Origin of the sequence: Mesorhizobium sp. 131-3-5 (genome assembly GCF_016756575.1) — a bacterium.
GTDB classification, from domain to species: domain Bacteria; phylum Pseudomonadota; class Alphaproteobacteria; order Rhizobiales; family Rhizobiaceae; genus Mesorhizobium; species Mesorhizobium jarvisii.
On sequence record NZ_AP023254.1, the window covers coordinates 3573507 to 3629511 of the forward strand.

The following is a 56005-nucleotide window of genomic DNA, read 5'->3' on the forward strand; positions in this document are numbered from 1 at the left end:
CCGGACAATGCGGTGCTGAAGGGGCTGGCGAGCCGCGCTGCCGCCTATCCCGACCTGTTCCAGGATGCACGCGTCGACCTTGTGGCGAGTGCCGCCGACAATGGCGATGGCACGACCGGCCTGGCGGTGAGTGGGCAGGGCAAGGCCGGCGGCACGGCCTTTTCCGCTTCGCTGTCGGGCAAGGGCGCGCCGGACAAGCTTCTCGAGGCGCCGGTGACACTGACCTTCAACGCCAAAAACCCCGACGCCACCGCGCTGCTCGCGCTTTACGGCCTGCCGGCGCTGCCGCTCGGCATGCTGGGCGAGGCAACGACCGACATTCAGGCCAAAGGCACATTGGGCGGCGGGCTGGCGACGACTTTCAGCCTTGCCGGCAATGACTTCAAGGCCAGCTTCGAGGGGACCGTTGCCGACACGCCGCAAGGGCCTGCCGCCAAGGGCAAGATCAATCTCGATGCGGCCGACATCGAACCGTGGCTGATGACGTCGGGCATCGGCCTGCCGGGCATGGGGGCGGGCATGTCGACGTCGCTTTCGGCGCAGGGCGATTACGGCAACGGCCTGCTGGTGCTGGACAATGTCAGCGGCGCGATCAACGAGGCGGCGGTGTCCGGCGACGTCAACATCGACGCCAAGGACGGCGTGCTGCATCTGGCGGGCGCGCTGGCACTCGACGAGCTCGATCTCGATCCGATGGCCGTGGCGCTGTTCGGCGATTCCGCCTTCCTTGTTGACAAAGACGGCGCCGACAAAAATGCGGCTGACAAGAGCGCGAGCGACAAGAGCGGCTCCTGGCCGGCAGCACCCTTCAGCCAGAAGTCCAGCCTGCCGTTTACCGCCGCACTCGACCTGACGACGGCGGCGCTTGCCGCCGGACCGTTCGCCACCGCCTATGACGCCGCTTTTTCGCTGAGGCTCGACCAGGAAGGCATCCGCGTTTCGGACCTGAAGGCGAAATTTCTTGGCGGAGCGCTGACCGGCCTGTTCGAATTGAAGAACAATGAGGGCACCGGGCTTTTCACTGGCCAGATGAAGCTGGCTGGCGCCGATCTGGCGAACGTGCTGCCGGATACCGGTATCGGCGGCGTCGGCGATTTCTCGACGACGCTGTCGACCAGCGGCAAGTCGGTCGAAGCGATGATCGCCGCCCTGTCGGGGTCCGGCACGGCGACGCTCAAGGGGTTGCAGGTGGCGGGCGTCAATCCCGACGCGTTCAACGCTTTGCTGGCCAAGGCGGACGCGATCGGGCGCGACATCGACGCGGCCAAGACAGCGGGCTTTGCGCCCGATATCGCTGCCGATGGCAATTTCCCCGCCGGGAATGCCGATATCGCCTTCACGATTGCCGGCGGCACGCTGAGGGTACCGCCGATCAGCCTCGAAAACCCGGCGGCAACCTTGTCCGCCGATGTCACTGCCGATCTCAACACCAGCACGGTTTCCGCCAAGGGCGCCATTACCTATCGGCCCGGCGACGAGGCGCTGGTCGGTTCCGAGCCGGTCGTCAATTTCACCGCGGAGGGGCCGTTCGGCGCCGTCAAGCGGCAGTTCGACAGCGAGCCTTTGGCGCAGTTCCTGACCCAGCGCGCGCTGGAGAAGGAGCAGCAGCGCGTCGAGGCGATGCAGGCGGCGTTGCTGGAGAAGCAGCGCCTGCGGCGCGAAGTCCGCTATTACGCGGTACTGCAGGACGCGCGCGACAAGGCCGCCGAGGAACTGCGCCAGCAGGAAGAGGCGGCGCGGCTGAAAGCGGAGGCCGACGCCAAGGCGAAAGCGGAGGCCGAGGCCCAGGCGCAGGCCGAAGCGGAGGCCAAGGCGAAGGCCGACGCAGAGGCGAAGGCCCAAGCGGACGCTGATGCCAAGGCCAAGGCCGAAGCGGATGCAAAGGCAAAGGCTGATGCCGATTCCAAGGCCGCGGCCGAGCAGAAGGCCGCCGACGAAGCGGCCAAGGCGGAGCAGGAGAGGCAGAAGGCGGAAGAGGCGATGCGCATCGCCACGCAGGAAAAGGCCAGGCTGGAAGCCGAGCGCAAGGCCGCCGAACAGGCGCCCAAGGCCGAGCCGGCGCCGTTGCCGGAAGCCAACGACAACCCGCCGCCGCCAGCCAAGCCGAAGTCCAATCCGTTCACGATCGACAATTTGTTGAAGTCGTTGCAGTAGCAGTAGGGCAGTAGGGCAGTAGGGCAGTAGGGCAGTAGGGCAGTAGGGCAGTAGGGCAGTAGGGCAGTAGGGCGAGGCCTTCCCGTCCCGAAATCGTTTCAAAGAACGAGCAGTTCGGCGCTGTCGGCGATATAGCGGGCGTGGCGGAAATCGCGGATGGCGGCGAGCCTGCCGTCGTGCCAGGCCAGCAGGATGAAATAGGCGGGTCGGGCCGTCGGGTCGTTGGGGTCGCGGACGAGGATTGCTGGCCTGTTTTCAACGAAGCCGGGCGCGAGATGCCAATCGCGCACCCGGGAATAGTTGCCGAAATAGGTGCCGACTTCCTTGCGGCCGTTGAGCCGTGTCTTGGCTACCAGTTCGAGCCGCACCTCTTCTGCCAGCATGTCGCGCACCGCGTCGAAATCACGGGCATTGAAGCGATCGATGTAGGCGTTGAGCAACTGACGTTCCGCGGCGCCCAGTCTCGGGAGAGGGCGGTCGTCGGGCTCGTGCGCAATCTGGCGCAGGCGGTCGCGGCCGCGATGCAGCGCGGCCTTGACCGCGGGGATGCTGGTATCGAGCGTGGCGCTGATCTCCTGCAGGGAATAGCCCAGAACGTCCATCATGGATGACGCTGCTTCGCTGCGTGACGGGAAGGCGCATGAAAGTATGCAGCCCCGCGGAAGCGGCCTGGCGATCGATGGTGGGATTCGCCGGGTCGGCGATCATGTCCAAATCCTCGTCGGAATAGGCCTGTTCGCGAGCGCCGCGGCGCAGGAAATCGAGCGCCGCATTGTGGGCGATGCGAAACAGCCAGCCTTCCGGGTTGGCAATCGGGCCGGCAACGGGCAGGGCCTCGATCGCCTTGGCCAGCGCCTCCTGCAACACATCCTCGCCATCGAAGACCGAGCCGGTCATGCGGGCACAGTAGCGGTGCAGCTTGGGGCGCAATTCCCCAAACAGGCGCTCAAAGAGCCCATGCTGCCCGCCAGGAATGGGAATGTTCATGAGCCTCCGTTCTGCGACCTCATCTTCCTCGATCACGCATTCAGCATCCGGTAGCTGCCCACCACGGTCACCTCGTCGCGTTGCGGAGGTTCGCTGCAGCGATCCCTGAAGCCGCTTTGAAAAGCCTCGAATGTGGCCAGGCCGGTGATGCTACCAGAATGCGCATCGGTTTGCGTTTCGACCAGATGGATGAATGTCCCATCGGCGGCGCGCAACGTCATGTAGCGGACGCCGTCCGGCGATTTGTCGCGCAATTCCTGGAAAACGGCCTGGATCAGCCGCTCGTTCTCATCGGCTCGTTCGGGCTTCATCTTGTAGAGTATCAGATGGCGTTTCATCGCAGGTCTTCCTCTCGATTGCCTTGCGCCCTTTGGCCTCTCATCGCCTAGACGATGCCGGGAAGCCAAAAGATGCGGGCGCCCGAAAAATAAAGGTGCCATCCAGCGCAGGATGCCGAAGCGTCACTCGCGGCCCTGATCGAGCAAGCGCCTCAGCATGGGCTCGATGCGCGAAAGCTCATCGAGATGCGCCGCTGACAGTTCGGCCAGGCAATCGTCGGCGCGTTCGGTCAGCCGCAGCAGCACGCGGCGATGGTCGTCCTTGTCCTGGTCCCGCACGACCAGTCCGGCGTCGCTCAGGCGATTGATCAGCTCGACGGCGCTGTGATGGCGGATGCGCAGGCGCTCCGCCAGATCGCCGACCGTCACCGGTCCGCCGCCCGGATAGCCCTTGATCGCCAGCAAGGCCTGATGCTGGCGCGGCGTCAGGCCGGCGTCTTCCGCCTGCAGCTGACTGAATTCGAGGAAGCTGCGGATCAGATAGCGAAACTCGGACAGCCGCTGGTAGTCGGCCAGTTCGATGGCGGGGCGAGATTTTCCGGGCTGCGTCATTCCAGACATTTGTTCCATTCCGGCCAAAGGCTCAAACGGTTTTGATGCAAAACCAGCTTGAATTTATATCGTGTTACGATACATAGCGAGCCGACAAGCCGGCCGGCGTCTTCGCCGTGCCGCATATTCGAGATCCGGCCGCCGCCAGAAAGCCCGCCATGAAGCCCTCCGAAAACAGCCATCTCAGGGATTTCACCACGGACGCGCGGGTATTGACCATCGCGACCATCGCCGTGGTGGTCGCCACGGCGGGGCTGTTCGCCGGTATCGTGCTTTTGAAACTGATCCGGCTTGCCACCAACGTTGCCTATTTCGGCCAGTTCACGTTCGCCGAGCTGAAATTGCAGGATACGCCGCTTGGGCTTGCCGCGGTGGTGGTGCCGGTCATCGGCGCCCTGATCATCGGCCTGATGGCTAGATATGGCAGTGAGAAGATCCGTGGCCATGGCATTCCCGAAGCGATCGAGGCGATCCTGCTCGGGCGCTCGAAGCTCGATGCCAAAGTGGCGATCCTGAAGCCGTTGTCGTCGGCGATCTCGATCGGCTCCGGCGGGCCATTCGGCGCCGAGGGCCCGATCATCATGACCGGCGGTGCGATCGGCTCGCTGATCGCGCAGATGCTGCCGGTCACCGACAACGAACGCAAGACGCTGCTGGTGGCAGGCGCGGCAGCGGGCATGACCACCGTGTTCGGGACGCCGATCGCGGCCATCATGCTGGCGGTGGAACTGCTGCTGTTCGAATGGACGCCGCGCTCCTTCATCCCCGTGGCGGTTGCGGCGATCATTGCCGAGGTCGAGCGTACCGCGCTGCATCTGCCTGGGCCGATCTTTCCGTTTCAAGGCAGCATGGCGATCTCGTTCGTGGGGCTTGGCGGCTGGGTTCTGGTCGGCATCTGCGCCGGCCTCTTGTCGGGGCTGCTCACCCAGATGGTCTATGCCTGCGAGGACGCCTTCCAGAAACTGCCCATCCACTGGATGTGGTGGCCGATGATCGGCGGCCTGGTGGTCGGCATCGGCGGGCTGATCGAGCCGCGGGCGCTCGGCGTTGGTTACGACAACATCGCCGACATGCTGGATGGTCGAACGGTCGCGGCCGCCGCACTGCTGCTGTTGGCGGTCAAGGCCATCATCTGGTCGGTGGCGCTCGGTTCGGGAACATCAGGCGGCGTGCTGGCGCCGCTGTTGATCATGGGTGGCGCAATGGGGGCGGTGCTCGCCGGCATCCTGCCCGCGGCGGATCCGGGCTTCTGGGCGCTGCTTGCAATGTCGGCGACCATGGGCGGCACGATGCGGGCGCCGCTGACGGCGACGTTCTTTGCCGTGGAACTGACCGGCAACACGCATGTGCTGGTGCCGCTGATCGCGGCTTGTGCCGCGGCGCATGCCGTCACCGTGCTCCTGATGAAGCGGTCGATCCTGACCGAAAAGATAGCCAGGCGAGGGCACCACCTCGTACGCGAATACCGCGTCGACCCGTTCGCGCTGACCAGGGTGCGCGAGGTGATGACGGCGCAGGTCGAGAGCGTGCCGGCGACGATGACGCTGCATGGCGCCGCCGCCTTCCTGACCGCGCCGGAAACCCGGCATCCGAGCTTCCCGGTGATCGACGAGAACAGGCGGGTGCTCGGCCTCATCGATCCGCCGGCTATCCTGCGCTGGCGCCGCGCCGGCAAGCACAGGACGACGACGCTCTGCGACCTGCTTGCTGGAAGCAAGGTGACGCTCGCTTTTCCCGACGAGTATCTCGAAGGCCTCTCCGACAAGCTGTTGATGGCCAATGTCTCGCATCTGCCGGTCGTGACCCGCGAAAGCCTGCAACTGGTCGGCTATGTCGGCTGGAAGGATCTGATGCGCGTGCGGTCGAGAAAACAGGCCGAGGAACGCGACCGTTCGACCTTGCTTGGCTTCGGTACCAGGCGCGGGAAAAAGGCGGACGCGGTCGAGGGTGTCTAGTCCAAGCTGGCTCCGCGCTTCGCCCATTCCAGCACATGCAGCCGCAGCGCCGAGGACAGGTTGGTCTCGCGGGGCCGTGTCTCATCGACTTCGGCGACAAGCGCGGCCAGCGTCAGCTTTCTCGCCGCAGCGATGGCGACGAGGTCGTCATAGAAGGGCTTTTCGAGGGAATAGCTGGTGCGATGGCCGCGAATGGTCACCGAGCGCTTTTCGACGACGCTCACGGCCGAATACTCACTGCTTATCTTTGCCGGACGGGTCGAGGCGATGGCCGGCGACAAATTTTTCGGCCTTGTCGGCATTCAACCGGTCGCGTTGCTTGTCCGCCTTGGAACGGCCATGCAGGGCCCGGTTCTGTTCGGCGACGCGCGTTTTCTCGTCCCGCGCCTTCTGCTTGCGAGCCTGGCGGAGATTGACGATGTCGGCCATGGCGCGGACCGCGAACCTATTTCTTGCGGAAGGCGTCGAGCGAAACCACTTCGGCGCCCTTGGCGCCGGCCTCGGTCGCGGCGGGCTTCTTCTCCGGCTCGGCGGCAGCCTTTTTCTCGGCCTTCGGCTTCTTCTCGGAAACGATGGTCAGCGTCTCGGGCGCCGGCTGGGCCGGTTCCTCTTCAGGCTGCGCATCGGTCTTGACGTCGAACTCGAGCTCGAAATTCACCGAGGGATCATAGAAGCCACGCACGGCCGAGAACGGGATTTCAAGTTTCTCCGGCACGTCCGAGAAGGACAGGCCAACCTCGAAGCCGGTGTCGGTCACCTTGAGGTCCCAGTACTGGAACTGGATGACGATGGTCATCTGCTCGGGATAGCGCTCGCGCAGGCGCGACGAGACGCGCACGCCGGGCGCGCCGGTCAGGAAGGTGATGAAGAAATGATGGTTGCCGGGGAGGCCGGTGCGTGCGACCTCGGCCAGGACCTTGCGCATGACGCCGCGCAACGCCTCCTGGGCCAGAATGTCGTAGCGGATGTGGTCGTCGGCCATGTGGTGGTCGGGTTCCGTTGAATCGTCCGCATAGCTGTAATCAAGCTTGAGCGCGGCGTAAACCTGATATAGCCCACCGTCGCGTCGAAGCGAGGACTATTGCCAACGATTTGATCGGCAAGTCGGCTTACCGGCAATCGCAAATGTTATGCGTTGGCCAGCGCAGTGTGCTTTTTGACGCTGCCCGGGGAAGGGCGCTTGCCGAAAGCGCGCAGGAAGGTGCGCACGCCATTCGTCGCCGATCGCACCACTTCGTCCTCGCGCGGCGTGCCGCCGAGCATGAAGGTGGTCTGCAGTTCGGCATTGACTAGGCCGAAGAACTGGCGCGCCGCGACGTCGGGGTCGTCGATCGTCAGGTAACCGCCATAGGCGAGGCGGGCGAAGCGGGCGGCGATTGCCGGCAATGTCGTGCCCGGACCCTGTTCGCGCCATTCGGCAAACAGTTCGGGGTAGCGTTCGCCTTCGGTCTGGATCAGCTTGCGCAGGAATTTTCCGTCGCGATTGCAGATGCAGTTCTGATTCAGGCGCACGGCAAAGCCGATCAAATCCGCTTCGAGATCGCCGGGCTGGTCAGGAAAGGTGGCAATGGTGGCGAATATGCCGACATTGCAGCGATCGGTGAGATCGCGCACCACGGCCATGAAGAGCTTTTCCTTGTCGCCATGGTGGTTGTAGACGGTCTGGCGCGAGACGCCGGCCTCGGCGGCGATCAGGTCGATATTGGCGCCGGCGAAGCCTTCGCGGCAGAACACGCCAGCGGCGGCGTCGATGATCGACAGGCGCTTGGCCTCATGGCCGCGTGGCGGGAAAGTGTCAGGAGAAACGCTCGCTCTCATGAAAATCTATATAGAGGTGATTGACGATTTAGACAAGACTGTCTAAATTTGTGGACATGCGATAAAGAGATTTCGCGCCGGGAGACGACAAGATTCGCTGCTGGAGTGTCGGAACCATCTCAGGATGGAACGTCCTAGGTCAGACGTCGCTTGGCGGCGGCAACCAGATTTCGAAAGAAGCCAATATCATGAGTCCCAAATTCCTCCGCATCGCGGTCGTGCTCGGCCTGTTGTCCGCCATCGGCCCCTTCGCGATCGACATGTATCTTCCCGCTTTGCCGTCGATCGGCGCGGATCTGCACGCCGGCACCGCCGCCGTGCAGATGAGCCTGCTGATCTTCTTCCTGTCGATGGGCTTCGGCCAGATCGTCGTCGGGCCGATCTCCGACATGGTCGGCCGCAAGCTGCCGCTCTATGGCGGTCTTGCGCTGTTCATGGTCGGCGGCATCGGTTCGGCCATGGCGCCGACCATCGAATGGCTGATCGCCTTCCGCTTCCTGCAGGGCCTCGGCGCCAGCGCCGGCATGGCCGTGCCGCGCGCCATCGTGCGCGACCTGCATACGGGCAATGAGGCGGCCAAGCTGATGTCCTTGCTGATGCTGGTCTTTTCGGTGTCGCCGATCCTGGCGCCGCTGACCGGCAGCCAGATCATCGAGAATTTCGGCTGGCGCGCCGTGTTCTGGACAGTGACCGGGGCGGCGGCCCTTGCCACCATCCTGCTCGCGACCTCGCTCAAGGAAACGCGGCCGGCGGCAGAGCGCGTCGGTTCCTCCTTCGGCACCGCGCTTGCCGGCTACCGCTTCCTGATGGGTGACCGCAACTTCCTTGGCCTGGTGGCGATCGCCGGCTTTGGCATTGCGAGCTTCTTCGTCTATCTGTCGAGTTCGTCCTTCATCCTGATCGACCATTACGGGCTGTCGCCTTCGATCTACAGCGTGTTCTTCTCGATCAATGCGGTGGCCTTTATCGGCATGTCGCAGCTGACGGGCCTGCTGGCCGAGCGTTTCGGACTGCGGCGCGTGGTGCGTGTCGCGGTGACCGGCTACGCCTCGACGATGGTGGTGCTGCTCGCGATCATGGCGACGGGCGTCGATCGGCTCGACGTGATGGCAGCCCTGCTGTTCGTCGGCTACGGCTTCCTTGGCCTGGTCATTCCGACCACCTCGGTGCTGGCCATGGAAGAGCACGGCGAGATCGCCGGCACGGCCTCGGCGCTGATGGGCACGCTGCACTTCGCCATCGGCGCGCTCGCCATGGGCGTCGCCGGCGTATTCTTCGACGGCACGCCGCTGCCAATGGTCGCCGGCATCACGTTGTGCGCGGTAATTTCCTTCACGCTGGCCAAGGTCACGCTCGGCCGTTCGCGCGAGGCGGTCGAAGCGCCGGCGGAATAGGCACTGCTCGCAAGCGCATGAAAAGGCCGGGTTTTCCCGGCCTTTTCATTTCAGCCCTGCCTCGGCCAATACGAAACGCAACCGTGTCTCGACCGGAACCAGGGGCAGCGCAACAAGGTCGTAACCCAGCTCCGTATAGACGCCGGCCATCGCATGGTAGGTGCGCTCGGCCTCGTCTGAAGTCTGCTTGCGTTCTTCGTCCTGCGCAAAAATGTCCGGCCAGGGCGGAGCGACGAACACGCGCGGATTGTAGCGCAAGCGCTTGGCGGCGGCACTGATGTGTTCTGCCACGGGCAGGCCGCTCAGCCTGAGATAGCCGAGCGTGTCCGGCACGCCGCGATCGAAGAAAACCGGTCCCTTCTGCTCGATCGCGTCCCGATATGAGCGCATCTCCCACGACAGCATGAGTTCGGCGAACAGCGCGCGGTCGCTCCAGGGCAGGGCGGTTCCGCCTATCGAGGACTGGTCGCGGATGATGCCGCGTCCGGCTTCAACGGAAGTCGCAAAGCCCGCCCGACGCAGGGCTGCGATCAAAGTGGTCTTGCCGGAGCCCGGACCACCGGTCAGCACGAAGAGTCGATCGGAATCGTTTTGCATTGGAGAAAAGACACGCGAGCGGCGGCTTCGCGGCCCGAGGCCGTGCGAAGTCCGGACGGCAAAAGCGGCCGTTGCGCATGACGTGGATCGAGGGAGGGGAGAAGTGGAGGTTTCTGTTGCCAGGTACCTCCGAACCCCGCCTAGAAGTGCGAACCCCTAGGGCTTGATTTGAAGCTATCGCACTGCATTAAGCAGCGAGACGTGCTTCCGCATAGTTGTCGTTGGCAACTATAAGTTTAGCCCGATGACGGTGGTACAATGCCGGGCAAAAGTACGATCTTTACACCTTCGTCGATCCTATTTCGCCCCCAGCAAAAACCGCTCTGTCGTCAACAGCGGCTTTTGGTGGAGGCGCCGGGTACCGCCCCCGGGTCCGAACGGCTTATTTCATCGCCCATTTATCGCCATAGTCGGTCAAGCCGACAAATCGAATATAGGGGGCGTTCGCCGGAAATGAAAGGCCGCAATGTGGCTTTGTCGCTGTGTCAAATTGCGACGGCAAGGGTTGACTTGGGCGCGGTCACAACGGAAGCTTTGCGAGCGGTGAGGAGTAACCGACCTAGCGCACGGATTGCGAAGCGCGCCACAGCCCTCATCGATCGGATCCGTGGCGCCGACGAGGGGAATTTTTGATGGCCGACTATCTTGCGGATGTGAAGAAGTACGACGCGGGCGCCAGTGCCGACGCGGTCGAAAAGATCGTCAAGCATCTGGGCATTGCGCTGAGGAACCGCGATTCCTCGCTGGTGTCCTGCACAGACCCTAAGGAGCTCGAGCGCGTCAAGGAGAGCTGGGTGGCCAAGAAGCTCGGCGTCAGCGATGGGGCGAAAGCCGACGCGTCGATCGAGAAGACCTGCAAGGCGATGCACGCAGACAACACCAAGAGCCGCGTGACCTTCTATTATCTGGTGGCCAAGGATCTGGGCAAACTCGGCTCGCTCTGAGAGGTCTGACAATTTCTGCTCTGGCGACCGATCGGCACGGTTTTATGCGCTTTCGGTCCGCCAGCGCGGGTTCTGATGAGCGCTCCGCTTCATGTCCGGGTGGGGAAAGAATCTCAGACAGGCGTGGCGCCGGCGCGCACATGCGCTATGATTGGTGAAATCTCGAATCGAGCTGGAACCGATGCGCCAATATCTCGACCTCTTGCGGCATGTGCTGGACAACGGCGCCGATCGCGGCGACCGCACCGGCACCGGCACGCGCTCCGTCTTCGGCTACCAGATGCGTTTCGACCTGGCGCGCGGCTTTCCGGTCACCACGACCAAGAAGCTGCACCTGAAGTCGATCATCCATGAGCTCCTGTGGTTCCTGGCCGGCGACACCAACATCAAATACCTGACCGACCACGGCGTCACGATCTGGGACGAATGGGCGGACGAGAATGGCGACCTTGGCCCCGTTTACGGCAGGCAGTGGCGTTCCTGGCCGGACGGCCATGGCGGCTCGATCGACCAGATCGCGGGCCTTCTCAAGGAGATACGCCGCAATCCTCAATCGCGCCGGCTGATCGTTTCGGCCTGGAACCCGGCCGAGGTGGAGGCGATGGCGCTGCCGCCCTGCCACTGCCTGTTCCAGTTCTACGTGTCCGAAGGCCGGCTGTCCTGCCAGCTCTACCAGCGTTCGGCCGATATCTTCCTCGGCGTGCCGTTCAACATCGCGTCCTACGCGCTGCTGACGCTGATGGTGGCGCAGGTGACCGGGCTGAAGCCGGGCGATTTCGTCCACACGCTGGGCGATGCGCATCTCTATTCGAACCACTTTGAACAGGCGCGCGAGCAATTGCAGCGCACGCCGAGGGCGCTGCCGACGATGTGGATCAATCCGGAGGTGAAGGACCTGTTCGCCTTCCGTTTCGAGGATTTCCGGCTGGAAAACTATGTCGCCGATGCCTCGATCAAGGCGCCCATCGCCGTTTGAGCCGCAGACGGCTCAGTCGATGCCGACCATTACGTCCGAGGCCTTGACCACGGCATAGGCCTGCTTGCCCTTTTCGAGCTTGAGGTCGGCGACGGCCTCGTTGGTGATCGAGGCGGTGACGATGGCGCCGCTGCCGATGTCGATCCTGACATGCGACGTGGTGGCTCCCTTGACGATCTCGGTGATCGTTCCCTTGAGCACGTTGCGGGCGCTGATCTTCATTGGGCTCTCCGTTGCTTTCATGCAGGCCGTTCTCGCAAAACCGAGGTCACTTTTGGGCGACATGCATTGGGTTTCCTGCTCGTCTTACCAGAACGATCGGTGGGGCATAGGCGTTTTCGCGAGCCGCCGGGCCTTCCCTTGTTATATTCATGCGGATATATCGATCGGCAGGCTTCGCGCCGCACGGATTTCCAACCAGGGAGAGTTTTCGATGACGCGCAAGGGCTTCGGGTTGAAGGCGATCGCCATTGGCGGTCTTGCGGCGACGGCGATGGCAGCGATGCCGGCCGCACATGCGCAAGACAAGGTCGTGGTTTTCGCGGCGGCCAGCCTCAAGGACGCGCTCGACGCGGTCAACAAGGCTTGCGAGGCCGATGTCGGCGAGGCCGCGACTGTTTCCTATGCGGCAAGCTCGGCACTGGCCAAGCAAATCGAAGGCGGAGCGCCGGCCGACGTCTTCATCTCGGCCGATCTCGACTGGATGAAGTATCTTTCCGACAAGAAGCTGACCAAGCCCGATACCGAGGTGAAGCTGCTCGGCAACGAGATCGTGCTGGTAGCGCCAAAGGATTCGACGGTCGAGACGAAGATCGAGAAGGGTTTCGACCTCGCCAAGCTGGTCGGCGACGGCAAGCTCGCCATGGGCGACTTCAAGGCGGTGCCGGCCGGCAAGTACGGCAAGGCGGCACTGGAATCGCTCGGCGTCTGGTCCTCGGTCGAAAGCAAGGTGGCGCAGGCCGAGAACGTGCGTGCGGCGCTCAAGCTGGTTTCGACAGGGGAGGCCGCTCTCGGCATCGTCTATGCCACCGACGCGCATGCCGACAAGGGCGTCAAGGTGGTCGGCACCTTCCCGGAGGATTCGCATCCGCCGATCATCTATCCGGTTGCCCAGACCGCCGATTCGAAGGACAAGGATACGACGGCTTTCCTGAAATGCCTGCAGTCCGCCAAGGCCGGCGCGCTCTTCAAGGAACAGGGTTTTACCGTGCTCACGCCGAGCAACTGAACAGGGCCTGATAGCGCAATATGACCTGGCTGCTGGACCTCACTCCCGACGAATGGAATGCGGTCCGGCTGTCCATCAAGGTGGCGACCGTGGCGATGCTCGCCAGCCTGCCGCCGGGCATAGCCATCGCGCTGCTGCTTGCCCGCGGACAATTCTGGGGCAAGACGCTGCTCAACGGCGTGGTTCACCTGCCGCTAATCCTGCCGCCTGTCGTGACCGGCTACCTCCTGCTTTTGACCTTCGGCAAGCGCGGCCCGGCCGGGGCCTTCCTGGCCGAGCATTTCGGCATCGTCTTCTCGTTTCGCTGGACGGGTGCGGCACTGGCCTGCGGCGTCATGGGCTTTCCCCTGATGGTGCGGGCAATCCGGCTGTCGATCGAAGCGGTGGACCGCAAGATGGAGGCGGCGGCGGGAACGCTTGGCGCCAATCCTGTGTGGGTGTTTGCCACCATCACTCTACCGCTGATCCTGCCCGGGCTGATCGCGGGCGCCATCCTGGCCTTCGCCAAGGCGATGGGCGAGTTCGGCGCCACCATCACCTTCGTCTCCAACATCCCCAACGAAACGCAGACGCTGCCCTCGGCGATCTACACTTTCACGCAGGTGCCGGGTGGCGATGAGGGAGCATTGCGGCTGACATTGATCTCGGTCGTCATCTCGATGGCGGCTTTGGTCGCCTCGGAAGTGCTGGCGCGACGGGTTGGGCGACGGATGGACATCGAATGAGCGTCCGCGTCGACATCGGCCACCGGCTCGGCGATTTCGCCATCGAGGCGCGCTTCGAGAGCGCCGGGCGGCTCACCGCGCTGTTCGGGCCATCCGGCTCGGGCAAGACCACGCTCATCAACATGATCGCCGGGCTGATCCGACCCGACAAGGGCCGCATCGAGGTGGAGGGCCGTGCGCTGGTCGACACCGATGCCGGCATTTTCGTGCCGAAGCACAGGCGCCGCATCGGCATGGTGTTCCAGGACGCACGCCTGTTTCCCCATATGAGCGTGGCCAGCAATCTGCGCTACGGCCGCTGGTTCACGCCGGCCAAGGAGCGCTACGCCGACATGGATGCCGTCGTCGACCTGCTCGGCATCGGCCCGCTGCTGAACAGGCGCCCGGTGAAGCTCTCGGGCGGCGAGAAGCAGCGCGTGGCGATCGGCCGGGCGCTGCTCGCCAGCCCCAGATTGTTGCTCATGGACGAGCCGCTGGCCTCGCTCGACGAGGCGCGCAAGGCCGAGATCCTGCCCTATATCGAACGGCTGCGCGATGAGACGAAGATTCCGATCGTCTATGTCAGCCATTCGGTCGCCGAGGTGGCGCGGCTGGCGAGCGACGTGGTGATGCTGGCGCAAGGCAAGGTCGTCGCCGGTGGCCCGACCGAAGTGGTGATGCAAAGGCTCGACCTGCTGCCGACGGAAGAGCGCGGCGAGGGCGGTGCGGTGCTGGACACCAAGGTTCTGCGCCACGACGAGACTTTCGGCATGACCGTGCTCGTCTCGGCCGCCGGAGAGATCCGCGTGCCGCGCCTGGCGATGAAAACCGGGGCTCCCGTGCGTGTCCGCATCCGTGCCCGTGATGTGATGATCGCTGCGGAGAAGCCGACAGGCCTCAGCGCGCTCAACATCCTGCCCGGCACGATCGTTGCGATCCGCCCGGGCGAAGGGCCGGCGGTCGAGGTCGACATCGATTGCAATGGCGCAACCGTGCTCGCCCGCATCACCGAACAGTCGCGGCAGGCGCTGGAACTGCGGCTCGGCGGCAAGGTTTTCGCCGTGGTCAAGACAGTGAGTTTCGACCGGGCCAACACCGGCGCCGGCCTGCCGCTCGAGGTCGATGGCTGACAGAAGCGGCGATCGCCGCTATATTGATTTGGAATAACGCTCTCGCTGAAGTGGCTTCGGCAGGAGTCCTGGTGACCGCGGGGGAGCAAAGATGCCATCGCTGAGCTTGCGGATAAATCTCGATCCCGACGGGCGGATCGGTCCGGGCAAGATCGAGCTTCTGGAGCAGATCGCCACCTTCGGCTCGATCTCGGCCGCCGCGCGCGGCATGGAGATGTCCTACAAGCACGCCTGGGATCTGGTGGAGGACATGAACCGGGTGTTCGGCAAGCCGCTGGTCGCCGCGCAGACCGGAGGCCGCAAGGGCGGCGGCGCGCAGCTGACGGCTATCGGCCTTGCGGTGGTCAGCCGTTTCCGCGCCATCGAGCGTGCGGCCACCGCGGCAGCGGCGACGCATATGGATGCACTGCAGGCGGAGATCGATGCGGGCTGAGAGGCGTGGGCGGAGCGAGGTTTCGCGCTGCCAACGCAATCGGGGCAGGTCACCGCGCGAACCAGATGCTGCGATCGTGCCGCCTGCATTATCACCGCAATCCCCAGTCGCGATTGATTCCCGCGCGCGACCATGATTGGTAGTTTCGCAACGCGACCAACGAGGAAATTGAGATGGACGCCGCTCCGCCAGAGTTCAACCGAAATGCCCTCGCTTCTCTTGTTGACGGCAAATCAACGCTTGAGGTGGGGCCTTTCACGAATCCGACTTTGCGCGGTCCAAACGTTAAATATTTCGACGTCATGGACAAACAAGGACTGATCAACAGGGCTAATGCGATCGGCTATGTCTACACCGTCCCGGTGGATATCGACTATGTTTCCAGCACCGGCGACTTGAGCATCGTGGACAAAAAGTTTGATTTTTGCCTGAGCAGTCACTGCGTCGAGCATCAACCGGACCTGATTTACCACTTGAATCAGGTCGCGAGGATTCTCACTGCGACAGGCAGATACCTCCTGATTATCCCGGACAAGCGCTACTGCTTCGACCATTTCATCGCAGAGAGTTCGATTGCCGATTTCATCGGCGCTCGAGGCAACAAAGTTCACACCGCAAAGAGCGTCATCGAACACATTGCTCTAGCCACGCATAATGATCCGGTTCGCCATTGGACCGGCGATCACGGGGTACCGAGATTTCGTCACAATCTGTCCAGTGTTTCCGTGGCCATGAGCCAGTACGACACCTCCGCTGGGGCCTACATCGATGTTCACGCTTGGCAATTTACACCTCAAAGTTTTCGCTCGGGAATAGAGGTGCTTTCCAATCTCGGCCTGATCGGGCTGGAAGTGGAGCAAGTCTATGCCACGCCGCACAACACTTTTGAGTTCTGCGCCATTTTGAAGCGACGGCTGGCGTAGAGAAGCAGCCCGTGGCGATGAGGCGGGCACTGCTCGCCAGACCCAGATTGCTGCTCATGGATGAGCCTCTGGCCTCGCTCGACGAGGCGCAAGGCAGAGATCCCGGCCTATATTGCAATGGCGCAACCGTGCCGGCCCGCATGATAGGACAGAGGGGCGACCGAAAGGCCACCCCTCGTCGGGTTTCTTACTCCGAGAGCGTGAACGGAGCCGTATACTTGTCGACATTGTCCTTGGTGATGAGGAGGCAATCGAACAGCTGCTTTTCGGTCGCGGCGCCGGTCTTGCCGGTCTTGATGAAGGAGTCCGCCTGCTGCACGGCTTTCGCCGAGTAGACGGCCACCGGCTGCAGCACGGTGTATTGCAGGTCACCGGCCTTGATGGCGGCGACAGCGTCCGGCGAGCCGTCGAAGCCGCCGACCTTGATGCTCGATAGTTTTCCGGCCTCCTTCAGCGCAGCGATCGCGCCGAGCGCCATCTCGTCATTGCCGCTGGTCACGCCGATGATGTCGGGATGGGCCTGGAGCAGGCTCTGCATCTTGTCGTGGCCCTGGGTGCGGTCCCAGTTGGCGACTTCCGAGCCGACCTTCTTGAGGTCGGGATACTGGCTGATAACGGTCTCGTAGCCGTTCGACCGTGTCGCGGCGTTGTTGTCGGAGGGGGCGCCGAGCAACTCGACATAGTTGCCCTTCTCGCCGATGGCCGTCACCCATTGCTGGCCGCCGAGCGCGGCGCCCTGGGCGTTGTTCGAGACAAGCTGCGCCTTGGCGAGGCCCTCCTGGTTGATCTCGGCATTGACGAGGAAGACCGGGATGTTGGCGGCGATCGCCCTCTTGACCGCGCCGATCGAGCCGCTGGCATCGGCCGGATCCAGGATGATGGCCACGGACTTGTTGGTGATCGCCGTGTCGATCAGCTTGCTCTCGGTGTTGGTGTCGGCCTTGGAGGCGCCGACGGTCGCGGTGTAGCCGAGCTTTTCGGCTTCGGCCTTGGCGACATTGCCTTCGGTGAGCCAGTAGGGGTTGGCGGGGTCGATGACGATGATCGAGATGAGGCCGCTGGCCGACGCCGCGCCTGCCGCGACGATCGGTGCGGCAAGGGCGAAGGCCGAGAGCATCAGAATTCTGGCACTGCGATACATAGAGTTCCTCCTTTGGTTAGCAATCGCGCCGGTCAGCCGGCGGTCTTCTCGAGGGCGGGATCGGCCGTTGTGGCCTTGTCCTTTTGTGGAGAAGTGGGCGAGCCGCCGGCCGTGCTCGGAAGCTTGACGCGGCGGCGATACTGGATGGCGTTGAGCAGCACCGCCAACACGATGACCGCGCCGGTGAACACTGTTTGCCAATATGCAGAGACGCCGATGATCACCAGACCATCTGACAGGAAGCCGATGACGAAGGCGCCGACCAGCGTGCCGCGGATGTTGCCTCGGCCACCGGTGAGCGCCGCACCGCCGATGACGACCGCGGCAATTGCCGTGAGCTCGTAAGAGGTGCCGGCGGTCGGACCCGCCGAGGTCAGTTCGGAGGACAGGATGAGGCCGGCCACGGCGGCGCAGATGCCCGAGAGCATATAGACCGACACCTGCACCTGCTTGACCGGCACGCCGGAGAGTTCGGCGGCGCGTTCGTTGCCGCCGGAGGCGTAGAGCCAGCGGCCGAAGGCGGTGCGGTTGAGGATGATGCTGCCGATGATGGCGATGACGGCCATGACCAGCACGCCGATCGGGATGTCGAGCAGGCGGTTGAAGCCCAGCCATTCGAAGCCGGTGTTGCCGAGCTCCGGCTTGCCGCCGAGATCGTTATAGGTCAGGCCATTGGTCATCAGCAGGGCCGCGCCACGCACGACGTAGAGCATGCCGAGCGTGGCGACGAAGGCGGGGACCTTCAGCCAGGCGATAAGGACGCCATTGACCAGACCGACCAGCGCGCCGAGCACGCAGACCAGCACCGCGACGACCCAGACCGGCGGGTAGAGGATGACGCCGAACGTGGTCAGCTGCACGCCCTGCATCAGGAAGCCGGCGATCACGCCGGAGAAGCCCAGCGTCGAGCCGACCGACAGGTCGATGCCGCCATTGAGGATGACCAGCAGCATGCCGACCGCCAGTATGCCGAAGATGGCGACATGCGAGGCCATGGTCAGGAAATTGCCGACCGAGAAATAGTAGGGAGACAGCAGCGAGAAGACGATGATGATGGCGATCAGCGCGAAGAAGGCGCGGCCCTCAAGCAAAAGCTTGGCCAGGCTGAAGCCGTCGGCCGAAACCCTCGGGGAGCGGCTGCGATCGGGGCTAGCGTCGGTCACGGTGGTGGCTCCTGTGTTCTTCATGGTCGGAGACCACGGCCTCGCCGGAAGCGGCCATGATCTCCTCCTTCGTGGCATCGGCACCGAATTCGGCCGAGATCCTGCCGCGATGCATGACGATGATCCGGTGCGCGATGCTCAGGCATTCGGCGACTTCCGAGGTCGAGAAGACGACGGCGAGCCCGCGCGCCGCCCGCTCGCTGAGCAGCCGGAACACCTCGGCCTTGGCGCCGATGTCGATGCCGCGGCTCGGCTCGTCCAGCAGCATGACCCTGGGATTGGTGGTCAGCATCTTGCCGATGACGACCTTCTGCTGGTTGCCGCCGGACAGCGAGCCGATAGGCGCGCTGCCGCCCGCGGTCTTGACGTGCACGTCACGGATGGAGGCTTCGACCAGCGTCCGCTCCTGCGAGCGCGACAACAGCATTCCCCTGACGAAAGCGCCGATGCTGGCGAGCGACAGGTTGGCGCCGACCGACATCGTCTGAACCAGGCCGTCACGCTGGCGATCCTCGGGCACCAGCACGAGCCCCCTGGCGATGCGCTCGGCGATGCCGAAGCGGGAGATGTCGTTGCCTCCGAGCAGGATGCGCCCGCCCGATGGCTGCAGGCGCCCGGCGATGCATTCCAGCAATTCGGTGCGCCCGGCGCCCATCAGCCCGTAGATGCAGACGATCTCGCCGCTGCGTACGGCAAGCGACAGCCTGTCGACCACGGAACGTTCCGAGCTCGATGCATCGGGGACACTGACATCCTCGACCGACAAGGTAACCTCGCCGAAGGCGTATCCGGTGGGCGGCGAGCCCAAATCGAAGTTCTCGCCCACCATGTTCCGGACGATCCATTCGAGGTTGATGTGCCTGGCGTTGGCCGTCGCGGTGATCGCGCCGTCGCGCAGCACCACGGCGTGGTCGGTGATCTGCAACGCCTCCTCGAGGTGGTGCGAGATATAGACGATCGAGACGCCGCGGGCCGTGAGGTCGCGGATCACCCTGAACAGCACCTCCACCTCGGTGGCGCTCAACGCCGAGGTCGGTTCATCCATGATCAGGATGCGTGAATCCACCGAGAGCGCGCGGGCGATCTCGACGATCTGCTGCTGTCCCAGGCGCAGGTCCTGAACCAGCGTCAGTGGATCGATGTCTTCCTCGAGGTCGGCCATCAGCCGCCGCGTCTGGCGGGCCTCCTCGGCGAAATCGACACCGGTCGCGCCGCGTATTTCCCGGCCCATGAAGATGTTGTCGCGCACGCTCAGATTGGGCGCGAGGCTGAGTTCCTGATGGATGATGGAGATGCCGCGATCGCGGGCGTCGGAGGCTGAGGAGAAGGTGACGGACTGGCCGTCGAGCTCGATGGTTCCCGATGTCGGCGTCGTCACGCCGGAGAGGATCTTCATCAATGTCGACTTGCCGGCGCCGTTTTCGCCGAACAGCGTCGTGACCTTGCCGCGGCGGATGTCGAAATTGACCCCTTTGAGCGCGTGCGTGCCACCATAGGTCTTTACGATGTGGCGGGCCGCGAGCACGGTGTCGCCCGGCGCCGGCTCGAATTCGGGCGCCGCATTCATTGGACGCTCAGCTTCACCGGCGCGACCAGCCAGCCTTTGGGGTTGATCAGCTTGAAGACACCGACGACCGAGATGGTCTTGCCGGTGAGCTGGGTGTTGTCGATGGCCGACAGCACCTGCTTCTTCATCTCGTTGTTCAGGGCCGAGCCCGCATTCTGGTACTCGATCTGGTTGGTGAACTGGCCGAAGGTGATCGCGCCGGTGGCGTCGCGCAGATCGGTGCCGTTGATCGCCGGTCCGGTCTGGATGCGAATGACCAGATTGTCCGGGACGTCAGCCACCTTGACGGTGTAGATGCCCGACTTTCCCTCGCCGACGACGCCAGTGAACTTGACCGAGAATTCGGTGCCGACATTGGCCGGCACGCCATATTGTTTCTCCGCGGCCGCCTTGTCCTTGGCGATGGCGGCCGCAAGCGTCGGTGCATCGACGGCGCGCTGCTCGACGGCGGATTGCACGTTCGGAAATTCAGCCTTGCCGAACGCCTCCGGCGAAAACGCCGCCTTGCGGGTGTCTTCGGCCGAGCCGATCGTGACGATCTTGGTGTCGAGGATCATTGCGCCGAGCAGCGCCAGGATCGCGATCGCGACGGCCACCCAGCGGACGCCTGGCGATCCTCGCCGGTTCATCGTGGTGGTTGCTGGCTGCGAACTCATGCTGTGACGACCTGTGTAGTGGCGGCGATGAGAGGTGGCATTTCGTCTTGTCGGCGCGAAGCGCCGCATAAGCCGCTGTGCGGTTGGTCCGCTTGCATCGACCCCTCCCGCAGCATGCTCCTCCAGCGCAATCGACCATACATCGATGTTAAGTTACCGTCAATGACTGTGATACTTTGCTGACAATGTAACATTCATGTGACCGATCGGCTGATATATATCCATATATGATATTGATATTGTTTAATTTTTCAAAAATCGACAATATCTCACAGGTGCTGTGACACGCTTGCTTTCAAGTCAGCAATGAGGCTGTGCCGCGCTCAAGCCAGTTTGGCGCGATCGCTCGTGGTTCGCGGCAGGTGCTCCGGTTGCAGCCCCATCAAATTGGTGCCGTTGAGCTGCGTGACAACCGCGTCGATCTCCTCGCTGATCCTCTGAGCGTTCCAGCCGAGCGCCCGGCCGGCAATCAGGGCGATCTGCTGCAAATCGCCTGTCGTCAGGGAACCGCCGATGGCCAGCGTCGTGCGCCGCATGACGATGTCGGCCAGATGTTCGACGAATTCGCTGCGAGCGATGTAGTCGATCTCCGATACGCTGTAGTCATGCGAGTCCGGCAAGCGGTCTTCATTGCTCGATGCACTCTGGTGCCGGGCTATCGGCAATGCCTTGGTGCCATAGCGCGACAGCAGCAGGTCGAGCCGGGCCTCGTCGATGCCCGAGGCCGATGCGGCCTTGGCCAGCCAGCTTGATCGTGCAGCTGTGTCGGCCGGAAAGTCCTTGCCGCCGCCGATCGGCATCGAGCGCGTCGTCACCTTGCGGATGCGGCCGAGACGATCGAGCACTGTGTCGGCGACCTCCTCGGCGAAACCGCGAAATGTCGTCCATTTGCCGCCGATCAGCGAGATGATGGGGAAGGGCCGCGATGGCTCCGGCTCCGCCACCGGCGCCGAATGATCACGGCTGATCAGGCCGGGGATGGCGGCGTCGGATGCGGGCAGGGGTCTGATGCCGCTATAGGCATAGACGATCTGGTCGCGTTCGAAACGCATGCCCGGCAACAGCGTGCGCACGCTTTCCAGCAGATAACCGATCTCCGCCGGCTCGCAGCGAACCGTATCCGGATTATCGGCCGCGAGATCCGTCGAGCCGACGAGCGCCTTTCCGAGATAGTCGTAGACAAGGCAGATGCGCCCGTCATCAGCTTCGAAATAGAGCATGCGCCCGGCCAGGCTTTGCACCAGCGCGTCGTGCTTGAGGAGGATGTGCGAGCCCTTGGTGCCGCCGATCATCCTGGACGGCGCACCGAGTGCCGCGTTGACATGGTCGATCCATGGGCCGGCGGCGTTGACGACCAGCCTCGGCCGCAACGAGAATTCGCCGCGGTTCTGTCGTCTGAAGGCCAGCACGCCGTTCGAGGAAGAGACCAGCGAGGCGTAGTTGGCCGCGCTGGAGTTAGGGTTGGCCTCCAGACCATCGGCGATCAGCTCGAGCACCAGCCGTTCGGGATGTGTGATCTTGGCGTCGTAGTAGGTGCCGGTGGCGACGATCGAGCGGGTCAACGCCGGCATGTCGCGAAGCGCTTGACGGCGTCCGACAAGCCGATGGCGCGGCATCACCCGGTGCCGCGAGCCGTAGAAATCATAGATCATCAGGCCGATCTTGATGAGGATCGCGCCACGGCTGCGCGGCGCGCTGGTCGAGCCCAGCAGCGTGCGCAGCGCCGCCCACATGCCCTTGCCCCAGGAGAAGATCGGGATGACCGTCGGCAGCGGGCTGACATAGTGCGGCGCGTTCTTGAGCAGCAGGTTGCGCTCCAGCGTCGACTGCGCCACCAGCCCGAATTCGCCGGTCTCCAGATATTTCAGCCCGCCATGGATCAGGCGCGAAGGCGCCGCACTGGTGCCGGAGCCGAAATCCGCCTTGTCGACGATGCAGCAGCTGACGCCCTGCGCGCTGAGATCGCGAAACAGGCCTGCCCCATTGATGCCGGCGCCGAGGATGACGACATCGATATCGCCGGGGACACCGGTCCGTTGCTCGGAGCCGTGCTGGCTTTCGGCCGTTGATGTCATGGCCTCGCCGTCTTGACGATACGCAGCTGGACCCCGGCCTGCTCCAGCTTTTGCGCATGCTTGTCGCCGATGCCGTCGGTAACCAGGACCGCCTCGAAGCTGACCAGGTCGTCGAGCACGTGCAGGGCCACCTTGTCGAACTTGGAATGGTCGACCAGGAGGATGCGCTTGATCGCCGCCGCCATCATCGCCTGCTTTACCCGCACCACATGCTGATCCTGGATGAAGGCCGTGGTGCCGCTGATCGCGGAGGCCGAGCAAATCAGGAGATTGGCGCGCAGCCGCGAGATCGCATTCTCGCAGACGATGCCGATATAGGCGTTGTAGGTGCGGTGGTACTGACCGCCGAGGCAGATGAAGTCGATGTCGTCGACATTGGTCAGCAATGCAGCCGTCGACACGCTGTTGGTGATGACGGTCAGAGGCGTGACCTCGAGCAGCAGCGGCGCAACGGCGTTGGCTGTGGTCGAGTCATCCAGGATTACCGCCTGTCCCGGCTCGACGTAGTCCATGGCGGCGCGAGCCAGTGCGTCCTTCTCCGCCCGCCCAACCGTCACCCGGTAGCGGAAGGCACTTTCATAGAGGCCGGATGGCTGCACGGTGACGGCACCATGCAGCTTGCGCAGCACGCCTTGATGCGCCAGCTGGTCGATGTGGCGGTGGATGGTCATGCGCGACACGCCGAAATGCTCGACCAGATCGTCGATGCGCACCTGGCCGAGTTTTATCACATATTCGGCGATCTCTTCGCGCCGTTCGTCGGCCTTGATCATGCTGTGCCCCCCATTGCTTGCGCTGCAAGGCTTTCGATTTCGGCCCATTTCGGCCTGAGCTGTTCGGCGATGCGGCCATAGATGGAATAACGCTCGTCGAAGACGGCGCTGCGTGCCGGGTCCGGGCGGTATTCGCGGCTCACCGTGCAGGTGGCGCGCGCGCCTTCCTGCGGCGAGGCGAACAGGCCGACTGCCGCGCCGGCGCAAAGGGCGGCGCCGTAGGCGGCCGCCTCGTCGGTCGAGGTGACGGTGACCGGCACGTTGAGCACGTCGGCGAACATCTGCGCGAAGGCCGGATTGCGCGAGCCGCCGCCGGTCAAACGCACCTCGCGGACGGCAAAGCCGTCGCGCAGGGCTTCGACATGGGTGCGGTGGTTGAAGGCGATGCCTTCCAGCACCGCCTTCAGCATGTCGCCGCGGTCGTGCCAGCCGCGCAAGCCGACAAAGCTGGCGCTGGCGGCATTGCCGTAGGGCGAACCGAACAGATAGGGATGGAAGAGCAGGGTCGACGGCTTCTTCAGCGCGGTGTCGATTTCGGTCGCCAGCATCTCGTGGATCGAGCGGCCGGTCTTCTTGGCCTCGTCCTGTTCGGCCCGGCAGAGCGTGTCGAGGAACCAGTCGTAATTCGCCGTCGAGGCCGGCGAGATCGACATGTTGTTCCAGCGGCCGAGGTCGATGGCGTTGCGGCAGAACCAGCGCTGGTCGGTACGCGGCTCGGCGGAGACCACTTCGTTGATCGAGTAGGTGCCGGCGACGATGCTGACCACGCCCTCTTCGTGGCCGCCGATGCCAAGCGCCGAGGCGGTGACGTCATGCAGGCCGCAAGCAACCGGAGTTCCTTCCGCAAGCCCGGTCAATGCGGCCGCTTCGGCGGTGGCGTAGCCGACAATGTCGGCCGAATGTGCAGCCCCGGGCAAAGCCGCGAACAGCTCCTCCAGGCCAAAGATGCGCATCGCCTCCTGCGCGTAGACTTGCGTGCGGACGTCGGTGAACGAGGTGCTCGCCTCGGTCAAATCGGTTCCGACGGTGCCTGTCAGGCAAAAGCGCAGCCAGTCCTTGCAACCGACGATATGGCCGATCTGGCTGAAGCGTTCCGGCGCATGCTTTTTCAGCCAGCCCAGTATCGCCGATGGCGCCGAAGCGTGCGGAACCTGTCCGGTCAAAGCGAGGGCCTCGGCAAACACCGAACCCTTTGCCCATTCGTCGACGATCTCGCCGGCGCGGCTGTCGAGCGACAGGATGCCGGGGCCGAGCGGTCGGCGGTTCCTGTCGAGCAGATACAGCCCGTCGCCATGCGCGGTCGCCGCCACGGCCTTGATATCGCCAGCTGGCCGACCGCTCAGGGCAATGGCTTCCCTGATCGCCTCGGCGGTCGCCTGCCAGAGGCCCAGCATGTCGCGTTCGACCCAGCGGGGATGCGGCATCGATTGCGGCACACGGCGCCTGGCCACCGACAGCTGGGTGCCGTCGGCATCGAAGATCACTGCCTTCGTCACCGTCAGGCCGTTGTCGATCCCAAGCAGGCTGGACATGATGATCCCGTTCAGCGTGAGCCGGTACGCGTTGCGAATTGGTTCCAAGCAAGGTTGGCGCTGAACATCATGGAAATCATCCTCGCCGGGATCCGCCATTGCCGATTGCGGCCGCCGATGAAACAGCGGCAGGATTCGAACCGGCCAACTGACCATACAATTCTGTGAATTTAACGTCAATATGTGTGATATACGCCAGGCGAGCAGGCTCCGCCAGGCGGAGCTTGATTATCAAATTGGCATAAAACGCTGTTTTTTCTAACTCTTGAGGGCCGCCAATCCGTCTCGCCGGTCTTGTTACCCGTTACCCGCTTGCGTGGCGACTGCCAGGGCAGTGGCTAGATATCTTCTGGCTCACCGGGCTTGCGCAGCAGATAGGTGTCCATGATCCAGCCCTTTTGCCGGCGGGCTTCCTCCCGGACCTTTTCGATCTCGGCGCTGACATCGCCGAGGCGACCGGAGACGATGATTTCGTCCGGCGTGCCGAGATAGGCGCCCCAATGGATGGTGACATCCGGGTCGGCCAGTGTGTTGAAGGCGCATTTGCCGTCCAGCATGACGACTGTGCTGCCGGCATTGCCGGCCAGACCTTCTTCGGTCAGCCTGCGACCGGTGGTGACCAGGAACGAATCGCCGATGCGGTTCAGTGCCATTTTGTGGCTGGCGGCAAGCGCCTGGATGGCGGTGATGCCAGGGATGACCTCCAGTTCGAAGGCGACGTTGTTCCTGAGGCGCACGCGCTCGAGAATGCGCAACGCGCTGTCGTAGAGCGAGGGATCGCCCCAGATCAGGAAGGCGCCGCAGCCATCCTCGTCAATCTCGTCGCGGATCAAGGCTTCGTAGATGGCCGCGATGGCTTCGTGCCAGCCGTCGACGGTCGAGCGGTAGGAAGATGTCGGTTCGGCGCGGACCGGCACGTCGAATTCGACGCGGCGCGATTTCGGATTGGTGACAAAGCGGTCGCAGATCTCGCGCCGCAATTCGGCAAGGTCGTTCTTCTTGGCGCCCTTGTCGGGGATGAACAACACATCGGCACGGTTCAGGCCTGATATGGCCTGAACCGTCATGTGGTCTGGATTGCCGGCGCCGATGCCGATGACGAGAAGCTTGCGCATGGGGCGAACTCCTGCCCGATCGGAAGCTGTTAGTCCAGACCGCTCGCGTGTCCAGACCGCCCGCGTGTCCAGACCGCTGGCATGTCCAGGCCGGTGTGGTGTAGTCACGCAAGTGGAAGGGCTTTGAAACGCCGCATTGAAACGGCTAGGGTCGTCAGGGCATTCTTGCCGAGGGGGGCTTCGATGTTGCGAACTGTTCTGACTGCGGCGCTGGCGCTTTCGGCGGCACCCGCATTGGCCAACGATTCTGTTGCCGAGCTTGGCACAGGCGGGCTGATCCTGTCGCGCAGCGATGCCGTTGCGATGCAAAGCGAGGATCTCTTCATCTCGCCTGAAAAGGTGACGGTCGACTACGTCTTCCACAACAACACCGACAAAGATGTCGACGCGATCGTGGCCTTCCCGATGCCCGACATTTCGGGCGATCCCGAAGAAATGCCGGCCATCCCCGAAAACCAAAGCGACAATTTCCTCGGCTTCGAGGTGACGATCGACGGTGCCGCGGCAAAGCCTCAACTCGAGCAGAAGGTGTTCGCGCTCGGCATCGACATCGGCACCGATCTCAAGGCGCAGAATGTGCCGTTCAACCCGTTCGGCGATGCGGCCAAGGCGGCATTGGCGAAGCTGCCGAAAGCGGTGGCCGATGACTGGGTCAACCGCGGCATCATCATCGAGGACACAGCCGATGACGGCAGCGGCATGAAATCCAACTATGCGCCGTTCTGGCAATTGCGCTCGACCTACTGGTGGCGCTCGACCTTTCCGGCCAACAAGGACGTTCACGTTTCCCACCGCTACAAGCCGAGCGTCGGCGGCACGTCGTCGGTCAGCTTCTTCTATGACGGCCAGTTCCAGGGGCAATATGCGACATACAAGACCCGCTACTGCATGGACGACACGTTCGAGAACGCGGTGCGCAAGGCGGCGAAGGACAATCCGGACGGCTATCCCAAATATTATGAAAGCCGCATCGCCTATATCCTGACCACCGGCGGCAACTGGGCGGCGGGCACCATCGGTAAGTTCAAGCTGACCGTCGACAAGGGCAATCCCAAAGCCCTGGTCTCGTTCTGCGGCGATAATGTAAAAAAGGTCGGGCCGACGAGTTTCGAGATGACCGCGAACGATTTTTACCCGGAGCACGACATCGATATCCTGCTGCTCGAACCGTCGGACAGCAATGGCGGGGACGCGAACTGATGCATGTGGCAATCTACGTCGCCATCGCCGAGAACGGCGTGATCGGGCGGGATGGCGGACTGCCCTGGCGGCTCTCCACCGATCTCAAGCGCTTCAAGGCCGACACGATGGGCAAGCCCATCATCATGGGCCGCAAAACCTATGAAGGCATAGGCCGTCCGCTGCCGGGCCGGCTCAACATCGTCGTCACCCGCGACAAGAGCTGGCGCGCCGAGGGCGTCGAGGTGGCGCATACGCTGGAGGCCGCCATCCAGCTGGCAACGGTGCGCGCACGCTGCATGACCGGCATCGACGAGGCCTGCGTGATCGGCGGCGGTCAGATCTATGCCCAGGCGCTGCCGCTGGCCGACCGGCTGCACGTCTCCCATGTGCTGGCCGCCGTCGATGGCGACGCGCATTTCCCGCCGATCGACGCTGAGACATGGCGCGTGGTCAGTTCGCAGGAGGTTCCGGCCGGGGAAAAGGACAGCCACGCAACACGCTATTCCGTTTATGAGCGCCGCCGCCCGATACTTTGATAGACAAAAAGTGCATTGAAGGACGACAAAGGGTCGCTACCGGCCCAAAACGGATGATGTCGGCGGCGCATCGCGTTGAAAGCGTGCCGTGGCGTCCCTATAGAAGAACAACACTGGATTTTGCGCCGTAATTCCGGCGCTTGAGGGAATTCCAAGCGAAAGGACATTCATGCCCTGGAACGACAAGAGTGGCGGAGGCGGCGGCCCGTGGGGCGGCGGCGGTAACAATCAGGGGCCCTGGGGGCAGGGGCCAAAGGGGCCAAGCGGCCCGCAAGGGTCGCCCCCCGATCTCGAAGACATTATCCGCCGCGGCCAGGACCGGCTGCGGCGCGCTCTGCCCGGCGGCGGTGGCGCCAGTCCGGCGGTGTTCGGGCTGATCGCCGCGGTGCTGGTCGTTCTGTGGGCATTCCAGGCGGTCTATACCGTGCAGCCCGACGAGGTCGCCGTCGAACTGCGTTTCGGCAAGCCGAAGCCCGAACTCTCACAACCTGGCCTGCATTTCCATTGGTGGCCGCTCGAGACCGTCGAGACGGCCAAGATTTCCGAGCAGCTCGTCGACATTGGCGGCGGCAACACCAGCGGCAACGGCCTGATGCTGTCGGGCGACCAGAACATCGTCAACGTGCAGTTTTCGGTGGCCTACCAGGTCTCCGATCCCCGTGCCTATCTGTTCGACGTCTCGGATCCGGACGGCATGCTGCGGCAGGTTGCCGAAAGCGCCATGCGCGAAGCCGTCGGCCGCCGGCCGGCACAGGACATTTTCCGCGATGACCGCCAGGGCATAGCGGCGTCGGTGCGCGAAATCATCCAGTCGACGTTGGACGGCTACAAGGCCGGTCTCAACGTCAATGCCGTGTCGATCGAGGATGCAGCACCGCCACGCGAAGTGGCCGATGCGTTCGACGAGGTGCAGCGTGCCGAGCAGGACGAGGACAAGTTCGTCGAGCAGGCAAACCAGTATTCCAACCAGAAGCTCGGCCAGGCGCGCGGCGAGGCGGCACAGATCCGCGAAGACGCGGCCGCCTACAAGAACCGTGTGGTGCAGGAAGCCGAAGGTGAGGCCCAGCGCTTCATCTCGGTCTATGACGAATATGCCAAGGCGCCGGATGTGACCCGCAAGCGCCTCTATCTGGAAACCATGGAGAAGGTTCTGAAGGACTCGAGCAAGGTCATCGTCGAGCAGGGCAACGGACAAGGTGTCGTGCCCTATCTGCCGCTGCCGGCATTGCAGGCGAAACCGCCGGCTCCGGTCGCGCCTGCCGCGAACACGGGAGGTACCCAGTGATGGCCAACCGTCTTCCCATTTTCGTCGTCGTCGCGGCGGTCATCTTGTTCCTGATCTATTCCTCGGTCTTCGTGGTCAATGCGCGCCAGCAGGCGCTGGTGTTGAGGTTCGGCGAGATCGTCGACGTCAAGAGCGAGCCCGGCATCTATTTCAAGGCGCCGTTCTCGTTCTTCGACGCCGATACGGTGCAGCTGATCGAAAACAGGGTGCTGCGCTTCGACCTCGACAACATCCGCGTCCAGGTGTCTGGTGGCAAGTTCTATGAGGTCGATGCCTTCATCGCCTATCGCATCTCGGATCCGCGCGTCTTCCGTGCCGCCGTGTCCGGTCAGATCGAATTGGCCGAAGCGCGGCTGAGGACGCGTCTCGACGCTGCCTTGCGCCGCGTCTACGGTCTGCGCGACTTCGAGGCGGCGCTCTCGGAACAGCGTGCCGTGATGATGCGTGAAGTGCGCGATCAGCTCCGGCCCGACGCCACCTCGCTCGGCCTGCAGATCGAGGATGTCCGCATCCGCCGCACCGACCTCACGGCCGAGGTCTCACAGCAGACCTATGACCGCATGAAGGCGGAACGTCTGGCCGAGGCCGCCCGGCTTAGGGCGCGCGGCAATGAAGCGGCACAGCGCATCACGGCACGCGCCGATCGTGAAGTGGTCGAGATCGTTGCCGAAGCGCAAAAGGAATCCGAGATTCTGCGCGGCGAGGGCGAAGCCCAGCGCAGCGCCACCTTCGCGGATGCCTACAAGCGCGACCCGGCCTTCTTCGACTTCTACAGGTCGATGAATGCCTACGGCACGGCGCTGGACAACACCGGGACGACCATGGTGCTGTCGCCGAGTTCGGAGTTCTTCCGCTACTTCCGCGATCCGGATGGCAAGGAAGGGCCGGCGAAGCCGGCGGCACCTGCCGCACCGGCAACGGCGCCCGCCGCGCCGACGACACAACCCAGCACCGGCCAGAAATAGCCGGTGCAGGACTTTTTCGCGGCAATAGGCCTGGTCCTCGTCATAGAGGGCCTGGTCTATGGCGGCTTTCCCGGCTTGGCGAGGAAGCTCGCGGGCGAGGTGCTGTCGATGCCGGAGAACGCATTGCGGATCGCCGGGCTGGTCGCGATCGCCATCGGTGTCGGCATCGTCTGGCTGGTGCGGGGCGGATGAGATGGCCGTTTTTCGTCCGCGGCAAAACGGAGGATTAATCCTCTGCCGATAGTCGTAGCCGCAAACGTGCCGTATTTTTTGCCAACATAGCGCAACGCGGTGTTTTCGCCGTTGCGCTTTCTCTTTCAGAAAGACCGGGAGGCTTCTCGATGACATCCACACTCCTTTTGCGCGCGGCACGGCGGACGCTCATCGCCGGCACGGCAGCGCTTCTTGTCGGCACTGTTGCTGCCCCGTCCTTCGTGACGCCAACCTTCGCGGCCGATGGGCCTGCTTCGGTGGCCGACCTGGCGCAGGGCGTGCTCGGCGCGGTTGTCAACATCTCGACTTCGCAGACGGTGAAAGGCACGGAAGGGCCGGGCGCCGTGCCGATGCCGCAGCTTCCCGAAGGCTCGCCTTTCCAGGACTTCTTCGACGACTTCTTCAAGAACCGCGGCGGCGACAAGGACAATAGTGCGCAGAAAGTGCAGTCGCTGGGATCCGGCTTCGTCATCGATGCCGAGCAAGGCATCGTCGTCACCAACAACCACGTGATCGCCGACGCCGACGACATCGAAGTCAATTTCTCCGATGGCGTGACCCTGAAGGCGACGCTGGTCGGCACCGACACCAAGACCGACGTCGCGGTGCTGAAGGTCGATCCGAAGGGCCACAAGCTGACCGCGGTGAAGTTCGGTGATTCCACCAAGATGCGCGTCGGCGATTGGGTGATGGCGGTCGGCAATCCATTCGGCCTTGGCGGCACAGTCACGGTCGGCATCGTCTCGGCGCGCAACCGCGACATCAATTCCGGTCCTTATGACGATTTCATCCAGACCGATGCCGCGATCAATCGCGGCAATTCAGGCGGGCCGCTGTTCAACAGCGTCGGCGAAGTCATCGGCATCAACACCGCGATCATCTCGCCGTCCGGCGGCTCGATCGGCATTGGCTTCTCCATTCCCTCGCAGCTTGCCTCGGGTGTCGTCGACCAGTTGCGCCAGTTTGGCGAGACGCGACGCGGCTGGCTCGGCGTGCGCATCCAGCCGGTGACGGACGACATCGCCGAAAGCCTCGGCATGGCGACCGCCAAGGGCGCGCTGGTCGCCGGCGTCATCAAGGGCGGCCCCGTCGACAACGGCACCATCCAGGCCGGTGACGTCATCATCAAGTTCGACGGCAAGGACATCCATGAAATGCGCGACCTGCCGCGCGTGGTCGCCGAAAGTCCTGTCGGCAAGGCCGTCGATGTGCTGATCGTGCGCAAGGGCGTCGAGCAGACGGTGAAGGTGACGCTTGGCCGGCTCGAGGATGGCGAGAAGCTTGCCAGCGGCGAGAACGGCAACACCGATCAGGACAAGGGCAAACAGGCTCCGGCCGTTTCGACCGCCTCGGTGCTCGGCATGACCGTCGGCGAGCTCAATGACGAGACGCGTAAAAAATTCAGCATTGCCGGCGATGTCTCCGGCGTCGTCATCACCGATGTGGCCAAGGATTCGGCCGCCGCCGAGCGCGGCATCCAGCCGGGCGAGGTGATCACCGAGATCGCGCAGGAATCGGTCGCCACGCCCAAGGACGTCATGGACCGGATCGGCGCGCTGAAGGAGCAGGGCCGCAAGAACGCGCTGTTGATGCTGGCGTCGAAGACTGGCGAGTTGCGCTTCGTGACCATCCGGATGGATTGAGATTTCAATCCGGCGATTCCCAAAAAAGGCGGCTAACCAGCCGCCTTTTTCTTGCCCGCCAATTCTCGCGCGAAAGCCGGTAGAGCACATGTCGCTTGAGCTTTGGGTGGCTGTCGGGAATGTCGGGGTGATCGAAATCGGCTGAGGGATCGGCTGTCATGCCGAGGCGTTTCATCACGGCGGTCGACCGGTGGTTTGCCGCGACCGCGAAGGAGACGATCTCGTCGACGGCCAATGTCTCGAAACCGTAAGCCAGCCAGGCTTCCGAGGCCTCGGTGACATAGCCCTTGCCCCAGAATTCGGGCGCTAGCCGCCAGCCGATCTCGATGGTACCGGCCGGCAGGGATGGCACGTGATCGGTATCGAGGAGACCGACGAAACCGATGCACTCGCCCGTGGCGGCGATTTCGGCCGCGGCGAAGCCATATCCGTCCTTGTCGATCCATGCCCGGACCTCGTCCATCTTGGCGTCCGCGGCGACACGGTCGCGGCGGAACGGGAAGAATTCCATGACGCGCTCGTCCGAATTGATGCGATGGAAGAGCTCGCGGTCACGGTCCTCCCAATTGCGCAGGATGAGGCGTTCGGTACGCATGGGTTTCATTGGACGAACTCTTCCTGGCGATAGCCCTGCAGATAGAGCAGGGCCGTGAGGTCGCCATGGTCGATGCGAACCTTGGCCTGCGCCGCCACGGTCGGCTTGGCGTGAAGCGCCACACCGGTGCCGGCAAGCCGGATCATATCGAGGTCATTGGCGCCATCGCCGACGGCGATGGCGTCGGCCGGCGTCAGGCCAAGGCGTGCGGATATTTCGAGCAGCGCGTCGGCCTTGGCGGCGCGGCCGAGGATCGGCTCGCCGACCAGGCCGGTAAAGCGTCCATCCTGTTCGAGCAGGCGGTTGGCGCGGTTCTCCTGAAAGCCCAGCATGGCCGCGATGCGGGTCGTGAACACTTCGAAGCCGCCCGAGACGAGCGCCGCCCAGGCGCCATTGGCGCGCATGGTCTGGACCAGCGCGCGGCCGCCCGAGGCCAATGTCAGCCGATTGGCGACGATGCGGTCGACGACGGCGGCATCGAGCCCCTTCAACAGCGCGACGCGTTCGCGCAGGGCCGGCTCGAAGGCGATCTCGCCGTTCATCGATCGCGCGGTGATCGCCGCGACGTGCTCCTTGACGCCGATCTCGTCGGCCAGCTCGTCGATGCACTCCTGGTCGATCATGGTCGAATCCATGTCGGCGATGAGGATTTGCTTACGGCGCGTTTCGGCCTGCTGGACGATCACGTCGACCGGTTCCGCGGCCAATGCGGCACGCAGGGCAGCCGTGGTATTGGCGGTATCAGCCTCTTGCGGCAAGGCAAGATCGCAGGCAATGCCTTCGGCCAGCCAGACGACAGTGCTTGCGCCCACCGACCGCGAGGCCATATTCGCAAGCGACGGCGATAGGGCGCGGTCAGCGGGACGGGAAACAAGCGTGGCAATGAGCGGCATCGAGAATTCCGGCGCGGATGCGGGCGAAGGCCGCGTGAAGAACGCGATCCTGATAGCCGGGCCGACCGCCAGCGGCAAGTCGGCATTGGCGCTCGACCTGGCCGAACGCGCAGGCGGCGTCATCGTCAATACCGATTCCATGCAGGGCTATTCGGTGCTCGATGTGCTGACCGCCCGGCCGGAAGCGGCCGACCTCGCACGGGTGCCGCATTTCCTCTACGGCCACGTTCATCCCGCTACCGCCTATTCGACGGGCGCGTGGCTGCGCGATGTGATGAAACTCATCGACGACGGCGTGCTGTCGCGGCGGCCGGTCTTTGTCGGAGGCACCGGCCTCTATTTTCGCGCGCTGGCCGAGGGTATTTCGGAAATGCCTGACATTCCGCCGCGCATCCGCGACCGCTGGCGCTACGAGCTGAAAGAGCAAGGCGCGGTCAAGCTGCACGGCCTGCTGCTGCGCGAGGATTCGAGAGCCGCCATGCAGCTCAAGCCTACCGACAGCCAGCGCATCGTGCGGGCGCTCGAAGTGCTCGACGCCTCCGGCCGATCGATCCTGGAATGGCAGGCGGAGCGCGGCCGGCCGCTCATCGACAGGCAGACGGCGCGTTTCCTGGTCATCGAGCCGGATCGGGCCGCGCTGGGCAATCGCATCGAGAGGCGCTTCGACCAGATGCTGGACAAGGGCGCGCTGGAGGAAGTCAGGCAGCTTGCGGCCCTTCGCCTCGATCCGGATCTGCCGGCGATGAAGGCGATCGGCGTTCGGGACCTGCAGGCGGCGATGGCTGGAGAGCTGAGCTTTCCCGAAGCAATCGAGCGCGCCAAGATTGCAACCCGGCAATACGCCAAGCGGCAGGCGACCTGGTTTCGCCACCAGCTGGGGCCGGAATGGCAGAGATTGCGCCCCGGTGACGATCTCGAAACCACGATCCAAACACTTGTTGCTAATGCAACTTAAAAAGTTGACCATGACGGAAGGGTTCGCGCCGAAGTTGCCGGGATTAACGCTCCGTAAGGCGGTCCGTGCCATAAGGTCGATGGGCACTTTTCCATTGGGGAGCAGATGCGTTTCCATAAGGCGGAATCCGCTTTTTTCGTCTTTATTTTCGTGATCCTGGCCGCTGGCCTGGTGACGCTGCACGCCTATGGGCTCTTGCAATCCTTCGCCACGGAACTCCATACCCAGTCGGGCCTGGACAAGGTCATCTACCTCAACAAGCTGTTGTTCGCGACCGGCGTGCTGCTTGCGACCGCGCTGTTTTTCGGCATCTTCTTCATCTATCCGCTGATCCGCAAACAGGCGACGGAAGAAGGCAAGCTGCGCGCCATGACGGTTTCGCTCAGCGCCCGCTCCGAAACGCTCGAGCACGCCGCTCTGACAGACAGCCTGACCGGCATGCAGAACCGACGCTATTTCGACGATGCGCTTAAGGAATATCTCGAGGAGTTCCGCCGCATCGAAAAGCCGGTCGGGCTGATGATCCTCGATCTCGACCATTTCAAGCAGGTCAACGACACGCACGGCCACGATGTCGGCGACGAGGTGCTCAGGGCCGTCGCCAGTTGCCTCAAGGACATGACACGTTTCCACGACGTGGTGGCACGGCTGGGCGGCGAGGAGTTTGCCGTGGTCACGCCCAACATGGAGGCGGAGCTGCTGGCCAAATTCGCCGAGCGCATCCGCAAGGCGATCGCCAACATGTCGATCCTTTCGGGCAACGTCCGGCTCAAGATCACCACCAGCGTCGGCCTTGCCGTCTGGGACCGCAAGGAAACGGCCGAGGAGTTCTATCGCCGTGCCGACCGCCAGCTCTATGAGGCGAAGAGGCAGGGCCGCAACCGCGTCTGCGCCTAAAATCCCATCATTGAATCGTGAGGCCGGCCGTCTGCTGCCGTTTTCTGCGCTTCCCCGTTCTACTGCGTCGCAGTAGAACTGAGCTCTCGGACCAAAAGTCCGCTCCGCTCCGGTTCTCGAAATCAGCACCAGCCGACTCAGCCTGACGAATTTCCTGACGGGATTTACCCAAGCGTTCGAACGAAGAAGAGCCATGGAAGTTTGGCGCGGCTTCTCGGAACTGCCGGCAATGGGCGTGACGCTGGAGGCTCAGTCGTTCTGGGGGCGCAGGCCGAAGGTGGCGGGCTTCAGGCCGTAGCGCATGTCGAAATCGTCATCCGATTGCACGCGGCCGGTTGCCGGCTTGCGGTAGTCGGGATCGCCGGCCTGGCGACCGGAATCGACCACTTCGGCGAAGGCCATCGCCTGCGGCGTCGGTTTCGGCACGTTGCGCAGCCGCTCGACGATCGCCACCAGGTCGACATCGTCGCCGGCCTTTGGCGACTCGATCTGTTCGCGCTTGGCCGCGCCGGGAAGCAGGTGGCTGGGCAGTCTTTCGAATTTCAGCCGCATGGTCGTCGCCACGCCTTCGCCGAAGGCGATGGCTTCGCGCTGTCCCATGGACGACAGGAAGGCAAGCGTGGAGGCGGAGGAGTCGGCGATGGCCGAGCGGATAATCGCCTGGTCCTGCTCGTTGGCGAGCCGCATGGCGAAGAAGGTCGAACATTGCGACAGGATGGTCGGGTCAAGCTCGCCGGGGCGCTGCGTGACGACGCCGAGATAGCAGCCATATTTGCGGCCTTCCTTGGCGATGCGCGACAGCGCGTGCCTGGTCGGCGCGAAGCCGAGACGCGGATCGGCCGGCATGTAGCGATGCGCTTCCTCGCACAGCAACAGCAGCTGCAGCTTGCCCTCGCTCCACAGAGCGAGGTCGAAGGCCAGGCGCGCCAGCACCGAACAGACGGAGTTGACCACTTCGGAAGGCATGCCGGCCATCTCGAAGCAGGTCACCGGCCGGCCGTGATGCGGCACGCGGAAGATGTTGCCGATCGTCTCGTGGATGGTATCCTCGATCAGGCGCGAACTGAACATGAAGCGATAGCGCGGATCGGCGGACGCCGATTCGATGCGCGTCTTCAGCGATTTGAGCGTCGGGCGCTCGTTCTTGCTTTCGAGCATGCCCATACGTTCGTCGATCTGCTTGAGCAGGTCCGCGATGCGGTAAGGAACCGGCGTATCGGCGGTCAACGCGTCGTTGCCGCGCCTGAGATAGGCACCTGAATTCGGGTTGCGGTAGAGGCTCTTGGCCAGCGGAATGAGGTCGCGCAGGGCGTCGATCTCTTCCGGAACCGTTTCACGGCCGCGAAACAGCACCTCGGCGAATTCCTCGAGCTTGAACATCCAGAACGGCAGGTCGAGCGTCTTGGAATCGACCTTGACGCAATATTCCGGCAGCGACGCCGCGAATTCATTGTGCGGGTCGAGGATCAGGATACGCAGATCCGGCCGCGCCGCGATCGATTTGCGCAGCAGCAGCGAGACGGCGGTGGATTTGCCGACGCCGGTGGTGCCGACAATGGCGAAATGGCGCGCCAGCGTGTCGTCGATGGCGATGTTGGCGGCGATCGCCTCGTCCTGCGACAGCGAACCAATGGTGATGGAATGGCGGCCGGCCAGATCGTAGACGGCCTGCAGATCGCGGCTGCGGATGCGATGCGCAACCGCGCCGATATGCGGATAGGTGGTGATGCCGCGGTCGAAGATCGGCTTGGCTCCGGGCTCGGCCCCATCGCGTACTTCACCGATCAGCTCGATGCTGACCTCGATGGGGTTCTGGCCTTCACTGCTCCAGGCGCGGTCCGATTTGCCGATGCCGTAGACCAGGCCAACGGTTCGGGTCGTGCCCAGATTGATCGAGATCATCTTGCCGACCGTCCAAAGGCCTGTCACCGCGCCGTCGACATCGTCGGCATAGGCGGCGATGGTGGCGCGCGCGCCGTCGCATTGCACGACGTTGCCCAGGATGCGCCGGTCGTTCTGCTCTGCGTTGCGGCGCTCCTGCGATGTCGGTTCTCCGACGGAAGCTTCGCGTTCGACATACATGGACAGGCCAATCCCCATTTCCCTTGATATCAGACCCTACCGGAATGGGGTTAAGGCCGGATGAGGTCGGATGGTGTAGAGAGGATTAAGCGCCTGGCGAAAATTGTCGCGACACGGCTCTTCTCCATCTCAGGCATTTCGCTATAGTGGACGAATGGGCGATATAACGAACGATATTTCTTCGACCATCGGCAGACGGATCCACGCCGAAAGGGTCATGCGGGACTGGTCGCTGGCCGAGCTTGCCGAGCGGTCCGGTGTTTCCAAGGCCATGCTGAGCACGATCGAGCGCGGCATGACCAGCCCGACGGCGGCCCTTCTGGTGCGCATCGCGGCAGCGTTCGGCATGACGCTGTCGACCCTCATCGCGCGCGCGGAATTGCAAGGCGGCGGGCTGCTGCGCGAGGCCGATCAGCCGGTGTGGCGCGATCCCGATACAGGCTATGTCAGGCGGCATCTGTCACCGGCCGGCGACATGCCGCTCGAACTGATCAAGGTGCATCTGCCGGCGGGCGCCAGGGTCAGTCTGCCGGCGGCTTCTTACGCCTTCATCAAGCAGCAGATCTGGCTGATTTCCGGACGGCTCGAATTCACCGAGGGCGATGTGGTGCACGGGCTCGAACCCGGCGACTGCCTGGCGCTCGGCGCGCCGTCGGACTGCACCTTCCATGCCCTGGAGGCGGGCGCCGACTATCTCGTCGCGCTGGTCAGGGGCTGAGATCATGGCGAGACGGCCAAAGCGCTCCCACAATGGGGGGCCGCCTCTTGATGAGTATAAGGGGCCACCCTGGGGCAAGGGCGACCCCTATATTTTCCTGGCCTGGCAGGCCGCGCACGCCAAGGCATGGAAGGCGCCGAGCCGCGAAATCATGCTGATGCGCATGGACAAGGCCGAACGGCTGGGCCTGACCTATGAGGAATACACGCTCGAGATCCTGGAGCGTGGACGGCATCTGCGAGAGGAAGACACCGAGCGGATCAGCGCCATCAAGGCCGCGCGCAAGCGACGCCGCGTGCGCCTTCTCGATTGAGGCCTCTACGTCGGGGCCTTTCTGGATAGGTGCCCCAGCAACCACTGGCGGAAATCCTGTTCGGCACTGGTCAGGCGCGCGGTCGATGCGCTGGTCAGAAAATGGCCCGAGCTGCTGGAGAGCTCGAAATCGGAAAGCGGCACTAGGCTCCTGGCCTTGAGCGCAGCGTCGACTAGCGGCCGCGACCCCAGAAGCACGCCGGTGCCAGCGCTCGCCGCTTCCATCGCCGCGACGAAACTGTCGAAGCGATGCGACCGCTGGGGGTGGCCGGCCAGTCCAGCGGCCGCGAACCATTCCGCCCACATTTCGCGCGCGCCGGCGACCAGAAGCAGCGGCAGGGCTGTCCAGTCGGCGGCACCGGCGAGGGTCGGACTTGCCAACGGCACAAGGCGCTCGGCAGTCAGCCTGTCGGCCTCGCGTCCGGGAAAGGAGCCGTTGCCGAAACGGATGTCGAGCGCCGAGCCCGGCAAGTCGTAATCGGTCGGCCGATGGATCGTCACCAGATCGAGCTGGATGCGCGGCAGCGCCTGGGCGAGATCGGGCAGCGCCGGGACCAGTATCAGCAAGGCGAAGGAGATCGGCACCCGGATCGATACGGTCTGCAGCGCGCGCGGCTCGAACAGTTCGGTCGTGCTGCTGGAGATGGTGGCGAAAGCCGACTGGATGTGCGGCAGATAGGCGGCACCCTCGGGCGACAGCGCGACGCCGCGCGCCAGCCGCGAGAACAGGCGCGTCTTCAACCGCTCCTCGAGCAGCCGGATATGTTGGCTGACGGCCGCTTGGGTCAGGCCGAGTTCGGCCGCGGCCGCCGTGAAATTCGACAGCCGTGCCGAGGCCTCGAAACTGCGCAGCCAGTCGAGGGGAGGCAGAGCGGGAATGGGTTTTTGAGACATTAGAAATTTGTGGTCTTTGGCTAAAAAATGATAATTTGAGTTATGCCTGCCTTGTTGCCAACATGCAATCGAAACCCTGCGGACCGGGCCGCGGGCGTAGAGGACAGGAACGGATCCATGCTCACCCACGCGCTGATTGGCGACGAAGGCAGAACGATCGAACTTGGCTGGCAGGGTGGGAGACGCACCCGCTTTCACGCCATGTGGCTGCGTGACAATGCGCTGGACGACAAGACGCGCAGCGCCGGCAATGGCCAGCGGCTGATCACCATCCTCGACATTCCGGCCGAGACGAGGATCGGCGCGGCCGCGATCAAGGGCGGCGCGCTGGAAGTTAGCTTCGTGCCGGAGGCAAAGACGGTCAGCTTTCCCGCGCAGTGGCTCAGCGCCAACGCCTATGACCGCGACGAGCTTCGCGAACCCGGCTGGACGGGCGATATCATCCAGCGCTGGACCAAGGCGACGATGCAGAATTCGGTGCCGCGCGCCAGCTACAAGGCGGCCTTTCATGGCCGCAGCGTCCTGCGCGAATGGCTTTCGGCGGTACGAACCTACGGCTTTGCGGTAATGGACGGCCTGCCGGTGGAGTCCGGGGCGTTGTGCAAGGTCTCCGACCTGTTCGGCTATATCAGGGAGACCAATTACGGCCGCTGGTTCGAAGTGCGCGCCGAGGTCAATCCGAACAATCTCGCCTACACCAATCTCGGCCTCCAGGCGCACACCGACAATCCCTATCGCGATCCGGTGCCGACGCTGCAGATCCTGGCCTGTGTCGAGAACACGGTGGAGGGCGGCGAGTCCAGCGTGGTCGACGGTTTTGCCGTTGCGGCCGCGCTGCAGGCCGAAAACGCTGAAGGCTTCCGGCTGTTGAGTTCCTGTCCGGCGCGCTTCGAATATGCCGGCTCGTCCGGCGTGCGGCTGCAGGCGAAGCGGCCGATGATCGAGCTCGGACCGGATGGCGAGCTGATCTGCATCCGCTTCAACAACCGTTCGCTGGCGCCTGTCGTCGACGTGTCGTTCGCCGATATGGACGCCTACTATGCCGCCTATCGCCGGTTCGCCGAGCTGATCGAGGATCCCGCCTTCGAAGTGACGTTCAAGCTTCAACCTGGCCAGGCCTTCATCGTCGACAACACGCGTGTCATGCATGCCCGCAAGGCGTTTTCCGGCACCGGCAAACGCTGGCTGCAGGGTTGCTACGCCGACAAGGACGGCCTGCTGTCGACGCTTGCGGCGATCGAGCACAGCTTCAAGGAGGCCGCGGAATGAGCGGCCAGGATTTGAACGCGGACAATATCGTCGAATTCATCGCCGACATTTTCGAGCGCCGGGGCGCGGAATCCTATCTCGGCGAGCCGGTGACCATGTCCGAGCACATGCTGCAGGGGGCCTGGCTGGCGGAGCAGGATGGTGCGCCCGAAGTGCTGGTGGCGGCCGCGCTGCTGCACGACATTGGCCACTACACCAGCGAGTTCGGCACCTATTCGCCCGACGATGTCGAGGACAAGCACCATGATGAGGCCGGCGGCGAGGTGCTGGCGCCGTTCTTCCCGCCGGTCATCGTCGAATGTGTGAGGCTGCATGTCGCGGCCAAGCGCTATCTCTGCGCCACCGACCCGACCTATTTCTCCAGGCTGTCGCCGGCTTCGGTCCACACGCTGTCGCTGCAGGGCGGACCGATGAGCGCCGACGAGGTGGCCGATTTCCGCAAAAACCCGTTCCACGAGGAAGCGGTGCGGGTCCGTATCTGGGACGAGGGCGGCAAGGTTGCGAACATGAAGACGCGGGCGTTTCGCGACTACGTGCCGTTGCTGCAGCGCGTGGTGCGCGATTTCGCCAACCACGCCTAATGGCGGTTCATCACCAAAACCCATGTGCTTCTGCTTCGACGGGCAAGGGGCGGTGACGCCACATAGGTCCGAGGAATGCCGAGAGCGCGGTCATACCGAAGGCGTTCCCCCCGGTGCAGCCCGGCGCCTTCGTCGGCAAGCCAGCTTCCCTCGATCCGGCGAGCCGGTCCGAAACGCTCGACGTCACAGACATTCCGCGCGCATAGCGATGCATTCTGGAGGCGCGGCATTTGCCGCGCCTTCCTGGTGCCGGCCGCAGCTGACCACCCAGTCCCGCTATCCCTTGTGGTGCACCGTCTGCAGCCCGTAGACGGGCGTCGGCAGGCCGGCATGCCGGGCCTTCAATTGCAACGACAGGAACTGCGAATAGTGGCGCGACTGGTGCAGATTGCCGCCATGGAACCACAGCGCTTCCTGCTGCGTCGGCTTCCACATGTTGCGCAATTCGCCTTCCCAGGGGCCGGGATCCTTGGTGGTGTTGGAGCCGAGGCCCCAGCATTTCCCCACCTTGTCGGCGGTTTCGCGCGATATCAGATCGGCGGCCCAGCCATTCATCGACCCGTAGCCGGTGGCGTAGACGATGAGGTCCGCGGGCAGTTCGGATCCGTCACTGAGCAGAACCGAATGCGGCTTGATCTCTTCGACGGCGACACCGCTCTTCAGCTTGATCGAACCATCGATGATCAGCTGGGAGGCGCCGACATCGATATAATAGCCAGAGCCGCGCCTGAGGTACTTCATGAACAAGCCGGACTCGTCGTCACCCCAGTCGAGCATGAAACCGGCCTTTTCCAGTCCCTTGTAGAACGCCGCGTCGCGCTTCTTCATCTCGGCATAGGCCGGAATCTGGAACTCGTGCAGGATCTTGTAGGGCAGGGAGGCGAAGATCAAATCGGCCTTGGCCGTGGTGATGCCATTCTGCAGCGCCTGCTCCGAATAGAGCGAACCCAGTCCGATCTCCATCAACGTGTCGGATCTGGAGATATGGGTGCTCGAGCGCTGCACCATGGTGACGTCGGCGCCGGCTTCCCAAAGGGCCGCCGCGATGTCATGGGCGGAATTGTTGGAGCCGATGACGACGGCTCTTTTCCCGGCATAGTCATCGGGGCCAGGGTGCTTCGAGGAGTGGTGCTGATCGCCCTTGAAACTCTCCATGCCCTTGAATTTCGGCAGATTGGCCTTGCCGGACTGTCCGGTCGCCAGCACCAATTGCTTGGGCTTCAAGGTGATGTCCTTGCCGTCGCGGCGGACGACGACGGTCCATTCCTTCTTCTTGTCGTCATAGGAGGCGCTCTTGGCCTCCGTCGAGGACCAGTAGTTCAGCTCCATCACCTTGGTGTACATTTCCAGCCAGTCGCCGATCTTGTCCTTGGGCGAGAAGACCGGCCAGTTCTTCGGGAAATCGATATAGGGCAGATGGTCGTACCAGACCGGATCGTGCAGGCAGAGCGACTTGTAGCGCTTGCGCCAGCTGTCGCCGGCGCGCTCGTTCTTCTCGACGATGATGGTCGGTACGCCGAGCTGCCGCAGCCTTGCGCCGAGCGCGATGCCGCCCTGGCCGCCGCCGATGATGAGCGTGTAGGGCTGCGTCTTGAAGCCGAGCTCGGCGGCTTCCTTCTCACGCTCTTCCTTCCATGTCGGACGGTTCTTGCCCGAGCCATGCTTGGCGCCCATCGGCCGCGCGAAGCCGGCCGGTTCCTCGTGGCCTTTCAATTCGACCATGGTGGTCAGCAGAGTCCAGATCTTGCCTTCCTTAAGCCTGATATGGCCAAAGCCGCGCGCCACTTCGGTCTCGAAACTGATCCAGCCCTCGATCAGCCCGTCGCTCTCGGTCGCGTCCTCGCCCTTGGCGAGTGCCCAATGCGACGGCTTTGTCTTCGACAGCTGGCTCTTCAGCATGTCGCCGACCTGGTCCCGGCCTTCCATGGTCTTGATGTTCCAGGTGAAGGTGACGAGGTCGCGCCAGTAGCAATCCTCCTGGAAGCAACCGACAGCCCTGTCGATGTCATTGGCGGCCAGGGCGCCGCCGAATTGGTCGAGCAGGTCGGACAGTTTCTTGCTTGGGGCCTTGTCGAGCATAAGTTATCCTCCGTGAAATCCAGGCCGTCATGGTGGCTCCTCCCGACTTGCAAGCCGGACGATGAAGTATCGGCAGAGAGGACGGCCTTCGTCACGCCCCACCATAGTTTCGCGTGGCTTCAAGGACTTATCTGGAGAACGCGGTTTGCGAGCCGGTTTGGAGCGCTCTTGCGACGGGCGATGGGGGTGGTGTCGGCACGATGCGGCGTCCATCGCGAAATCGTGACGGGCCATTTGTCGAATTGGGAAGCGCCTTCATCGCCGGCGCGATTTTTGCCGTTGACAGGGCGCCTTGCCGGCCCGTAGTGTCCGCGACCATGAAAAAGGCACTCATTCTCGTAGGAAGGCGCGTGGGCAAGGCGGTGTAACCGCCGGGCGAAAACCTCCCATGCGCAACACACAGGCTCCCTCGGGGGCCTTTTTTATTGCCCGAAACACGACTAAACGACCAACAACACCCAAATGGCAACGCCCAAGTGGCGACAGTACGGGACCAGACCGATGAGCAACGGACAGAGTGAGCGGCGCGAGATGACGGGCGCCGAAATGGTGGTGCAGGCGCTGAAGGACAATGGCGTCAAGCATGTCTTCGGTTATCCCGGCGGCGCGGTTCTCCCGATCTATGACGAGATCTTCCAGCAGGACGATGTCGAGCACATTCTCGTGCGGCATGAGCAAGGTGCCGGCCATGCGGCCGAGGGCTATGCGCGTTCGACCGGCAAGGCCGGCGTCATGCTGGTGACGTCAGGCCCCGGCGCGACCAATGCGGTGACGCCGCTGCAGGATGCGCTGATGGATTCGATCCCGCTGGTCTGCCTGACGGGCCAGGTGCCGACCTCCTTGATCGGCTCCGACGCGTTCCAGGAATGCGACACGGTCGGCATCACGCGCCCCTGCACCAAGCACAACTGGCTGGTGAAGGACGTCAACGAACTCGCCGCGACCATCCATGAGGCTTTCCATGTCGCGACCACGGGCCGTCCCGGTCCGGTTGTGGTCGACATCCCCAAGGACGTGCAGTTCGCCAAGGGTTTCTACGTCCCGCCGCAAATCGCACCGCGCACCAGCTACCAGCCCAAGGTTCAGGGCGATCTGGAGAAGATCAAGGCCGCGGTCGACCTGATGGCCACCGCCAAGAAGCCGATCATCTATTCGGGCGGCGGTGTCATCAATTCCGGTCCGGAAGCGAGCCATCTGCTGCGCGAACTGGTCGACCTCACCGGTTTCCCGATCACCTCGACGCTGATGGGTCTGGGCGCCTATCCGGCATCCGGCAAGAACTGGGTCGGTATGCTCGGCATGCATGGCACCTACGAGGCCAACATGGCCATGCATGACTGCGACGTGATGATCTGCATCGGGGCGCGCTTTGACGACCGCATCACCGGCCGGCTCAACGCGTTCTCGCCGAACTCGAAGAAGATCCACATCGACATCGACCCGTCCTCGATCAACAAGAACGTACACACCGAGGTGCCGATCATCGGCGATGTCGGCCGGGTGCTGGAGGATATGGTCCGGCTGTGGCGGGCAACCGCCAAGGCCGACAAGAAGGCGCTCTATCCCTGGTGGGAGCAGATCGCCAAATGGCGCGGTCGCGATTCACTCGCCTATAAGATGAACCACGATGTGATCATGCCGCAATACGCCATCCAGCGGCTCTACGAACTGACCAAGGACAAGGACACCTACATCACCACCGAGGTCGGCCAGCACCAGATGTGGGCCGCGCAGCATTATCATTTCGAAAAGCCGAACCGCTGGATGACCTCAGGCGGTCTGGGCACGATGGGCTATGGCCTGCCGGCGGCACTCGGCGTGCAGATCGCGCATCCCGATGCGCTGGTCATCGACATTGCCGGCGACGCCTCGGTGCAGATGACGATGCAGGAGATGAGTGCCGCGGTGCAGTACAAGGCGCCGATCAAGATCTTCATCCTCAACAACCAGTATATGGGCATGGTGCGGCAATGGCAGCAGCTCTTGCACGGCAACCGGCTGTCGCATTCCTACACCGAGGCGATGCCGGACTTCGTCAAGCTGGCGGAGGCCTATGGCGGCCATGGCATACGTTGCGAGAAGCCGGACGAGCTGGACGACGCCATCAAGGAGATGATCTCGGTCAGGAAACCCGTGCTGTTCGATTGCCGCGTGGCGAACCTCGCCAACTGCTTCCCGATGATCCCGTCGGGCAAGGCGCATAACGAGATGCTGTTGCCCGACGAGGCCACCGACGAGGCCGTGGCCAACGCCATCGACGCCAAGGGCAGGGAACTGGTGTAATCGACGGGCCAAGGCAGGGCTTGTCGAAAGAAGCCGTGCGCAAACAAAAAATCAGACCAAGAATTTGAGATCCATGTCATGAACGCACAGCACCTTCAACCGACCGGCTCCGCCTACTTCATCGCCAAGGAAACGGAGCGGCCGGAAAACCACACGCTCTCCGTACTGGTCGACAACGAGCCGGGCGTACTCGCCCGGGTCATCGGCCTGTTCTCCGGACGCGGCTACAACATCGAGAGCCTGACCGTTTCCGAGACGGAGCACGAAAAGCATCTGTCGCGCATCACCATCGTGACGCGCGGCACGCCGCATGTGCTGGAGCAGATCAAGCATCAGCTCGAGCGCATCGTGCCGGTCCACCGCGTGGTCGATCTCACCGTGCGCTCCCATGAATTCGGGCAGGAGCGGCCGCTGGAGCGGGAACTGGCGCTGGTCAAGGTGGCCGGCACCGGCGAGGCCCGGGTCGAGGCGCTGCGGCTGGCCGACGCTTTCCGCGCCAGCGTCATCGACGCCAACACCGAGCATTTCATCTTCGAGATCACCGGCAAGGGCTCCAAGCTCGACCAGTTCATCGCCATCATGAAACCGCTCGGCCTGGTCGAGATCTGCCGCACCGGCGTGGCGGCGATGAACCGCGGCCCGCAGGGCATGTAGGGACGCCACCGCGCAAGGGGGCCGACGCTCACAACGCCTGGTTCGATCGGCGGCCAGGCGCTGGCCTTTGCGTAGCCAGCAATAAGAGACAATAATGCTGACGTATCTGGGAGGATAACATGTCACTCGACGCATTCCTCGCACTGCTCGTCTATGCCCTCGTCACCTCGATCACGCCGGGGCCGAACAACCTCATGCTCTTGGCCTCCGGCGTCAATTTCGGTATCGCCAGAACCGTTCCGCACATGCTTGGCATCAGTATGGGCTTCCTGGTGCTGCTGCTTGCCGTCGGCCTTGGCCTTGGCGCTGTGCTGACGGCGTTTCCGGTGTTGCACATCGGATTGAAGATCGCCGGCGGCGCCTATCTGCTCTATCTCGCCTGGAAGATCGCCATGTCGCGCTCGCTGGCCGGCAAGGGTGAGACGAAGGCGCGGCCGATGCGCTTCATCGATGCGGCGGCTTTCCAGTGGGTCAATCCGAAAGCCTGGGTGATGGCGATCACCGCCATGGCTGTCTATGCCAATGCCGAGCACCCGTTCCTGTCAGTGTTGTTGATCTCGATCGCCTTCACCATCGTCAACCTGCCGAGCGTTTCGATTTGGGCGGGATTCGGCACGGCACTGCGGGGATTCCTGTCGGATCCTGTGCGGCTGAAATGGTTCAACATCGCCATGGGCGTGCTCTTGGCGGCGACGCTGTGGCCGATGCTGAAATAGGTCCCCCAATTGTTCGACGGGCTTCGGCTCGCGGCAATGACCGCACTGCCCACTCATTGTGCAGTGCACATTAAATCTTCGTAATGCCGTGTTTTGGCCCTTTTCCAACAAATGCCTGTCCTATCTATTCGGCGAAATCACGGCAATAAGCCGTGGATTGCGCTAGAATACGACCACCTGACTACGGCGTGTCGGACGGAGAGGCCTTTTTTCGATGCGTGGAAAAGTCATTGTTTCATTGCTTGTCGTCGCCTGTGCGGGCGCGGCCTGGCTCTATCTGTCTCCGGATACGCTAGGCAAGGTTGAGCAACCCATCGGCGCAAAGCAAGTCGTGGCGTCGAACAAGGCGGCAACCGACAAGCAGGCAGCCGGGGGCAAGCAAGGGGCCGGCGGAGGTGGCGCCCGTTCGGCCTCGATCGTTTCGGCGACGGCAACGACGGCCGACTTCCCGATCCGGCGCTACGCCATCGGCTTCGTCTCCTCACCCGCCGTGGTCAGCATCAACGCGCGGGCCTCCAGCCAGATCGTGTCGATCGACGTCAAGGACGGGCAGATGGTCAAGGCCGGCGACACCCTGTTCTCGCTAGACGACCGGGCGCTCAAGGCGCAACTCGCCAAGGACCAGGCCACGCTCGCCAAGGACCAGGCGCTGCTTGCCAGTTCGAATTCCGATCTTCAGCGCGCCAAGGACCTTGTCGCCAAGCAGGCCGGAACGCAGCAGACCTATGATCAGGCTGTAGCCGCACAGAAGGCGGCGGCCGCGACCGTCGATGCCGACAAGGCGACGATCGACGCGGACAATGTCCAGCTTGGCTTTGCCACCATCACGGCGCCGATCGCGGGCAGGCTCGGTGCGGTCAACGTTGCCGTCGGTGATCTGGTGACCACCAGCAATGGCAACAGCAGCACCTCGACACCGCTGGTGACCATCACCCAGATGGACCCGTTGCAGGTCAACTTCAACCTGCCGGAAAGCAATCTTGCGCTGTTGCACAAGGCGCTTGCCAATCCGCAGCAAGGGGCAGTGACGCTGACCAAGGACGGCGAGCCGACGCCGATCGGCAAGGGTACGCTCGATTTCGTCGATTCCAGCGTCGATACCGCCTCGGGCACGATCGCCACGCGGGCGAGCATACCGAACTCGGATCTTTCGCTGTGGCCGGGCCAGTATGTGAATGTCGTCCTCGACGCCGGCATCATGCCGCAGATGACCTCCGTTCCCACCGTCGCGGTCCAGCCCAGCCAGAAGGGCCCGTTCGTCTATGTGGTCAAGCCGGACAACACGGTCGAGATGCGGCCGGTGCAGGTCGCGCTGACCGAAGGCCAAAACAGCGCCATCAGCCAAGGCCTCAAAGCCGGCGAGAAAGTGGTCACAGAAGGCCAGACCAGGCTGAAGGATGGCGCCGCCGTGCACGAAGGCACCGCGGCCGCCGCGCCCAAGGTGGCCGAAGCAACCAACGCCGGCGAGGCGGCCCGATGATTTCCGAATTCTGCATTCGCAGGCCCGTCGCCACCCTCCTGATGTCGTTCGCCCTGGTGCTGGCCGGACTCTTCGCCTACAAATTCCTGCCGGTGGCAGCACTGCCCAGCGCCGAATTCCCGGTGGTCAACGTCTCGGCTTCACTGCCGGGCGCCTCGCCGGAAACCATGGCGACATCGGTGGCGACGCCGCTGATCAAGCAGTTCGCGACCATCGCCGGCATTGATTCCATTTCGACTACGAACTCGCTCGGCCAGACCTCGATCGCCATCCAGTTCGTGCTCAACAGGGATATCGACGCCGCGGCGGCGGATGTGCAGGCGGCGATCGCGCGAACGCAAAAATCGCTGCCGCCGCAGATGACGTCGCCACCCAGCTATCGCAAGGTCAATCCGGCCGATGCGCCGATCCTTTTGATGTCGCTGGTCAGCGACACGGTTCCGCTGACCGACCTCGATGCCTTTGCCGAGAACGTCATCTCGCCGTCGCTGTCGACCATCGACGGCGTGGCGCAGGTCTCGATCTTCGGCCAGCAGAAATATGCCGTTCGCATCCAGATCGATCCGACGGCGCTTGCCGCGCGCGGTATCTCGATCGATCAGTTGCAGGCGGCGGTTGCATCGGCCAACAGCAATACGCCGCTAGGCGTGCTGCAGAACAACAAGCAGCAGCTGACCATCACCGCCAACACCCAGCTGACCGACGCCGCGGGCTTCTCCAACCTCATCATCGCCACCAAGAACGGCCATCCGGTGCGGCTGGGCGAGGTGACCCGTGTCGTCGATTCGGTGCAGACCACCACGACGGCGAGCTGGTATGACGGCACGCGCGCGATCATCATGGCCGTGCAGCGCCAGCCCGATGCCAACACTGTCGACGTCGTCGACAAGGTCAAGGCGATGCTGCCGTCCTTCCAGGACCAGATGCCGGCCGCTGCCCAGATCAAGCTGCTCAACGACCGCTCGACCTCGATCCGCCAGGCGGTCGACGACGTCCAGTTCACGCTGCTGTTGACCATCGCGCTGGTGGTGATGGTGATCTTCGTGTTCCTGCGCCGGGTGACGGCGACCATCATCCCGGCAGTGGCGGTGCCGATCTCGCTGATCGCCACGCTCGCTGCGATGTTCCTGTTCGGCTTTTCCATCGACAACATATCGCTGATGGGCCTGACGCTGGCGGTGGGCCTCGTCGTCGACGACGCCATCGTCATGCTGGAAAACATCTTCCGCCACATGGAGGAGGATGGGTTGTCGGCCTTCGACGCGTCGCTGAAGGGCGCGCGCGAAATCGGCTTCACCATCATCTCGATCTCGATCTCGCTGGTGGCGGTGTTCATCCCCGTGCTTCTGATGGGCGGTGTCATCGGGCGCATCTTCAACGAGTTCGCCGTGGTGGTGACGGTCGCCATCCTGGCATCGATGTTCGTGTCGCTGACGCTGACGCCGATGCTGTGCTCGCGGCTCTTGTCGGTCACCAAGGCCGATCGCGAGGCACACGCCCCTGGCCACAAGCACGACCTCATCACACGCGGCTACGACCGGGTTCTGAGCTTCTGTCTGCGCCACACTTTCCTGGTGTTCCTCGTCTTCATCGGCACCGCGGCGGCGTCGGTATGGCTGATCGAGATCTCGCCGAAGGGCTTCTTCCCGCAAGAGGATATCGGCCAGATATCGGTGACCACCATTGCGCGCCAGGACATCTCGTTCGACGCCATGTCGAAGCTGCAGGGGCAGGTGGCCAGCGTCTTCTCGCACTCGCCCTATGTCGACCATGTTGCGTGGTCGGCGGGCAGCGGCAACAACGCGCTCAACCAGGGGCAGCTCTTCGTCCAGCTCAAGGGCAAGGACCAGCGTCCCGATATCGAGAAAGTGCTTTCGGATCTGCGCAAGCAGCTGGCCGGAGTGGCGGGTATCGAAACCTACATGCAGCCGGTGCAGAATTTGAGGCTGGGTTCGCGGTCGTCGGCCAGCGCCTACCAGTTGGTGGTTCAGGGCCTCGATACCGTCCAGACCGATATCTGGGCGCAGAAACTGAATGACGCGATGGCGGCCGACCATGCGACCTTCACCGACGTCACCAGCGACCTGCAGAACAATGCGCTGCAGGCATCGCTGGTGGTGGATCGTGACAAGGCTGCCCAGCTCGGCATCGATACCGACACGCTGCGCTCGGCCCTCTATGGCGGCTTCGGCACCGACCAGGTCTCGACGATCTTCGGTTCGGCCGACAGCTACGAAGTGATCACCGAGCTCGACCCAAAGATCGAATGGTCGCCCGAGCGGATGCTCGCCATCCAGATGCGGACGGCGAGCGGCAGTCTGGTTCCCCTTGGCGCCTTCGCCCGCGTCGATCGCACGGCGGGCGCCCTGACGGTCAACCAGCTCGGCCAGCTTCCGGCCGTGACCATCTCCTACAATCTGCCGCAAGGTGTGGCGCTTGGCGACAGTACGGCTCGCATCAGCGCGCTGAAGGAGCAGATCGGCATGCCAACGGCGATCTCGACTTCCTTCGCCGGCACGGCAAAGACCTTCCAGGATTCGCTAGCCAATCAGGGCCTGCTGGTCGGCGGCGCGATCCTGACCATCTATATCGTGCTCGGCATTCTGTACGAGAGCTTCATCCACCCGCTGACCATCCTCACCGGCCTGCCGTCGGCGGTGCTGGGCGCCGTCGTTGCCTTGCGCTTCGCCGGCATGGATCTGTCGGTTATCGCGGTGATCGGCATTCTGATGCTGATCGGCATCGTCAAGAAGAACGGCATCATGATGGTCGACGTCGCGCTCGAATTGCGACGAGAGGGCATGTCGGCCAAGGACTCCATCCACAAGGCCTGTCTGATGCGTTTCAGGCCGATCATGATGACGACGCTGGCGGCGCTGATGGGCACGTTCCCGATCGCGCTCGGTACCGGCGCCAGCGCCGAACTGCGCCAGCCGCTGGGCGTCGCCGTTGTCGGCGGCCTGCTGGCTTCGCAGGCGCTCACCTTGTTCGTGACACCGGTGATCTACGTCTACATGGAGAATTTCTCGGGCTGGCTCGCCGGGCTCATGCCGAAGCGCAAGGCCGAATTGCATGCGGTCGACAATCCCGAACAGCCCTCGCTGTTCGGGATCAACGACGACATCCCGGCCGAGCCGCAGAAGACGGCCGCCGAATAGCCGGCCAGCAGGCGCTGATTTTCGCTGGCCCAAGCCGTCATGCTTGCGGCCGGCTAGTCGGGACCGTAATTTGCGGCCATGTCCCATGATCATGACCACGACAACGAGCTCGATCCGTTTGCCGCCCGCGTGCGGGCGCTGGAGACCATCCTGACCCGCAAGGGGCTGATCGATCCGGCTGCGATCGACGTTATCGTCGATACCTACGAGACCAAGATCGGCCCGCGCAACGGCGCCAGGGTGGTGGCAAAGGCCTGGAGCGATCCTGCCTATGCGGATTGGCTCAAGCGCGACGCGACGGCGGCGATCGAATCGCTGAGCTATACCGGCCGCCAGGGCGAGCACATGCAGGCGGTGTTCAATACGGCTGATACGCACAACCTCGTCGTCTGCACACTGTGCTCCTGCTATCCATGGTCGGTGCTCGGCCTGCCGCCGGTCTGGTACAAGGCGCCGCCCTATCGGTCGCGCGCGGTGATCGATCCGCGCGGCGTGCTCGAGGAATTCGGGCTGACGCTGCCGGCCGCCACCAAGATACGCGTCTGGGATTCGACGGCGGAACTGCGCTATCTCGTCGTGCCGATGCCGCCGGCCGGCACCGAAGGCTGGAGCGAGGAGCGGCTGGCGGAGCTGGTGAGCCGTGACGCGATGATCGGCACGGCGCTCGCCCAGGAACCGCAACAAACGAGGCAGCCGGCATGAACGGGCCGCAGGATCTCGGCGGACAGATGGGGTTCGGGCCGGTCGCGCCCGAAAAGGACGAGCCTTATTTCCACGCCGACTGGGAAAGGCGGGCGCTGGGTGTGACGCTGTGCGCCGGCGCCATGGGCGCCTGGAACATCGACGAGAGCCGGCACGCGCGGGAATCGCTGCATCCGGCCGACTATTATTCCTCCAGCTATTACCAGATCTGGATCAAGGCGCTGGAAACCCTGCTCAAGCGCCATAGTTTCGTCAGCGAACGCGATCTCGATGCGGGCGAAGCGATCGATGCGGCGGCGACCCCGAAACGGGTGCTGAAGGCAGAAAATGTGCCTGCCGTGCTGGCCAAGGGCGGTCCCTGCAACCGGCCGATGGCAGAGCCGGCGCGGTTCAACGCCGGTGACGCCGTGCGGACGAAGAACTTCAACCCGACCGGCCACACAAGGCTGCCGCGCTACGCGCGCGACAAGCGGGGCAGGGTCGAGGCGGTGCGCGACGGCTTCGTCTTTCCCGACAGCAACGCGCATGGGCAAGGCGAAAACCCGCAATGGGTCTATACCGTGGTTTTCGACGGCACGGAGATCTGGGGCGAGGGGGCGGATCCGACCCTTGTTGTCTCGATCGATGCCTGGGAGAGCTATCTTGAGCCTGCCTGACGCGGCCGATACCGATTCTCCCGCCAGCCTCGATGCGCCGGTTTTTGCGGAGCCCTGGCAGGCCGAGGCGTTCGCCATGACGGTGGCGCTGCACGACAAGGGCCTGTTCTCCTGGAGCGAGTGGGCGGATGCGCTTTCGACAGAGGTGAAGAAGCCGGGTTCTGCAGCCGACGGTCATGACTATTACGAGCATTGGCTGGCGGCGCTGGAAAGCCTGCTTGCGTCAAAGGGGCTGGCCGGCAAATCCGATGTCGATGCGATGGCGCAGGCCTGGGAACGCGCCGCGCACGCCACGCCGCACGGCAAGCCGATCCTGCTGGAAAACGATCCGCATGCCGCGAGGTGATCACGGGCGGAACTGTGTTTGTTCCCTTTACGTTCCTGTTTGCGCCTGATAATCTGGGTGCGGGGAGTTAGCCGCTGTCTGTATCGATGGTGGCGCCTATCTTGTCTTTCCCTCTCGAATCCGGTCACACGATCAGATGGAATTCTCACCCCAACAGGACGAGGCGCTGCAAGCGGTCGCCCGCTGGCTGCAGGCCGGCAAGCCGCAGCTGTTCAGGCTGTTCGGCTATGCCGGCACCGGCAAGACGACGCTGGCGCGCTATTTCGCCGAACATGTCGACGGCCAGGTGCAGTTCGCCGCCTTCACCGGCAAGGCCGCCCAGGTTCTGCGCTCCAAGGGTGCGGTCAATGCCCGCACTATCCATTCGCTGATCTACAGGCCCAAGGGCGAGGAATCGGTAGAAGACGAGGTGACGGGCAAGACCTCGATGTCGCCGACCTTTTCGCTCAACCGGCAGAGCCCGATCTCGCGCGCGAAACTGGTCGTCATCGACGAATGTTCGATGGTCGACGAGCAGCTCGGCCGCGACCTGATGAGTTTCGGCACGCCGATCCTGGTGCTGGGCGATCCCGGCCAGCTGCCGCCGATCTCGGGCGGCGGCTTCTTCACCGATCACGAGCCCGACTTCCTGCTCACCGAAATCCACCGGCAGGCGCGCGACAATCCGATCCTGCGGCTGGCGCTCGACGTGCGCGAAGGCCGCGAATTCATGCGCGGCGACTATGGTACGGCGCAAGTGATCGGCAAGGAAGACGTCACCCAGGAACTGGTGCTGAAGGCGGACCAGGTGCTGGTCGGGACCAATCGCACGCGCCGCCGCTACAATCAGCGCCTGCGCGAGCTCAAGGGCTTCAACGCCGACTACCCCCAGGCCGGCGACAAGCTGGTTTGCCTGCGCAACGACCCGGCCAAGGGCCTGCTCAACGGTTCGCTGTGGAAGGTGATGACCTCGTCGCGCGAGACGGTGAAGCCGGGGATCAATCTTCTTGTGTCGCCGGAAGAGGACGATCCGGATCGCGGCGTCGCCAAGATCAAGCTGCTCAAGGCGGCGTTCGAGGATCCCGACGCCGATATCCCCTGGCAGCAGAAGAAGCGTTTTGATGATTTCGACTACGGCTATGCCTTGACCGTGCACAAGGCTCAGGGCTCGCAGTGGAACGAAATCGTGCTGTTCGACGAAAGCTGGGCCTTCAAGGAAACGCGCCAGCGCTGGCTTTACACCGCGATTACGCGGGCCGCCGAGCGATTGACTATTGTCCGATAGAGTTACGACGCCGGCTTCTCTCGCACGCCGACCTGCCGGACCCCAAGCCATTCCCAGGCCTCGGCTTCGTCGTCAGCGTCGAAATGGCGGAATTCGATGGGCGACGACGTGGGCAAGGCGTGTCGCGCGTCCGATGTCCAATCCGGCATGCCGATCGCCGCGCAGCGGCCTATATGTTCCAGTGCATGGACGGCGCCCTGCTTCAGGGTCTCGTCGGAGATGTCGGCCCAGTCGACGCCATCGTGATCGACGATTCGCACGGCCACATCGATCCGCTGATGCAGCGCGTAGGCCGCCTCCAGCAGGCCGAACAGGTTTTCCGCATCGGCCGCCGAGACATGACCGACCACGTCGATGGCGAACAGGTCGTCGCGATCAGTGTCGATGCGACGGATCGTCGGCACGGATTGCAGGAAATTCACGAGTGGGCCTCCTTGCGCAAGACAGCGTTGGTCTTCTGGAACACCGGAAACCTCTATCTGTTCCCATCAAAGGCGCTATAGATGCCGGATCTCAAGCGCGCCGCGGCTGAACGGACAAGGTGTGGCGCGTGCTAACCGCCTGATTTCACGGACACCAGACATGCCCGCAAAGCTTTCCGTCAACCTCAACGCCATCGCCATGCTGCGCAACCGACGCGACCTGCCATGGCCCAGCGTCACCGGCATCGGCCGGCTTGCGCTTGCCGCCGGGGCGCATGGGCTGACCGTGCATCCGCGTCCCGACGAACGTCACACGCGGCATTCCGACCTGCCCGAGATCCGGGCGCTGATCGATGATGAGTTCCCGCAGGCGGAATTCAACATCGAAGGCTACCCGAGCGAGGATTTCCTGGAGCTTGTGGAAAAGCATCAGCCCGAGCAGGTGACGCTGGTTCCCGATGATCCGGCGCAGGCAACCTCCGACCATGGCTGGAACTTCGTCGCCGATGCGGCGTTGCTGGCGCCGATCGTCAGGCGCCTGAAGAAGGGCGGCTTCAGGGTGTCGCTGTTTTCCGACGCCGATCCCGCCGGCATGACAGCCGCGCGAGACACTGGCGCCGACCGGATCGAGCTCTATACCGGCCCTTATGGCAGCTATCATTCCGACTCCGCAAAGGCCGCCAAAGAGCTGGAAAGATTGGGAAAAACCGCCGACGCAGCATTTGCTGCCGGCCTCCAGGTCAATGCCGGGCACGATCTGACAGTGGCCAATCTGCCGGCTCTGGCCAAGCGCATTCCGGCATTGGCCGAAGTGTCAATCGGGCATGGGTTGACAGGCGACGCGTTGGAGTATGGCATGGCCGGCACGGTGGGTCGGTTTCTCAGAGCCTGCGGTTGGTAGGGGTAGAGTTTCGCCTTGCAGGTATGGCAGCCATAGCGTGCAACTGACATCGCATCGCAGCATGCGTGAAGCACCGAGCGCTCGTCGGGGAGTGGTCTATGGACCTTGCCAGTCGCGATAGCGAGGCCGAAACCGTCGAGCAATCGAGCCATTCCGGGGCCGAACAGCA

Annotated in this window: 55 protein-coding genes, 1 other RNA gene and 1 pseudogene (2 of these 57 only partly in view); 33 read left to right on the forward strand and 24 right to left on the reverse strand. The window is 63.5% G+C overall.

Going from position 1 to position 56005, the window contains the following annotated elements; genetic code table 11:
• A protein-coding gene (locus tag JG747_RS17460) for an AsmA family protein (protein ID WP_202359683.1) crosses the window boundary here: on the forward strand, nt 1–2154 show its 3' portion. Its footprint begins 1839 nt before the window's first position; the window shows 2154 of its 3993 coding nt (coding positions 1840–3993); the start codon falls outside the window, past its left edge; it ends in the stop codon at nt 2152–2154.
• A gap of 98 nt (nt 2155–2252) precedes the next feature.
• On the opposite strand, the pseudogene JG747_RS17465 reads toward JG747_RS17460, so the two are convergent.
• The 3 genes and pseudogenes from JG747_RS17465 to JG747_RS17475 form a co-directional block, all read right to left on the reverse strand.
• A pseudogene (locus JG747_RS17465) lies at nt 2253–3141 on the reverse strand (sigma-70 family RNA polymerase sigma factor).
• A 32-nt stretch (nt 3142–3173) separates the two neighbouring features.
• Nucleotides 3174–3479 (reverse strand): hypothetical protein, encoded by a 306-nt coding sequence (locus JG747_RS17470; protein WP_202359684.1) that lies wholly within the window; start codon nt 3477–3479, stop codon nt 3174–3176.
• A 123-nt stretch (nt 3480–3602) separates the two neighbouring features.
• Entirely contained in the window at nt 3603–4049 is a 447-nt protein-coding gene (locus JG747_RS17475; protein ID WP_202359685.1) for a MarR family winged helix-turn-helix transcriptional regulator, read from the reverse strand.
• Between the two features lie 140 nt (nt 4050–4189).
• Here JG747_RS17475 and JG747_RS17480 point away from each other — a divergent pair, with 140 nt between their 5' ends.
• Nucleotides 4190–5986, forward strand: coding sequence for a chloride channel protein (locus tag JG747_RS17480; RefSeq protein WP_202359686.1), 1797 nt, complete (start codon nt 4190–4192; stop codon nt 5984–5986).
• On the opposite strand, the gene JG747_RS17485 is transcribed toward JG747_RS17480, so the two are convergent.
• The 4 genes from JG747_RS17485 to JG747_RS17500 form a co-directional block, all read right to left on the reverse strand.
• Nucleotides 5983–6210 (reverse strand): ribbon-helix-helix domain-containing protein, encoded by a 228-nt coding sequence (locus tag JG747_RS17485; RefSeq protein ID WP_019859034.1) that lies wholly within the window; start codon nt 6208–6210, stop codon nt 5983–5985. The two genes, JG747_RS17480 and JG747_RS17485, sit on opposite strands and share 4 nt — an antisense overlap.
• 10 nt (nt 6211–6220) lie before the next feature.
• On the reverse strand, nt 6221–6415 hold the full coding sequence (locus JG747_RS17490; protein WP_019859033.1) for a DUF4169 family protein: 195 nt from the start codon (nt 6413–6415) through the stop codon (nt 6221–6223).
• 16 nt (nt 6416–6431) lie between these two features.
• Complete coding sequence (locus JG747_RS17495) at nt 6432–6968, reverse strand: SspB family protein (RefSeq protein WP_019859031.1); 537 nt, start codon at nt 6966–6968, stop codon at nt 6432–6434.
• 146 nt (nt 6969–7114) lie between these two features.
• Nucleotides 7115–7804 (reverse strand): TetR/AcrR family transcriptional regulator, encoded by a 690-nt coding sequence (locus JG747_RS17500; RefSeq protein ID WP_019859030.1) that lies wholly within the window; start codon nt 7802–7804, stop codon nt 7115–7117.
• 188 nt (nt 7805–7992) lie between these two features.
• Here JG747_RS17500 and JG747_RS17505 point away from each other — a divergent pair, with 188 nt between their 5' ends.
• A complete protein-coding gene (locus JG747_RS17505; RefSeq protein ID WP_069092461.1) occupies nt 7993–9198 on the forward strand; it encodes a multidrug effflux MFS transporter in 1206 nt (401 codons plus the stop codon).
• A 45-nt stretch (nt 9199–9243) separates the two neighbouring features.
• Here the strand turns inward: JG747_RS17505 and JG747_RS17510 are convergent, their stop codons facing one another.
• Nucleotides 9244–9795: an AAA family ATPase gene (locus tag JG747_RS17510; protein ID WP_202359687.1), complete on the reverse strand. Its 552-nt coding sequence runs from the start codon at nt 9793–9795 to the stop codon at nt 9244–9246.
• A 102-nt stretch (nt 9796–9897) separates the two neighbouring features.
• Nucleotides 9898–10258: a transfer-messenger RNA gene (gene ssrA, locus JG747_RS17515) on the reverse strand.
• 169 nt (nt 10259–10427) lie between these two features.
• On the opposite strand from ssrA, the gene JG747_RS17520 reads away from it, so the two are divergent.
• Nucleotides 10428–10739 (forward strand): DUF2853 family protein, encoded by a 312-nt coding sequence (locus tag JG747_RS17520; protein ID WP_064983857.1) that lies wholly within the window; start codon nt 10428–10430, stop codon nt 10737–10739.
• Between the two features lie 181 nt (nt 10740–10920).
• Entirely contained in the window at nt 10921–11715 is a 795-nt protein-coding gene (locus tag JG747_RS17525; RefSeq protein ID WP_019859027.1) for a thymidylate synthase, read from the forward strand.
• Between the two features lie 12 nt (nt 11716–11727).
• Here JG747_RS17525 and JG747_RS17530 read toward each other — a convergent pair whose 3' ends face one another.
• Nucleotides 11728–11937 (reverse strand): TOBE domain-containing protein, encoded by a 210-nt coding sequence (locus JG747_RS17530; protein WP_019859026.1) that lies wholly within the window; start codon nt 11935–11937, stop codon nt 11728–11730.
• A 211-nt stretch (nt 11938–12148) separates the two neighbouring features.
• Here JG747_RS17530 and modA point away from each other — a divergent pair, with 211 nt between their 5' ends.
• The 5 genes from modA (at nt 12149) to JG747_RS17555 (ending at nt 16133) form a co-directional block, all read left to right on the forward strand.
• The gene (gene modA, locus JG747_RS17535) at nt 12149–12943 is read left to right on the forward strand and encodes a molybdate ABC transporter substrate-binding protein (RefSeq protein ID WP_019859025.1); all 795 of its coding nucleotides are present in this window, start codon (nt 12149–12151) and stop codon (nt 12941–12943) included.
• A gap of 20 nt (nt 12944–12963) precedes the next feature.
• The gene (modB, locus tag JG747_RS17540; protein WP_202359688.1) at nt 12964–13668 is read left to right on the forward strand and encodes a molybdate ABC transporter permease subunit; all 705 of its coding nucleotides are present in this window, start codon (nt 12964–12966) and stop codon (nt 13666–13668) included.
• Nucleotides 13665–14777 carry a molybdenum ABC transporter ATP-binding protein gene (gene modC / locus JG747_RS17545; protein ID WP_019859023.1) on the forward strand — a complete coding sequence of 371 codons (1113 nt, stop codon included), beginning with the start codon at nt 13665–13667 and terminating at the stop codon, nt 14775–14777. Before modB ends, modC begins: the two co-directional genes overlap by 4 nt.
• Nucleotides 14778–14868: 91 nt before the next feature.
• Nucleotides 14869–15210 carry a winged helix-turn-helix domain-containing protein gene (locus tag JG747_RS17550; protein ID WP_010910183.1) on the forward strand — a complete coding sequence of 114 codons (342 nt, stop codon included), beginning with the start codon at nt 14869–14871 and terminating at the stop codon, nt 15208–15210.
• A gap of 173 nt (nt 15211–15383) precedes the next feature.
• The gene (locus JG747_RS17555; protein WP_019859022.1) at nt 15384–16133 is read left to right on the forward strand and encodes a hypothetical protein; all 750 of its coding nucleotides are present in this window, start codon (nt 15384–15386) and stop codon (nt 16131–16133) included.
• A 187-nt stretch (nt 16134–16320) separates the two neighbouring features.
• Here JG747_RS17555 and JG747_RS17560 read toward each other — a convergent pair whose 3' ends face one another.
• From JG747_RS17560 to cobF, 8 genes are all read right to left on the reverse strand, one after another.
• The gene (locus tag JG747_RS17560; protein WP_069092458.1) at nt 16321–17274 is read right to left on the reverse strand and encodes a D-ribose ABC transporter substrate-binding protein; all 954 of its coding nucleotides are present in this window, start codon (nt 17272–17274) and stop codon (nt 16321–16323) included.
• Between the two features lie 32 nt (nt 17275–17306).
• Nucleotides 17307–18461: an ABC transporter permease gene (locus JG747_RS17565; protein WP_019859020.1), complete on the reverse strand. Its 1155-nt coding sequence runs from the start codon at nt 18459–18461 to the stop codon at nt 17307–17309.
• Nucleotides 18424–20004: a sugar ABC transporter ATP-binding protein gene (locus JG747_RS17570; RefSeq protein WP_202359689.1), complete on the reverse strand. Its 1581-nt coding sequence runs from the start codon at nt 20002–20004 to the stop codon at nt 18424–18426. The genes JG747_RS17565 and JG747_RS17570 overlap by 38 nt, the downstream gene beginning before the upstream one ends.
• Complete coding sequence (locus tag JG747_RS17575; RefSeq protein ID WP_064983863.1) at nt 20001–20660, reverse strand: DUF2291 family protein; 660 nt, start codon at nt 20658–20660, stop codon at nt 20001–20003. The genes JG747_RS17570 and JG747_RS17575 overlap by 4 nt, the downstream gene beginning before the upstream one ends.
• A 323-nt stretch (nt 20661–20983) precedes the next feature.
• Nucleotides 20984–22735, reverse strand: a complete 1752-nt coding sequence (locus JG747_RS17580) for a glycerol-3-phosphate dehydrogenase/oxidase (RefSeq protein ID WP_202359690.1) — start codon at nt 22733–22735, stop codon at nt 20984–20986.
• Entirely contained in the window at nt 22732–23508 is a 777-nt protein-coding gene (locus JG747_RS17585; protein ID WP_019859015.1) for a DeoR/GlpR family DNA-binding transcription regulator, read from the reverse strand. The genes JG747_RS17580 and JG747_RS17585 overlap by 4 nt, the downstream gene beginning before the upstream one ends.
• A complete protein-coding gene (locus JG747_RS17590) occupies nt 23505–25040 on the reverse strand; it encodes an FGGY-family carbohydrate kinase (protein WP_027047004.1) in 1536 nt (511 codons plus the stop codon). Before JG747_RS17590 ends, JG747_RS17585 begins: the two co-directional genes overlap by 4 nt.
• 338 nt (nt 25041–25378) lie before the next feature.
• The gene (cobF, locus tag JG747_RS17595; protein ID WP_202359691.1) at nt 25379–26155 is read right to left on the reverse strand and encodes a precorrin-6A synthase (deacetylating); all 777 of its coding nucleotides are present in this window, start codon (nt 26153–26155) and stop codon (nt 25379–25381) included.
• A 183-nt stretch (nt 26156–26338) separates the two neighbouring features.
• Here cobF and JG747_RS17600 point away from each other — a divergent pair, with 183 nt between their 5' ends.
• From JG747_RS17600 to JG747_RS17625, 6 genes are all read left to right on the forward strand, one after another.
• Nucleotides 26339–27355, forward strand: a complete 1017-nt coding sequence (locus tag JG747_RS17600) for a DUF4424 domain-containing protein (RefSeq protein WP_202359692.1) — start codon at nt 26339–26341, stop codon at nt 27353–27355.
• On the forward strand, nt 27355–27873 hold the full coding sequence (locus tag JG747_RS17605) for a dihydrofolate reductase (RefSeq protein ID WP_202359693.1): 519 nt from the start codon (nt 27355–27357) through the stop codon (nt 27871–27873). Before JG747_RS17600 ends, JG747_RS17605 begins: the two co-directional genes overlap by 1 nt.
• Nucleotides 27874–28042: 169 nt before the next feature.
• A complete protein-coding gene (gene hflK, locus JG747_RS17610) occupies nt 28043–29158 on the forward strand; it encodes an FtsH protease activity modulator HflK (RefSeq protein WP_019859010.1) in 1116 nt (371 codons plus the stop codon).
• The gene (gene hflC, locus JG747_RS17615; protein ID WP_019859009.1) at nt 29158–30123 is read left to right on the forward strand and encodes a protease modulator HflC; all 966 of its coding nucleotides are present in this window, start codon (nt 29158–29160) and stop codon (nt 30121–30123) included. Before hflK ends, hflC begins: the two co-directional genes overlap by 1 nt.
• A gap of 3 nt (nt 30124–30126) precedes the next feature.
• On the forward strand, nt 30127–30315 hold the full coding sequence (locus JG747_RS17620; RefSeq protein WP_019859008.1) for a DUF2065 domain-containing protein: 189 nt from the start codon (nt 30127–30129) through the stop codon (nt 30313–30315).
• Nucleotides 30316–30464: 149 nt separating this feature from the next.
• A complete protein-coding gene (locus JG747_RS17625; protein ID WP_019859007.1) occupies nt 30465–31979 on the forward strand; it encodes a DegQ family serine endoprotease in 1515 nt (504 codons plus the stop codon).
• Nucleotides 31980–31983: 4 nt separating this feature from the next.
• Here JG747_RS17625 and JG747_RS17630 read toward each other — a convergent pair whose 3' ends face one another.
• Together JG747_RS17630 and serB are read right to left on the reverse strand one after the other, a co-directional pair.
• On the reverse strand, nt 31984–32583 hold the full coding sequence (locus tag JG747_RS17630; RefSeq protein WP_202359694.1) for a GNAT family N-acetyltransferase: 600 nt from the start codon (nt 32581–32583) through the stop codon (nt 31984–31986).
• Complete coding sequence (gene serB, locus JG747_RS17635) at nt 32580–33467, reverse strand: phosphoserine phosphatase SerB (protein ID WP_202359695.1); 888 nt, start codon at nt 33465–33467, stop codon at nt 32580–32582. The genes JG747_RS17630 and serB overlap by 4 nt, the downstream gene beginning before the upstream one ends.
• On the opposite strand from serB, the gene miaA reads away from it, so the two are divergent.
• On the forward strand, nt 33457–34422 hold the full coding sequence (gene miaA, locus JG747_RS17640) for a tRNA (adenosine(37)-N6)-dimethylallyltransferase MiaA (protein ID WP_202362308.1): 966 nt from the start codon (nt 33457–33459) through the stop codon (nt 34420–34422). The two genes, serB and miaA, sit on opposite strands and share 11 nt — an antisense overlap.
• 105 nt (nt 34423–34527) lie before the next feature.
• The gene (locus tag JG747_RS17645; protein WP_019859002.1) at nt 34528–35319 is read left to right on the forward strand and encodes a GGDEF domain-containing protein; all 792 of its coding nucleotides are present in this window, start codon (nt 34528–34530) and stop codon (nt 35317–35319) included.
• 249 nt (nt 35320–35568) lie between these two features.
• On the opposite strand, the gene JG747_RS17650 is transcribed toward JG747_RS17645, so the two are convergent.
• Nucleotides 35569–37401 carry an ATP-binding protein gene (locus tag JG747_RS17650; protein WP_038647649.1) on the reverse strand — a complete coding sequence of 611 codons (1833 nt, stop codon included), beginning with the start codon at nt 37399–37401 and terminating at the stop codon, nt 35569–35571.
• Nucleotides 37402–37555: 154 nt separating this feature from the next.
• Here JG747_RS17650 and JG747_RS17655 point away from each other — a divergent pair, with 154 nt between their 5' ends.
• Nucleotides 37556–38119: an XRE family transcriptional regulator gene (locus tag JG747_RS17655; protein WP_202359696.1), complete on the forward strand. Its 564-nt coding sequence runs from the start codon at nt 37556–37558 to the stop codon at nt 38117–38119.
• Between the two features lie 4 nt (nt 38120–38123).
• Nucleotides 38124–38432 (forward strand): hypothetical protein, encoded by a 309-nt coding sequence (locus JG747_RS17660; protein ID WP_019858999.1) that lies wholly within the window; start codon nt 38124–38126, stop codon nt 38430–38432.
• Nucleotides 38433–38437: 5 nt separating this feature from the next.
• Here the strand turns inward: JG747_RS17660 and JG747_RS17665 are convergent, their stop codons facing one another.
• Nucleotides 38438–39325 (reverse strand): LysR family transcriptional regulator, encoded by an 888-nt coding sequence (locus JG747_RS17665; protein ID WP_202359697.1) that lies wholly within the window; start codon nt 39323–39325, stop codon nt 38438–38440.
• Nucleotides 39326–39442: 117 nt separating this feature from the next.
• Here JG747_RS17665 and tmpA point away from each other — a divergent pair, with 117 nt between their 5' ends.
• Both tmpA and tmpB read left to right on the forward strand, forming a co-directional pair.
• Nucleotides 39443–40594, forward strand: a complete 1152-nt coding sequence (gene tmpA, locus JG747_RS17670; protein ID WP_202359698.1) for a 2-trimethylaminoethylphosphonate dioxygenase — start codon at nt 39443–39445, stop codon at nt 40592–40594.
• Complete coding sequence (gene tmpB, locus JG747_RS17675; RefSeq protein ID WP_202359699.1) at nt 40591–41175, forward strand: (R)-1-hydroxy-2-trimethylaminoethylphosphonate oxygenase; 585 nt, start codon at nt 40591–40593, stop codon at nt 41173–41175. Before tmpA ends, tmpB begins: the two co-directional genes overlap by 4 nt.
• A 276-nt stretch (nt 41176–41451) precedes the next feature.
• On the opposite strand, the gene JG747_RS17680 is transcribed toward tmpB, so the two are convergent.
• Entirely contained in the window at nt 41452–43254 is a 1803-nt protein-coding gene (locus tag JG747_RS17680) for an NAD(P)/FAD-dependent oxidoreductase (RefSeq protein ID WP_202359700.1), read from the reverse strand.
• Nucleotides 43255–43755: 501 nt separating this feature from the next.
• Between JG747_RS17680 and JG747_RS17685 the strand changes: the two genes are divergently transcribed.
• From JG747_RS17685 to JG747_RS17725, 9 genes are all read left to right on the forward strand, one after another.
• Nucleotides 43756–45537 carry an acetolactate synthase 3 large subunit gene (locus JG747_RS17685; protein WP_202359701.1) on the forward strand — a complete coding sequence of 594 codons (1782 nt, stop codon included), beginning with the start codon at nt 43756–43758 and terminating at the stop codon, nt 45535–45537.
• A 78-nt stretch (nt 45538–45615) separates the two neighbouring features.
• Nucleotides 45616–46191 (forward strand): acetolactate synthase small subunit, encoded by a 576-nt coding sequence (ilvN, locus tag JG747_RS17690; RefSeq protein ID WP_013894763.1) that lies wholly within the window; start codon nt 45616–45618, stop codon nt 46189–46191.
• A 119-nt stretch (nt 46192–46310) separates the two neighbouring features.
• Nucleotides 46311–46907, forward strand: a complete 597-nt coding sequence (locus tag JG747_RS17695; protein ID WP_038647636.1) for a LysE family translocator — start codon at nt 46311–46313, stop codon at nt 46905–46907.
• A 214-nt stretch (nt 46908–47121) separates the two neighbouring features.
• Nucleotides 47122–48387 (forward strand): efflux RND transporter periplasmic adaptor subunit, encoded by a 1266-nt coding sequence (locus JG747_RS17700; protein WP_202359702.1) that lies wholly within the window; start codon nt 47122–47124, stop codon nt 48385–48387.
• Entirely contained in the window at nt 48384–51545 is a 3162-nt protein-coding gene (locus JG747_RS17705) for an efflux RND transporter permease subunit (RefSeq protein ID WP_202359703.1), read from the forward strand. Before JG747_RS17700 ends, JG747_RS17705 begins: the two co-directional genes overlap by 4 nt.
• Before the next feature lie 78 nt (nt 51546–51623).
• On the forward strand, nt 51624–52247 hold the full coding sequence (gene nthA, locus JG747_RS17710) for a nitrile hydratase subunit alpha (protein WP_202359704.1): 624 nt from the start codon (nt 51624–51626) through the stop codon (nt 52245–52247).
• Entirely contained in the window at nt 52244–52903 is a 660-nt protein-coding gene (gene nthB / locus JG747_RS17715) for a nitrile hydratase subunit beta (protein ID WP_202359705.1), read from the forward strand. The genes nthA and nthB overlap by 4 nt, the downstream gene beginning before the upstream one ends.
• Entirely contained in the window at nt 52872–53249 is a 378-nt protein-coding gene (locus tag JG747_RS17720) for a nitrile hydratase accessory protein (protein ID WP_446720593.1), read from the forward strand. The genes nthB and JG747_RS17720 overlap by 32 nt, the downstream gene beginning before the upstream one ends.
• A 136-nt stretch (nt 53250–53385) precedes the next feature.
• Nucleotides 53386–54513: an ATP-dependent DNA helicase gene (locus tag JG747_RS17725; RefSeq protein ID WP_010910153.1), complete on the forward strand. Its 1128-nt coding sequence runs from the start codon at nt 53386–53388 to the stop codon at nt 54511–54513.
• A gap of 2 nt (nt 54514–54515) precedes the next feature.
• On the opposite strand, the gene JG747_RS17730 is transcribed toward JG747_RS17725, so the two are convergent.
• Nucleotides 54516–54935, reverse strand: coding sequence for an STAS/SEC14 domain-containing protein (locus JG747_RS17730; RefSeq protein WP_038647625.1), 420 nt, complete (start codon nt 54933–54935; stop codon nt 54516–54518).
• A gap of 160 nt (nt 54936–55095) precedes the next feature.
• Here JG747_RS17730 and JG747_RS17735 point away from each other — a divergent pair, with 160 nt between their 5' ends.
• Both JG747_RS17735 and JG747_RS17740 read left to right on the forward strand, forming a co-directional pair.
• Nucleotides 55096–55836 (forward strand): pyridoxine 5'-phosphate synthase, encoded by a 741-nt coding sequence (locus tag JG747_RS17735; protein ID WP_202359707.1) that lies wholly within the window; start codon nt 55096–55098, stop codon nt 55834–55836.
• A gap of 98 nt (nt 55837–55934) precedes the next feature.
• A protein-coding gene (locus tag JG747_RS17740; protein WP_019858984.1) for a potassium transporter Kup crosses the window boundary here: on the forward strand, nt 55935–56005 show its beginning. Its footprint extends 1843 nt past the window's final position; the window shows 71 of its 1914 coding nt (coding positions 1–71); its start codon is at nt 55935–55937; the stop codon falls past the right edge of the window.

Bases quoted from the DNA above. Each gene is read 5' to 3' on its own strand.
- modA (WP_019859025.1), top strand. From the start codon at position 12,149: ATGACGCGCAAGGGCTTCGGGTTGAAGGCGATCGCCATTGGCGGTCTT.
- JG747_RS17500 (WP_019859030.1), bottom strand. From the start codon at position 7,804: ATGAGAGCGAGCGTTTCTCCTGACACTTTCCCGCCACGCGGCCATGAG.
- JG747_RS17495 (WP_019859031.1), bottom strand. From the start codon at position 6,968: ATGGCCGACGACCACATCCGCTACGACATTCTGGCCCAGGAGGCGTTG.
- JG747_RS17560 (WP_069092458.1), bottom strand. From the start codon at position 17,274: ATGTATCGCAGTGCCAGAATTCTGATGCTCTCGGCCTTCGCCCTTGCC.
- JG747_RS17705 (WP_202359703.1), top strand. From the start codon at position 48,384: ATGATTTCCGAATTCTGCATTCGCAGGCCCGTCGCCACCCTCCTGATG.
- JG747_RS17725 (WP_010910153.1), top strand. From the start codon at position 53,386: ATGGAATTCTCACCCCAACAGGACGAGGCGCTGCAAGCGGTCGCCCGC.
- ilvN (WP_013894763.1), top strand. From the start codon at position 45,616: ATGAACGCACAGCACCTTCAACCGACCGGCTCCGCCTACTTCATCGCC.
- JG747_RS17580 (WP_202359690.1), bottom strand. From the start codon at position 22,735: ATGACATCAACGGCCGAAAGCCAGCACGGCTCCGAGCAACGGACCGGT.
- JG747_RS17520 (WP_064983857.1), top strand. From the start codon at position 10,428: ATGGCCGACTATCTTGCGGATGTGAAGAAGTACGACGCGGGCGCCAGT.
- JG747_RS17645 (WP_019859002.1), top strand. From the start codon at position 34,528: ATGCGTTTCCATAAGGCGGAATCCGCTTTTTTCGTCTTTATTTTCGTG.
- JG747_RS17490 (WP_019859033.1), bottom strand. From the start codon at position 6,415: ATGGCCGACATCGTCAATCTCCGCCAGGCTCGCAAGCAGAAGGCGCGG.
- JG747_RS17655 (WP_202359696.1), top strand. From the start codon at position 37,556: ATGGGCGATATAACGAACGATATTTCTTCGACCATCGGCAGACGGATC.
- nthB (WP_202359705.1), top strand. From the start codon at position 52,244: ATGAACGGGCCGCAGGATCTCGGCGGACAGATGGGGTTCGGGCCGGTC.
- JG747_RS17735 (WP_202359707.1), top strand. From the start codon at position 55,096: ATGCCCGCAAAGCTTTCCGTCAACCTCAACGCCATCGCCATGCTGCGC.
- nthA (WP_202359704.1), top strand. From the start codon at position 51,624: ATGTCCCATGATCATGACCACGACAACGAGCTCGATCCGTTTGCCGCC.
- JG747_RS17510 (WP_202359687.1), bottom strand. From the start codon at position 9,795: ATGCAAAACGATTCCGATCGACTCTTCGTGCTGACCGGTGGTCCGGGC.
- JG747_RS17565 (WP_019859020.1), bottom strand. From the start codon at position 18,461: ATGAAGAACACAGGAGCCACCACCGTGACCGACGCTAGCCCCGATCGC.
- JG747_RS17685 (WP_202359701.1), top strand. From the start codon at position 43,756: ATGAGCAACGGACAGAGTGAGCGGCGCGAGATGACGGGCGCCGAAATG.
- tmpB (WP_202359699.1), top strand. From the start codon at position 40,591: ATGAGCGGCCAGGATTTGAACGCGGACAATATCGTCGAATTCATCGCC.
- hflC (WP_019859009.1), top strand. From the start codon at position 29,158: ATGGCCAACCGTCTTCCCATTTTCGTCGTCGTCGCGGCGGTCATCTTG.
- JG747_RS17505 (WP_069092461.1), top strand. From the start codon at position 7,993: ATGAGTCCCAAATTCCTCCGCATCGCGGTCGTGCTCGGCCTGTTGTCC.
- hflK (WP_019859010.1), top strand. From the start codon at position 28,043: ATGCCCTGGAACGACAAGAGTGGCGGAGGCGGCGGCCCGTGGGGCGGC.
- JG747_RS17470 (WP_202359684.1), bottom strand. From the start codon at position 3,479: ATGAAACGCCATCTGATACTCTACAAGATGAAGCCCGAACGAGCCGAT.
- JG747_RS17475 (WP_202359685.1), bottom strand. From the start codon at position 4,049: ATGGAACAAATGTCTGGAATGACGCAGCCCGGAAAATCTCGCCCCGCC.
- JG747_RS17525 (WP_019859027.1), top strand. From the start codon at position 10,921: ATGCGCCAATATCTCGACCTCTTGCGGCATGTGCTGGACAACGGCGCC.
- JG747_RS17590 (WP_027047004.1), bottom strand. From the start codon at position 25,040: ATGTCCAGCCTGCTTGGGATCGACAACGGCCTGACGGTGACGAAGGCA.
- JG747_RS17480 (WP_202359686.1), top strand. From the start codon at position 4,190: ATGAAGCCCTCCGAAAACAGCCATCTCAGGGATTTCACCACGGACGCG.
- JG747_RS17605 (WP_202359693.1), top strand. From the start codon at position 27,355: ATGCATGTGGCAATCTACGTCGCCATCGCCGAGAACGGCGTGATCGGG.
- JG747_RS17570 (WP_202359689.1), bottom strand. From the start codon at position 20,004: ATGAATGCGGCGCCCGAATTCGAGCCGGCGCCGGGCGACACCGTGCTC.
- JG747_RS17600 (WP_202359692.1), top strand. From the start codon at position 26,339: ATGTTGCGAACTGTTCTGACTGCGGCGCTGGCGCTTTCGGCGGCACCC.
- JG747_RS17550 (WP_010910183.1), top strand. From the start codon at position 14,869: ATGCCATCGCTGAGCTTGCGGATAAATCTCGATCCCGACGGGCGGATC.
- serB (WP_202359695.1), bottom strand. From the start codon at position 33,467: ATGCCGCTCATTGCCACGCTTGTTTCCCGTCCCGCTGACCGCGCCCTA.
- JG747_RS17555 (WP_019859022.1), top strand. From the start codon at position 15,384: ATGGACGCCGCTCCGCCAGAGTTCAACCGAAATGCCCTCGCTTCTCTT.
- JG747_RS17720 (WP_446720593.1), top strand. From the start codon at position 52,872: ATGCCTGGGAGAGCTATCTTGAGCCTGCCTGACGCGGCCGATACCGAT.
- JG747_RS17680 (WP_202359700.1), bottom strand. From the start codon at position 43,254: ATGCTCGACAAGGCCCCAAGCAAGAAACTGTCCGACCTGCTCGACCAA.
- JG747_RS17575 (WP_064983863.1), bottom strand. From the start codon at position 20,660: ATGAGTTCGCAGCCAGCAACCACCACGATGAACCGGCGAGGATCGCCA.
- JG747_RS17660 (WP_019858999.1), top strand. From the start codon at position 38,124: ATGGCGAGACGGCCAAAGCGCTCCCACAATGGGGGGCCGCCTCTTGAT.
- JG747_RS17695 (WP_038647636.1), top strand. From the start codon at position 46,311: ATGTCACTCGACGCATTCCTCGCACTGCTCGTCTATGCCCTCGTCACC.
- JG747_RS17665 (WP_202359697.1), bottom strand. From the start codon at position 39,325: ATGTCTCAAAAACCCATTCCCGCTCTGCCTCCCCTCGACTGGCTGCGC.
- miaA (WP_202362308.1), top strand. From the start codon at position 33,457: ATGAGCGGCATCGAGAATTCCGGCGCGGATGCGGGCGAAGGCCGCGTG.
- modB (WP_202359688.1), top strand. From the start codon at position 12,964: ATGACCTGGCTGCTGGACCTCACTCCCGACGAATGGAATGCGGTCCGG.
- cobF (WP_202359691.1), bottom strand. From the start codon at position 26,155: ATGCGCAAGCTTCTCGTCATCGGCATCGGCGCCGGCAATCCAGACCAC.
- JG747_RS17530 (WP_019859026.1), bottom strand. From the start codon at position 11,937: ATGAAGATCAGCGCCCGCAACGTGCTCAAGGGAACGATCACCGAGATC.
- JG747_RS17650 (WP_038647649.1), bottom strand. From the start codon at position 37,401: ATGTATGTCGAACGCGAAGCTTCCGTCGGAGAACCGACATCGCAGGAG.
- JG747_RS17625 (WP_019859007.1), top strand. From the start codon at position 30,465: ATGACATCCACACTCCTTTTGCGCGCGGCACGGCGGACGCTCATCGCC.
- JG747_RS17630 (WP_202359694.1), bottom strand. From the start codon at position 32,583: ATGAAACCCATGCGTACCGAACGCCTCATCCTGCGCAATTGGGAGGAC.
- modC (WP_019859023.1), top strand. From the start codon at position 13,665: ATGAGCGTCCGCGTCGACATCGGCCACCGGCTCGGCGATTTCGCCATC.
- JG747_RS17700 (WP_202359702.1), top strand. From the start codon at position 47,122: ATGCGTGGAAAAGTCATTGTTTCATTGCTTGTCGTCGCCTGTGCGGGC.
- JG747_RS17585 (WP_019859015.1), bottom strand. From the start codon at position 23,508: ATGATCAAGGCCGACGAACGGCGCGAAGAGATCGCCGAATATGTGATA.
- tmpA (WP_202359698.1), top strand. From the start codon at position 39,443: ATGCTCACCCACGCGCTGATTGGCGACGAAGGCAGAACGATCGAACTT.